Source organism: Paractinoplanes rhizophilus (assembly GCF_042664765.1).
Taxonomy (GTDB): Bacteria; Actinomycetota; Actinomycetes; order Mycobacteriales; family Micromonosporaceae; genus Actinoplanes; species Actinoplanes rhizophilus.
The window spans coordinates 109,740-165,629 of sequence record NZ_JBHTBJ010000006.1 but is presented as its reverse complement, the minus strand read 5'-3'; the positions used below and the strand labels follow the sequence as shown (position 1 = coordinate 165,629).

At 70.9% G+C, this 55,890-nt stretch carries 52 protein-coding genes and 1 pseudogene (2 of these 53 running past the window's edge); 30 read left to right on the top strand and 23 right to left on the bottom strand.

Translation table 11 applies throughout. The features are described 5' to 3' along the window. From ACFQS1_RS11470 to ACFQS1_RS11435, 8 genes are all read right to left on the bottom strand, one after another. Positions 1 to 340, bottom strand: the 5' portion of a protein-coding gene (locus ACFQS1_RS11470; protein WP_378966742.1) for a DUF4142 domain-containing protein. Its footprint begins 437 nt before the window's first position; only the first 340 of its 777 coding nucleotides appear in the window; it begins with the start codon at positions 338 to 340; its stop codon lies off the left edge, out of view. An 89-nt stretch (positions 341 to 429) separates the two neighbouring features. After that, complete coding sequence (locus ACFQS1_RS11465) at positions 430 to 1,689, bottom strand: pyridoxal phosphate-dependent aminotransferase (protein ID WP_378966740.1); 1,260 nt, start codon at positions 1,687 to 1,689, stop codon at positions 430 to 432. Between the two features lie 76 nt (positions 1,690 to 1,765). After that, on the bottom strand, positions 1,766 to 3,439 hold the full coding sequence (locus ACFQS1_RS11460; protein WP_378966738.1) for a phospholipase D-like domain-containing protein: 1,674 nt from the start codon (positions 3,437 to 3,439) through the stop codon (positions 1,766 to 1,768). A gap of 152 nt (positions 3,440 to 3,591) precedes the next feature. Continuing rightward, on the bottom strand, positions 3,592 to 4,101 hold the full coding sequence (locus tag ACFQS1_RS11455; protein ID WP_378966736.1) for a hypothetical protein: 510 nt from the start codon (positions 4,099 to 4,101) through the stop codon (positions 3,592 to 3,594). Further along, entirely contained in the window at positions 4,098 to 4,412 is a 315-nt protein-coding gene (locus tag ACFQS1_RS11450; protein WP_378966734.1) for a BrnT family toxin, read from the bottom strand. The genes ACFQS1_RS11455 and ACFQS1_RS11450 overlap by 4 nt, the downstream gene beginning before the upstream one ends. Positions 4,413 to 4,524: 112 nt before the next feature. Beyond that, positions 4,525 to 6,150 carry a hypothetical protein gene (locus ACFQS1_RS11445; protein WP_378966732.1) on the bottom strand — a complete coding sequence of 542 codons (1,626 nt, stop codon included), beginning with the start codon at positions 6,148 to 6,150 and terminating at the stop codon, positions 4,525 to 4,527. Further along, a complete protein-coding gene (locus tag ACFQS1_RS11440) occupies positions 6,143 to 6,985 on the bottom strand; it encodes a hypothetical protein (protein ID WP_378966730.1) in 843 nt (280 codons plus the stop codon). Before ACFQS1_RS11440 ends, ACFQS1_RS11445 begins: the two co-directional genes overlap by 8 nt. Positions 6,986 to 6,991: 6 nt before the next feature. Then, entirely contained in the window at positions 6,992 to 9,268 is a 2,277-nt protein-coding gene (locus ACFQS1_RS11435; protein WP_378966728.1) for a glycosyltransferase, read from the bottom strand. Positions 9,269 to 9,510: 242 nt separating this feature from the next. Here ACFQS1_RS11435 and ACFQS1_RS11430 point away from each other — a divergent pair, with 242 nt between their 5' ends. The 7 genes from ACFQS1_RS11430 to ACFQS1_RS11400 all read left to right on the top strand — a co-directional run bounded on the left by ACFQS1_RS11430 (position 9,511) and on the right by ACFQS1_RS11400 (position 15,637). Beyond that, the gene (locus ACFQS1_RS11430) at positions 9,511 to 10,845 is read left to right on the top strand and encodes a glutamate-cysteine ligase family protein (RefSeq protein ID WP_378966726.1); all 1,335 of its coding nucleotides are present in this window, start codon (positions 9,511 to 9,513) and stop codon (positions 10,843 to 10,845) included. Then, positions 10,842 to 12,149, top strand: a complete 1,308-nt coding sequence (gene egtB / locus ACFQS1_RS11425; protein WP_378966724.1) for an ergothioneine biosynthesis protein EgtB — start codon at positions 10,842 to 10,844, stop codon at positions 12,147 to 12,149. Before ACFQS1_RS11430 ends, egtB begins: the two co-directional genes overlap by 4 nt. Continuing rightward, a complete protein-coding gene (egtC, locus tag ACFQS1_RS11420) occupies positions 12,149 to 12,892 on the top strand; it encodes an ergothioneine biosynthesis protein EgtC (protein ID WP_378966722.1) in 744 nt (247 codons plus the stop codon). Before egtB ends, egtC begins: the two co-directional genes overlap by 1 nt. Next, positions 12,889 to 13,854 (top strand): L-histidine N(alpha)-methyltransferase, encoded by a 966-nt coding sequence (egtD, locus tag ACFQS1_RS11415; RefSeq protein ID WP_378966720.1) that lies wholly within the window; start codon positions 12,889 to 12,891, stop codon positions 13,852 to 13,854. The genes egtC and egtD overlap by 4 nt, the downstream gene beginning before the upstream one ends. Positions 13,855 to 13,939: 85 nt before the next feature. Further along, positions 13,940 to 14,572 carry a sigma-70 family RNA polymerase sigma factor gene (locus tag ACFQS1_RS11410; RefSeq protein ID WP_378966718.1) on the top strand — a complete coding sequence of 211 codons (633 nt, stop codon included), beginning with the start codon at positions 13,940 to 13,942 and terminating at the stop codon, positions 14,570 to 14,572. Continuing rightward, the gene (locus ACFQS1_RS11405; protein ID WP_378966716.1) at positions 14,569 to 15,297 is read left to right on the top strand and encodes an anti-sigma factor; all 729 of its coding nucleotides are present in this window, start codon (positions 14,569 to 14,571) and stop codon (positions 15,295 to 15,297) included. Before ACFQS1_RS11410 ends, ACFQS1_RS11405 begins: the two co-directional genes overlap by 4 nt. An 88-nt stretch (positions 15,298 to 15,385) precedes the next feature. After that, a complete protein-coding gene (locus tag ACFQS1_RS11400) occupies positions 15,386 to 15,637 on the top strand; it encodes a type B 50S ribosomal protein L31 (protein ID WP_378966714.1) in 252 nt (83 codons plus the stop codon). A 69-nt stretch (positions 15,638 to 15,706) separates the two neighbouring features. On the opposite strand, the gene ACFQS1_RS11395 is transcribed toward ACFQS1_RS11400, so the two are convergent. Next, positions 15,707 to 16,231: an MmpS family transport accessory protein gene (locus ACFQS1_RS11395; RefSeq protein WP_378966712.1), complete on the bottom strand. Its 525-nt coding sequence runs from the start codon at positions 16,229 to 16,231 to the stop codon at positions 15,707 to 15,709. 70 nt (positions 16,232 to 16,301) lie between these two features. On the opposite strand from ACFQS1_RS11395, the gene ACFQS1_RS11390 reads away from it, so the two are divergent. Genes ACFQS1_RS11390 through ACFQS1_RS11380 form a run of 3 tightly spaced genes read left to right on the top strand, consistent with a single transcriptional unit; the run spans position 16,302 to position 18,181 of the window. Next, entirely contained in the window at positions 16,302 to 16,880 is a 579-nt protein-coding gene (locus tag ACFQS1_RS11390) for an ArsR/SmtB family transcription factor (protein ID WP_378966710.1), read from the top strand. A 26-nt stretch (positions 16,881 to 16,906) separates the two neighbouring features. Further along, complete coding sequence (locus ACFQS1_RS11385) at positions 16,907 to 18,007, top strand: MFS transporter (RefSeq protein WP_378966708.1); 1,101 nt, start codon at positions 16,907 to 16,909, stop codon at positions 18,005 to 18,007. 6 nt (positions 18,008 to 18,013) lie between these two features. Then, positions 18,014 to 18,181: a hypothetical protein gene (locus tag ACFQS1_RS11380; protein ID WP_378966706.1), complete on the top strand. Its 168-nt coding sequence runs from the start codon at positions 18,014 to 18,016 to the stop codon at positions 18,179 to 18,181. A gap of 157 nt (positions 18,182 to 18,338) precedes the next feature. On the opposite strand, the gene ACFQS1_RS11375 is transcribed toward ACFQS1_RS11380, so the two are convergent. Next, positions 18,339 to 19,016, bottom strand: coding sequence for a pentapeptide repeat-containing protein (locus tag ACFQS1_RS11375; RefSeq protein WP_378966704.1), 678 nt, complete (start codon positions 19,014 to 19,016; stop codon positions 18,339 to 18,341). Positions 19,017 to 19,067: 51 nt separating this feature from the next. Beyond that, positions 19,068 to 19,675: pseudogene (locus tag ACFQS1_RS11370) on the bottom strand (ATP-binding cassette domain-containing protein); the annotation flags it as partial. 61 nt (positions 19,676 to 19,736) lie between these two features. On the opposite strand from ACFQS1_RS11370, the gene ACFQS1_RS11365 reads away from it, so the two are divergent. Beyond that, positions 19,737 to 20,159 (top strand): DUF6220 domain-containing protein, encoded by a 423-nt coding sequence (locus tag ACFQS1_RS11365; protein WP_378966702.1) that lies wholly within the window; start codon positions 19,737 to 19,739, stop codon positions 20,157 to 20,159. Between the two features lie 51 nt (positions 20,160 to 20,210). After that, entirely contained in the window at positions 20,211 to 22,166 is a 1,956-nt protein-coding gene (locus ACFQS1_RS11360; protein ID WP_378966700.1) for an acyl-CoA dehydrogenase family protein, read from the top strand. Here the strand turns inward: ACFQS1_RS11360 and ACFQS1_RS11355 are convergent. Together ACFQS1_RS11355 and ACFQS1_RS11350 are read right to left on the bottom strand one after the other, a co-directional pair. Then, on the bottom strand, positions 22,163 to 23,209 hold the full coding sequence (locus ACFQS1_RS11355) for a M48 family metallopeptidase (RefSeq protein WP_378966698.1): 1,047 nt from the start codon (positions 23,207 to 23,209) through the stop codon (positions 22,163 to 22,165). The two genes, ACFQS1_RS11360 and ACFQS1_RS11355, sit on opposite strands and share 4 nt — an antisense overlap. Positions 23,210 to 23,366: 157 nt before the next feature. After that, positions 23,367 to 23,882 (bottom strand): DUF4232 domain-containing protein, encoded by a 516-nt coding sequence (locus ACFQS1_RS11350; protein WP_378966696.1) that lies wholly within the window; start codon positions 23,880 to 23,882, stop codon positions 23,367 to 23,369. 103 nt (positions 23,883 to 23,985) lie between these two features. Between ACFQS1_RS11350 and ACFQS1_RS11345 the strand changes: the two genes are divergently transcribed. Continuing rightward, on the top strand, positions 23,986 to 26,514 hold the full coding sequence (locus ACFQS1_RS11345; RefSeq protein WP_378966694.1) for an HAD-IC family P-type ATPase: 2,529 nt from the start codon (positions 23,986 to 23,988) through the stop codon (positions 26,512 to 26,514). Here ACFQS1_RS11345 and ACFQS1_RS11340 read toward each other — a convergent pair. Then, complete coding sequence (locus ACFQS1_RS11340) at positions 26,486 to 27,391, bottom strand: NAD(P)/FAD-dependent oxidoreductase (RefSeq protein ID WP_378966692.1); 906 nt, start codon at positions 27,389 to 27,391, stop codon at positions 26,486 to 26,488. The genes ACFQS1_RS11345 and ACFQS1_RS11340 overlap by 29 nt on opposite strands. A gap of 145 nt (positions 27,392 to 27,536) precedes the next feature. Here ACFQS1_RS11340 and ACFQS1_RS11335 point away from each other — a divergent pair, with 145 nt between their 5' ends. After that, positions 27,537 to 28,421, top strand: coding sequence for an alpha/beta hydrolase family protein (locus ACFQS1_RS11335; protein WP_378966690.1), 885 nt, complete (start codon positions 27,537 to 27,539; stop codon positions 28,419 to 28,421). Positions 28,422 to 28,468: 47 nt separating this feature from the next. Here ACFQS1_RS11335 and ACFQS1_RS11330 read toward each other — a convergent pair whose 3' ends face one another. Next, positions 28,469 to 29,332, bottom strand: a complete 864-nt coding sequence (locus ACFQS1_RS11330) for an arylamine N-acetyltransferase family protein (protein ID WP_378966688.1) — start codon at positions 29,330 to 29,332, stop codon at positions 28,469 to 28,471. Positions 29,333 to 29,426: 94 nt separating this feature from the next. Here ACFQS1_RS11330 and ACFQS1_RS11325 point away from each other — a divergent pair, with 94 nt between their 5' ends. After that, on the top strand, positions 29,427 to 30,092 hold the full coding sequence (locus ACFQS1_RS11325; RefSeq protein WP_378966686.1) for an NADPH-dependent F420 reductase: 666 nt from the start codon (positions 29,427 to 29,429) through the stop codon (positions 30,090 to 30,092). Positions 30,093 to 30,167: 75 nt separating this feature from the next. On the opposite strand, the gene ACFQS1_RS11320 is transcribed toward ACFQS1_RS11325, so the two are convergent. Further along, positions 30,168 to 30,809: a response regulator gene (locus ACFQS1_RS11320; protein WP_378966684.1), complete on the bottom strand. Its 642-nt coding sequence runs from the start codon at positions 30,807 to 30,809 to the stop codon at positions 30,168 to 30,170. A 69-nt stretch (positions 30,810 to 30,878) separates the two neighbouring features. On the opposite strand from ACFQS1_RS11320, the gene ACFQS1_RS11315 reads away from it, so the two are divergent. Genes ACFQS1_RS11315 through ACFQS1_RS11300 form a run of 4 tightly spaced genes read left to right on the top strand, consistent with a single transcriptional unit; the run spans position 30,879 to position 35,129 of the window. Continuing rightward, positions 30,879 to 32,561, top strand: coding sequence for a GAF domain-containing sensor histidine kinase (locus ACFQS1_RS11315; RefSeq protein WP_378966682.1), 1,683 nt, complete (start codon positions 30,879 to 30,881; stop codon positions 32,559 to 32,561). A 54-nt stretch (positions 32,562 to 32,615) separates the two neighbouring features. Further along, a complete protein-coding gene (locus ACFQS1_RS11310; RefSeq protein ID WP_378966680.1) occupies positions 32,616 to 33,566 on the top strand; it encodes an Acg family FMN-binding oxidoreductase in 951 nt (316 codons plus the stop codon). 2 nt (positions 33,567 to 33,568) lie between these two features. Beyond that, a complete protein-coding gene (locus ACFQS1_RS11305; protein ID WP_378967040.1) occupies positions 33,569 to 34,546 on the top strand; it encodes an Acg family FMN-binding oxidoreductase in 978 nt (325 codons plus the stop codon). A gap of 22 nt (positions 34,547 to 34,568) precedes the next feature. After that, positions 34,569 to 35,129 (top strand): DoxX family membrane protein, encoded by a 561-nt coding sequence (locus tag ACFQS1_RS11300; RefSeq protein ID WP_378966678.1) that lies wholly within the window; start codon positions 34,569 to 34,571, stop codon positions 35,127 to 35,129. A gap of 80 nt (positions 35,130 to 35,209) precedes the next feature. Here the strand turns inward: ACFQS1_RS11300 and ACFQS1_RS11295 are convergent, their stop codons facing one another. After that, positions 35,210 to 36,031 carry an isocitrate lyase/PEP mutase family protein gene (locus ACFQS1_RS11295; RefSeq protein WP_378966676.1) on the bottom strand — a complete coding sequence of 274 codons (822 nt, stop codon included), beginning with the start codon at positions 36,029 to 36,031 and terminating at the stop codon, positions 35,210 to 35,212. A 141-nt stretch (positions 36,032 to 36,172) separates the two neighbouring features. Between ACFQS1_RS11295 and ACFQS1_RS11290 the strand changes: the two genes are divergently transcribed. The 3 genes from ACFQS1_RS11290 (at position 36,173) to ACFQS1_RS11280 (ending at position 39,406) form a co-directional block, all read left to right on the top strand. Continuing rightward, positions 36,173 to 37,861, top strand: coding sequence for an MDR family MFS transporter (locus ACFQS1_RS11290; protein ID WP_378966674.1), 1,689 nt, complete (start codon positions 36,173 to 36,175; stop codon positions 37,859 to 37,861). Then, positions 37,852 to 38,148, top strand: a complete 297-nt coding sequence (locus ACFQS1_RS11285; protein WP_378966672.1) for a hypothetical protein — start codon at positions 37,852 to 37,854, stop codon at positions 38,146 to 38,148. Before ACFQS1_RS11290 ends, ACFQS1_RS11285 begins: the two co-directional genes overlap by 10 nt. 82 nt (positions 38,149 to 38,230) lie before the next feature. Beyond that, positions 38,231 to 39,406 carry a glycoside hydrolase family 53 protein gene (locus tag ACFQS1_RS11280; protein ID WP_378966670.1) on the top strand — a complete coding sequence of 392 codons (1,176 nt, stop codon included), beginning with the start codon at positions 38,231 to 38,233 and terminating at the stop codon, positions 39,404 to 39,406. Between the two features lie 131 nt (positions 39,407 to 39,537). On the opposite strand, the gene ACFQS1_RS11275 is transcribed toward ACFQS1_RS11280, so the two are convergent. After that, entirely contained in the window at positions 39,538 to 40,083 is a 546-nt protein-coding gene (locus ACFQS1_RS11275; protein WP_378966668.1) for a GNAT family N-acetyltransferase, read from the bottom strand. Positions 40,084 to 40,178: 95 nt separating this feature from the next. On the opposite strand from ACFQS1_RS11275, the gene ACFQS1_RS11270 reads away from it, so the two are divergent. Further along, positions 40,179 to 41,186 (top strand): RNA polymerase subunit sigma-70, encoded by a 1,008-nt coding sequence (locus ACFQS1_RS11270; RefSeq protein WP_378966666.1) that lies wholly within the window; start codon positions 40,179 to 40,181, stop codon positions 41,184 to 41,186. A gap of 19 nt (positions 41,187 to 41,205) precedes the next feature. Here the strand turns inward: ACFQS1_RS11270 and ACFQS1_RS11265 are convergent, their stop codons facing one another. Next, positions 41,206 to 41,769 carry a dihydrofolate reductase family protein gene (locus ACFQS1_RS11265; RefSeq protein ID WP_378966664.1) on the bottom strand — a complete coding sequence of 188 codons (564 nt, stop codon included), beginning with the start codon at positions 41,767 to 41,769 and terminating at the stop codon, positions 41,206 to 41,208. A 668-nt stretch (positions 41,770 to 42,437) separates the two neighbouring features. Then, the gene (locus tag ACFQS1_RS11260) at positions 42,438 to 43,304 is read right to left on the bottom strand and encodes an ABC transporter permease (protein ID WP_378966662.1); all 867 of its coding nucleotides are present in this window, start codon (positions 43,302 to 43,304) and stop codon (positions 42,438 to 42,440) included. Between the two features lie 564 nt (positions 43,305 to 43,868). Here ACFQS1_RS11260 and ACFQS1_RS11255 point away from each other — a divergent pair. Next, the gene (locus ACFQS1_RS11255) at positions 43,869 to 45,962 is read left to right on the top strand and encodes a HelD family protein (RefSeq protein WP_378966660.1); all 2,094 of its coding nucleotides are present in this window, start codon (positions 43,869 to 43,871) and stop codon (positions 45,960 to 45,962) included. 843 nt (positions 45,963 to 46,805) lie between these two features. Beyond that, complete coding sequence (locus tag ACFQS1_RS11250) at positions 46,806 to 47,522, top strand: hypothetical protein (RefSeq protein ID WP_378966658.1); 717 nt, start codon at positions 46,806 to 46,808, stop codon at positions 47,520 to 47,522. Between the two features lie 98 nt (positions 47,523 to 47,620). Here the strand turns inward: ACFQS1_RS11250 and ACFQS1_RS11245 are convergent, their stop codons facing one another. Then, positions 47,621 to 48,127: a hypothetical protein gene (locus ACFQS1_RS11245; protein WP_378966656.1), complete on the bottom strand. Its 507-nt coding sequence runs from the start codon at positions 48,125 to 48,127 to the stop codon at positions 47,621 to 47,623. Positions 48,128 to 48,342: 215 nt separating this feature from the next. Here ACFQS1_RS11245 and ACFQS1_RS11240 point away from each other — a divergent pair, with 215 nt between their 5' ends. The 4 genes from ACFQS1_RS11240 (at position 48,343) to ACFQS1_RS11225 (ending at position 52,235) form a co-directional block, all read left to right on the top strand. Further along, positions 48,343 to 49,164, top strand: a complete 822-nt coding sequence (locus ACFQS1_RS11240; RefSeq protein WP_378966654.1) for an HARBI1 family protein — start codon at positions 48,343 to 48,345, stop codon at positions 49,162 to 49,164. 550 nt (positions 49,165 to 49,714) lie between these two features. After that, entirely contained in the window at positions 49,715 to 49,894 is a 180-nt protein-coding gene (locus tag ACFQS1_RS11235) for a hypothetical protein (RefSeq protein ID WP_378966652.1), read from the top strand. 164 nt (positions 49,895 to 50,058) lie between these two features. Then, the gene (locus ACFQS1_RS11230; protein WP_378966650.1) at positions 50,059 to 51,240 is read left to right on the top strand and encodes a flavohemoglobin expression-modulating QEGLA motif protein; all 1,182 of its coding nucleotides are present in this window, start codon (positions 50,059 to 50,061) and stop codon (positions 51,238 to 51,240) included. Further along, entirely contained in the window at positions 51,237 to 52,235 is a 999-nt protein-coding gene (locus ACFQS1_RS11225; RefSeq protein WP_378966647.1) for an ATP-grasp domain-containing protein, read from the top strand. The genes ACFQS1_RS11230 and ACFQS1_RS11225 overlap by 4 nt, the downstream gene beginning before the upstream one ends. Before the next feature lie 205 nt (positions 52,236 to 52,440). Here the strand turns inward: ACFQS1_RS11225 and ACFQS1_RS11220 are convergent, their stop codons facing one another. After that, a complete protein-coding gene (locus tag ACFQS1_RS11220; protein ID WP_378966645.1) occupies positions 52,441 to 53,040 on the bottom strand; it encodes a TetR/AcrR family transcriptional regulator in 600 nt (199 codons plus the stop codon). Between the two features lie 119 nt (positions 53,041 to 53,159). Between ACFQS1_RS11220 and ACFQS1_RS11215 the strand changes: the two genes are divergently transcribed. Continuing rightward, a complete protein-coding gene (locus ACFQS1_RS11215) occupies positions 53,160 to 54,311 on the top strand; it encodes an epoxide hydrolase family protein (protein WP_378966642.1) in 1,152 nt (383 codons plus the stop codon). 144 nt (positions 54,312 to 54,455) lie between these two features. Here the strand turns inward: ACFQS1_RS11215 and ACFQS1_RS11210 are convergent, their stop codons facing one another. After that, a protein-coding gene (locus tag ACFQS1_RS11210; RefSeq protein WP_378966640.1) for an EAL domain-containing protein crosses the window boundary here: on the bottom strand, positions 54,456 to 55,890 show its final stretch. Its footprint extends 1,544 nt past the window's final position; 1,435 of the gene's 2,979 nt are visible here — the last part of the coding sequence; the start codon falls outside the window, past its right edge — the gene reads right to left on this strand; it ends in the stop codon at positions 54,456 to 54,458.

Sequence of the window (55,890 nt, the reverse complement as noted above, 5' to 3'; positions counted from 1 at the left end):
GCTTGTCGGGGAGTTTGATCTTGAGTTTCCGGGCCGCCGTACGGGTCAGCTCGTCCAGGGCCACGTGCTGGGCCGAGATGCTCTTCCCGATCGACCTGATGCGCGGGCTGTCCGACTTCCGTTGCGCCATCTCGCCGGCCGGGATCTCCCACAGCCCCGCCAGGCGCACCTTGGTGACGAAGTCGCGATCGGCCGCCGAGAGCGTGCCCTCGCCCTTGTCGGTGAGCAGCCCGTTGGGCGGAACCGGCACGGCCGGCTCCGCGCGGGCCAGGTCCGGGTCGAGCAGGACCAGCGCGAACGCGGCGACGACCGGGCCCCACAGGCGTTGCCACTTCGACATACCGACCTCCGACAGCGTCCGCGCGGGCTATTGACATCAACTACGCGTCATGGAGCGGAAAGGATCAACCCGGATGGCACCCGGCGGCCCTACTGGCCGGCGGCCCGGCGCGCCGTGTACTCGGCGCGGCGCGTGGGGTACTGGATGAGGTTGTCCGGCACCTCGTCCATCTGGTTCTGCCAGCGGTCGCGACGGTTGTCCCCGAGGTCCTCGTCGTACTGCGGGCGCCGGATGAACTGGCGGCCGTAGTCCATCATGCCGTCGAGCAGCCGGTCGACGTCCCGGGGCGGCCGCACCACGAGCCGCATGAACTGGCTGGTCATGCCCAGCTTGTTGCCGCACTCGCGGGTGTAGACGCCGTGGTTGGCGACCAGGAAGTCGCGCAGCGCCACGCCCGACCATTCGGTCGGCAGCTTCACCAGGATGAAGTTGCCCTGCGACGGGAAGACCGTCAATCCGGGTACGCGCGCGAGCTCCCCCGCCATCTGGCGACGGTCCCGGCTCAGCAGGCGCAGGCTGTCCTCGTACTCCTCCTCGTGCTCTTGAATCATGAACACGACCTTCTCGGCCAGCGAATTCAGGTTCCACTTGGGCAGCGCCTTGCCGATGGCGCCGGCGATGGCCGGGTTCGCCAGCATGTACCCGAAGCGAATGCCGTGCAGGCCGAAGTTCTTCCCGAGGCTCTTGAGCACGACCGTGTTCGGCCGGATCACCGCGTCGGGCCCCACCGAGGGGTACTGCTCGGCGTCGGAGAAGTCGATGAACGACTCGTCGATCACTACGAGGTCGAGGTCGCCCAGCATGTCCATGAAGCGGATGACGTCGCGGCGCGGGATGTAGTTGCCGTCCGGGTTGTTGACGTTGCAGATCACCGCGACCCGGGAGTTGCGCTCGCGGATGAACCGCACGTAGTCGTCCAGGTTGAGCCGGAAGCCGTCGCGCTCCTGCAGCGGGAACATGTCGACCCGCTTGCCGGTCTCGAACGGCTGGTCGGTCCAGCGCCCGAAGGTCGGGATCGGGATCGCCACGCTCTCTTTGATCAGCAGGTGGTCGATCCACGTGATCAGCTCGGTCGAGCCGTTGGCCATCGCGACCGTCTGCGGGTGCAGGCCGAGCACGCTGGCCAGCTTCTTGGTGATGTCGGTCGAGCTCGACGGATAGTACTTGAGGATGTTCTTCAGGTCGCGGGACAGCTCGTCGAACATCTCCGGAGTCGGGAAGTACGGGTTGCAGGGGATGCAGAAGTCGACGATCTCGACGCCCTCGCCCGCGCTTCGAGCGAGATCGAAATAGGACGCACTGTGGGCTCCCTTGTGCAGGATCGAGGTGTCGATTCCGCTCCCGGCCATCGATGCTCCTTCTCCGGTCCTCCGGCTGCGCTGCCGAAGACCAGTACGGGCCGGGCGCGGAATTCGTTCAGATCGATCAGCCGCCGGCGCCCACCCAGAAGTCGATCTCGCGCCGCGCCGGGCCGCCCTCCTTGAGGTACCAGTTCTGCCAGCTGTCCCGGTCGACCAGGCCCTTCCATCGCTTCGCGGCCGGCTGGATCTGCCGCCGGAAGCGCCACCGGTACTGGTTGTAGACGCTCATGATGTTCGTGGCATACGCGCCGGCCACCCCGGGCGCGTCCCGGATCACCAGCAGGTTCTCGTCGTTGGTGCCACTCGCCCGGGGGCCGAGGTTGTGCGAGCCGGTGATCACCGCCGGGCGGTCGCCGAACGGGTCGACGACGATCACCTTGCTGTGCACCATGGCGAACGCCCGGTCGAGCTTCTTAAGCTCGGCCCGGAAGAACTCGGTGGCCTGGTCGATCGCCGCCGGCAGCACCACGTCGTAGTCGGCGTACTCACGGTTGCTCTGGTCGAACAGGCCGACCGGGTTGGGCTTGGTGCTCGGGTCCTGGTTGAGCACACCGCGGAAGTACAGCCGCTTCCCGGCGTGCGGCGAGCGGGCCAGGTCGAGGATCGCGTTCAGCAGCGACTCGCGCGGGCCGGGGTTGAACATGAGGAACAGCACGGCCTGCTGCGCGCCGGCCACGATCTTGCGGGCGTCGACCAGGTCGGCGTGCTCGATCGTCGGGGTGAACCACAGGCGTACGCCCGCCTTGCCCACCTGCTGATCGCGCGGCGCCGTGTTGGCCTGTCTCAGCGACGCCGGCGTCGCGGCGCCCGCCTCGCGCAGGAGATCCCACTGGGCGCGATACTCCGCGGCCAGCCGCGGGTCGTCGATCAGCACCGAGTTGTTGGCCTGCGTGCACAGCCCGGTCATGGTCCAGTTCTGGCTGCCGGTCCACACCCAGCGGGGCGTGCCGTCGTCGTCGCCGATCACCAGGAACTTGTTGTGGCCCAGGGCCCGGGGCGCGGTCATCCGGTCGTACACGTCGACCTGGCCGGCCGCCAGCGCGGCCCGGCCCTCGGCGTTCTGGTCCTGGCCCTTCTTGTCGACGCTGCCGTTCGCCAGCACCACGTGCGCGCGCGCACCGAGCCGGACCAGGGCGCCGGTCAGCTGCGGGTCGTCCAGCTCGTAGAGCGCGGCGTGCACCGTCCGGCCCGCCGTGGCCGCCTCGGCCAGCAGCCCGAAGAGCCGGTCGCCCAGCGGGCCGGCGAGGTATTCGCGCAGCTTGTCGCCGGGCGTGGCGATCATCCGGTCGAGGTATTCGTTCTGCAGGTCGTGTCCGGTGACGCCGAGCCGCCGCGAGACCCACTGCGAGGCCACGATGCCCCGGTTGAACAGCACCTCGATGCCCGGGGACACCGCGTGCGACAGCACGACCGGCTCGGTCCAGTCGCTCGCGTTGTCCGTGTCGGGGCGCAGGTTGTCCTTGTCCGGCCCGACCATCGGCAGCACGCGGTAGGCGAGCTCGTCGCCCGGGTCGGCCATGAAGTCGGTCCACTGGTACTTCTGGATCGGCCAGTTCGTCGAGGCCCGGCGCTCGCCGTCGGCGACCCGCTCGCCCTCGAAGCCGACCCAGGTGCTGACCACCTCTTCGACCCCGTTGCGGCGCCGCAGCAGGCCGAACCCGCGACAGTCGGCGATGAACCCGTCCGGCTTCCACGCGATGAAGACGTCGTCGCCGTTGTGATAGACCCTGACCTTCATGGCCGCCCCCCAGCAGACCAGGTCATCGTCGCACGCCGGCGCCCGCACCAGGCCGTCCGCATTCCGACACGAGCCGGGCTCCCGGGTTGCTACCGGCTCACGCCGGGCCACATCGGACTATGGCGCCCCGCGGGCGAACGCCCGGGCGGTCGTCAGCCGTGGCGGGCATCGCGGCTGTCGCCGGAATGCGTGGGCGCTCGCCCTGCCCGGGGATCGACCGGAACCGTCAGCGACGGCAACGGCTTGGGCCTCTTGAGAATTCTGGCTTGCCGGGAGTATCGGAGGCGGCCCGCATTCCTGGAGGCCCGGGCGCTTTCCAGAATCAGTCCCCGGAGCTCGTCGATGTCGCGCCGCACCGAGGACAATTCCTCGGCCAGATGCGCGGCGCCGGCCTCCCGCCGGGCCGCCAGCGCCTCGATCAGCAGAGTCCGCATGAACATCGAGACCGGCACATGCTCCGCCGCCGCGGCGGTGCGAATCTCGTGCAGGAGCGACCGGTGAAGCCGCAGCGACGTTCCCACGAGCGGGTCGTCGGCGGACGTCTCGTCCCAGACAGCAGCCCCCTCGGCCACGGCCGACTCGACCTCGTCGCCGACATCGTGCTCGTCGTAGTGTTCCCGGGTCTCACCGAAACGGGACTCATCGAAATCGGCCACCGTCATCGCCCCTTCCGTGCGAACAAGCGACGCTCGTTCTCCTTCATGTCTCGCGCGGTCACGATATAGATCTGATCCTCGCCGGACCGAGCGGTGACGATCAGCAGATAACGCCCCGCGGCGGTCTGCCCGAGCACGAGGTAGGTGCTTTGCCGGCCCGGAACCCGAAGACGTGGACGGCCATAAAGAACCTCCTCCACCTCGTCGGGGGTGACGTTGTGCTTGGCGATGTGATCTTCGGATGTGCCGGTCCAGAGAATGACTCCGTTGGTCCAATGTACCACGGCGTAATACATACGACCGGCAATCAAGATCAAGCAAATCCTCGTCCCGGAGCCGCATGGTGCGCGCAAACGGGCGCTTGCGTACATACGACGACGGCTCCGCGATGTCGCGGAGCCGTCGTGGTAGCCGTGTGAACCGTGGGGTTCAGCCCTTGCGGAGCCGCCTCTTCAGGGCGCGGGCGAACTGCCGCGGATGACGGACCTTCGCGACCTTCCGGGTCACCTCGTGCAGGCGCATGGCCGGCGAGTTGCGGAGCTTGCGCAGCTCGTCGCGGATCGTGCGGAGCTGCTGCTCGCGGGTGCGCAGGCTCTGGTCGCGGAAGCGCATCGTGCGCTCCAGGCCGAAGACCTTGCCGGCCAGCTCGACGGCCCGGAGCCGGTCGGCCTCGGCGTCGGCGAGGACGGTGCGCAGGTCGGGCTCGTCGGCGGGCGGCTCGGCGAGCCGGTCGGCGATCTCGCGGCCGCGCTTGAGGACGCCCGGGGTGGCCTCGATGCCGGACATGCCCAGCCAGGTGGCGACCAAGTCGTCGCTCTCGACGGTCCACGGCGGCCACGGGTGGCGGCGGTGGGCGCGGACCAGCCGGTCGCGCAGGCGATGGTAGGCGGCCGCCAGCAGCTCGGCCCGGCCGTCGTTCTCGACCGGCACCAGGCCGCGCACGCCGCGGGTGAAGCCACCGTCGTCGGGGAACAGGTCGTCGAGGAGGATCAGGCCCTCGGCCGCGCCGCCCCACTCGCCGAGCCGGGCGGCGAAGGCGCGGAAGCCGGGCACGTCCTCGGCCGCGGCCAGGCGGAACAGCAGGGTCTCCACCGACTCGGTGTCCGGCAGCCGGCTGGCGTAGACGACCGGGGCGGAACCGCTGACGCTCAGGGTCCACCCGGTCTCGTCCAGGTCGGCGAGCAGCACGCCGGGCGCGTACGCGGTGTGGGTCGCCCCGCCGTCGCCGAGCACCGCGAGCCAGCCGGGCGCGACCGCGCCCAGCAGACCGGCCCGCGCGGCGGCGGAAGCCCCGTCGCCGACCGAGGCGAGCAGCGGCGTGTGCCCCGCGGCGGCGGCCAGCCCGGTGACCGCGAGCGAGGCGCCGGGCCGGCCGGGCCGGGTCGCGGCCGCCGCCTCGACGTCGAGCAGGGTGTGGATGGTGCCGGCCTCGTCGAAGGCGGCGTAGAGCCGGGTCAGCCCATCGCCGAGCGCGGCGGTCACCTGGGCCGGGGAGGTGGGGCGCTCGGGATCGTCGTGCAGCGGCCGCCACTCGTCGTCGCCGTGCCGGGCGTCGAGCGGGCGCCGATCGTAGAGCCCGGTCAGCGCGAACTCGTTCTCGACCGCGACGACGGCCAGCGCGCCGCCGGCGCACAGGCGGCGCAGCTCGGCGAGCCGCTGCGGCCAGTTCAGCGCGGGCGAGTCGGCGCCGAGCACCCGGTCGAGGCCGTCGGCCGCGATGACCACGTCGAACGGCGCGACGCCGACCAGGCCGTCGAGCGCGCCGGTGATCACGGTGACCGCCGGCGACGGGATCGCGGCGCGCAGCTCCTGCGCGTCGCTGACCGAGCGGACGAGCACGGTGAGCGCCGCCGCGCGGGCGGCGACCAGCGAGATCAGCTCGGTGGTGTGCGGCCCGGCGATCAGGGCCCGGTCGATGGAGGCCGGCAGCAGGTCGTCGAGCAGGGCCAGCAGGGTGGGGCCGCCGGCCGGCGCGCGGTAGCCGGTGTAGTCGGTCCACGGCTGGAGCTCGCCGCGGACGATCTCGACGGCGGGGGTCGGGGCGCTGTCAGTCACGCTGGTTCCAATCGAAGAGCATGCGCATCTCGGCCGGCGGCATCATCCATGCCTTGCCGAGCTCGTCGTCGGTGATGGCCCGGGCGGTCGCCAGGTCGATGTCCTTGCCGAGCATGTCGCCCCAGAGCCGGGCGATGCGGGTCTGGCCGCCGAAGAGCGGGTTGTCGCCCTCGAGCTCCATCGCGTCGCCGTACACGGCCGGCTCGCAACCGGCCGCCACGCCGTAGAAGATGGCGGTCGCCAGCCGGTTGGACGCCACTCGCTTGTATCGGCGGAACGCCTTGAGCTGCTTGTAGAGGAACTGACGGTCGGTGCCCTCGTAGTTCCAGCCGCGCTTGCCGAAGCAGATCACGTCGAAGCCGGCGTCCTCGTAGACGCGGCGCACCTCGGGCCGCTCGTACTCGGTGTAATACAGGCTGATGGTGACCGGCTCGGTCTCGGTCTCCTTGATCTCGTCGATCAGCCGCTGGTGGTCGCCGTGGATCTTGGCGCCCATGCCGGGCGCGTCCCACCCGTGGAACAGGAACCACAGCGTGCCCTTGCGCTCGGCGTCGGGCACCCGGCCGAGATCCGGTTCCAGGTCCATCAGATACAGCATCGGCGCGCCGGTCACGGCGTAGTTGCGCCGGCCGAGAGCGTGGCCGCGCCGGCGGGGCGCGTCGCTCCAGACGAAACGCCAGGCGCCGTCGAAGAATTCGTGTACGGGGTTCCAGCCGCACCCCACGTTCCAGCCGTGCTGGAGGTACCCCGGGATCCGCGGCGGGAACTGGTCGTCCAGCCCGCAGTACCGGGCCAGGATGTGCTGCTGGCCGTAGTAGAAGTTGTGGTGATGCATGGCCGATCAGTCCGTTTCCAGGTGCAGGATGCCGGAACGCGGTCGCAGCGTGAACGGCCCCACCCGCAGCGGCAGGCGCGCCAGCAGGAAGGAGTCGGTCTGCACAGCGTACGGCGTGGCGTCGCCCGGGTCGGCGAACAGCGTCCAGTTGGGCGCGTCGCCGACGCCGGTCATCGCGCCGGCGTCGGCCTCGGCCGACCAGCGGTCGTCGCCGAGGGTGATCGCGCAGGGCGCGTCGATCCCCTCGTCCGAGTTGGGCAGGAACCGCCGCCAGGTGATCCGGTCGTACGAGACGCCGGGCCAGCGCGGGCCGGATACCGTGAGCCGCCGGGTGTCGGCCGACCGCTCGATCCGGTCGGCGGTGACCCGGGCCGGGCCCTCGATGAGGTTGAGGTACTGGCCCGGGGAGCGGGACACGGTGATCACCCGGCCGCCGCGGGCCGCCATCACGCCCGCGCGCAGGCCGGTGATCAGCAGTAGCGTCTGGTCGGCGCCGTCGTGGATGCGCGGCACCAGCACCGTGCGGTCGAGGAACGGGTCGTCCGGGTTGACCGCGTCGATCAGGTCGTCCAGCGCGACCCGGGCGGTGAAGTCGTCCATGGTGACCTCGCGCTGCCCGGGCGCCACGACGCCGCGCTCGCGGCGCAGCGGGACGACGATGTCGCCGGCCGAGCGGGTCAGCCGCAGCTCCGGCCGGCTCAGCCGGGCCGGGATGCGGCCGGTCAGCACCAGGTCGTCGCCGTCCACGCCGGCCGCGGTGAGCTCGGGCGTGCCCGAGCGCAACTGGAGGGTCAGCCGGCCGTCGGGCGTGCGCACCGGCTGGACCCACTTGCCGCCGACCCGGTCGCCGAGCGGATACCCCAGGCCGCCCGGGGTGAGCGCGTCGCGGCGCCGCACCCAGCCGGAGCGCATGTCGACCGCTATCCAGGCCGACTTGGCCCAGTCGGGCAGCCCGGCGATCACGCGCCGCGGGATGCGGGTCTCGAAGGCGAGCGGCTCCTCCGGGCCCGGCCGGTCGGTGAGGGTGACCGGCAGGCGGTGCTCGCGGCGGCCGCAGACCAGCGCCAGCCGCAGCGTGGTGTTGGTGGTGTCGACCGGCAGGTGGGCGATCTCGGCGGTGCCGTGCAGGACGAGGTCGTCGCCGGTCCAGTCGAGCGCGGTCACCGAGGTGCGCACGGCGAGCTCGGCCCGGGGCAGCCGGTAGTACGAGGACGGGAGCTGGGAGTCGCGCAGGCCCGGATACTGGCTCTCGTAGCGCCACGGCAGGGTGGGGTGGCGCACGGCCTCGACCCGGCGGTGGTTCTCGGCGCGGAACCGGGCCAGCCGGCGCAGCAGATCGGTGTCGCCCGCCTCGAGCGCTTCGTATTCCAGCCGCTGGAAGGTGGTGGCCTCGGCGAGCACCTCGGGCAGCAGCCGGGAGCTGAGCCGGCGGCCGAGCGCGACCAGCGGGCCGAGATCGTCGTCGTCGGCGGTCGCGAACGCCTGCACGATGGTGGCCAGATCCATCTCGGCGAAGTGCCGGTGCACCAGGCCGCGCAGCTCGTGCGCCCGCTTGTCGAGCAGGTCGAGCACCATCTCGGCCGACGTCACCCGGTCGGCCAGGTTGCCGTACTGGAACTTGAGCTGGGTGATCGACTCGCCGGACTCGCGCTCGCGCCAGTAGTAGACCGGCGCGGCCACGCAGTCGACCGTGATCGCCTCGAGGTGGGCGCGCAGGGTGATCGGGTAGTCCTCGTACCGGATGGCGGGGAACTCGAACTTGAACTGATCCCAGAACGTGCGCCGGTACACCTTGTTCCACACCATCCGGTCGGTGGCGAGGGACGGATGATCGAAGACGTGGGTGGCGGGCTTGTTCGCCGCGAACGGGATGCGATGCACATACGACTGGCGCACGCCGTAGGTGTTGTTGAAACGGCGGGCGTTGCCCGCGGCGAGCGACGAGGAGGTCGCGTCGAGGGAGCGGACCATTATCTCGTACGCGTGGCGCGGCACCAGATCGTCGCTGTCCACGAACGTCAGGTAGTCGCCCTGGGCGTGCTGGACGCCGGTGTTGCGGGCCGGGCCGAGGCCCTGATTTTCCTGCGTGACGATGCGGAACCGGCCGTCGCGCGCGCAGAAGTCACGGGCGGCCTCCACGCTGGCATCCTTCGACCCGTCGTCGACGAGGATGACCTCGAAGTCGCCGAGCGTCTGGCGCGCGAGGGAGTCCAGGCAGTCGGCGATGTAGCGCTCGACGTTGTAGAACGGGACGACGATGCTGAGCCTCGGGGTCACCACCACGTGCCCTGCTGGGTTCCGGTCGAGTGGGCACGGAAGACGCGACGCAGCATGACCCCAGATCCTAGCGGCACCGCCAAACCGGCCGGTCGCGTGACGCAGGTCACTATCGGGACGAATGCGCAGGAAGCGGATTGGATCAGTCCTCGCCGGACGATCCGGATTCCCGAAGTTGTCGTACCTCCGCCGTAATCTCCGTCGAAGTAAGCGCAACCCTACGGTTCGTGACGAGGGGAGCCCGTCCGATGACGACGCTCGACCACGACGCGGCCGCGGCCACCGGCCGCCGCCTGCGCACTCAGGAGGAGGTGGAGGCGCACATCCGCGCCATCTGCTTCAAGACCGGCCCACCGGCGCTGATCGGCGCCGAGCTCGAATGGACCGTGCACCACACCGCGGCGCCCCGCGCGCCACTCGACCGCGAAACCCTGCGGCAAGCCCTCGGCCGGCACGCCCCGGCCACCCTCGCACCCGGGTTCTCCGCGCCGCCCCGGGCGCCGAGCGCCGGAAAAGGCAGAGCTCCGACGGCGAACGGGTTCTCCCCGCCGCCCGCAGCATCAGGCACTCGACACGGCACAGCACCCCTGCCCGCCGGCAGCTCTCTCACCGTCGAGCCCGGCGGCCAGCTGGAGATCTCCTCCGCCCCGGCCCGCTCGGCCGCCGCCCTGCACGCGGCCGTCACCGCCGATCTCGCCCACCTCACCACCGTGCTCGACGACGCCGGCCTGCGCCTGGGCGAGCACGGCATCGACCCGCACCGCCCGCCCCGACGGATCCTGGACACGCCGCGCTACGCGGCGATGGAGCGGTTCTTCGACGCCCGCGGCCGGCACGGCCGGATCATGATGAGCAGCACCGCGGGCCTGCAAATCTGCCTCGACGCCGGCACGGCGGCCGAGCTGCCCGCCCGTTGGGGCGCGGCGCTGGCGCTGGGCCCGCCGCTGCTGGCCCTGTTCGCCAACTCGGCACGGCACGCCGGGCAGGACACCGGGCTGGCCTCGGCCCGCATGGCGGCCTGGTGGGGGATGGATCCGCGGCTCACCCATCCGCCGGTGGGCCCGCCCGGCGACCCGGCGGCCGGCTGGGTGCGGTACGCGTTGTCGGCCCCGCTGATCTGCGTGCGCCGCGACCACGGCCGCTGGGATCCGCCGCCCGGCGCGACCCTGGCCGACTGGGTGGCCGGCGCGCTGCCCGGCCCGCCGACCACCGACGACGTCGAGTACCACCTGTCCACGCTGTTCCCGCCGGTGCGTCCGCGGGGATACCTGGAGGTCCGCTACCTCGACGCCCAGCCGGGCGGCGAGTGGTTCGCGCCGGTCGCCGTGCTCACCGCGCTGCTCGCCGACCGGCCGACCACCGAGGCGGCGCTCGAGCTGGCGCTGCCGGTCGCGGGGCGCTGGCACACCGCGTACTCGATCGGCCTCGCCGACCCGGCGTTGCGCCGCGCCGCCTCGGCCCTCGCCGAGCTGGCCTGTGCCCGGCTCGGCCCCGGCCTGCCGCCGTCCGTCCGCACCCACGTCATCGAAACCGTCGACCGGCGCCTGAGCGCCGCCGCCGTCGCCGCCAAGGAGACGTCATGACTCTCGAAACCACTGAGGCCGACCGGCTGCGTGACCTGGTCGCGGCCGAGCTGGGCCGGGCCCGCGACCGGACCACCCTGCTGACCGAGGCCGTCGACGAGGGCGACCTCGTCCGGCAGCACTCGCCGCTGATGTCCCCGCTGGTGTGGGATCTGGCCCACGTCGGCAACCAGGAGGAGCTCTGGCTGGTCCGCGACGTCGGCGGGCGCGAGCCGGTGCGCCGCGACATCGACGAGCTCTACGACGCCTTCAAACACCCCCGGCGCGACCGGCCCCAGCTGCCGCTGCTCACCCCGGGCGAGGCCCGCCGGTACGTCGCGACCGTGCGCGACAAGGCTCTCGACGTGCTCACCCGCAGCCGCCTCGAGGGCACGCCCCTGGTCGACCAGGGATTCGCGTTCGGCATGATCGTGCAGCACGAGCAGCAGCACGACGAGACCATGCTCGCCACCCACCAGCTGCGCGGCGGCCCGGCCGTGCTCGACGCCCCGCCGCCGCCGCCGGCGGCCGGGCCGGTGCGCGGTGAGGTGCTGGTCCCGGGCGGGCCGTTCACGATGGGCACCAGCACCGAGGCGTGGGCCCTCGACAACGAGCGCCCGGCGCACCAGGTCTTCGTGCCGGCGTTCCACATCGACCGCGCCGCGGTCACCAACGCGGAGTACGCCGCGTTCATCGCCGACGGCGGCTACGACGACCCCCGGTGGTGGAGCACGGCCGGGTGGGATCACCGCCAGTCGGCCGGTCTGCGCGCCCCGCTGCATTGGGTGCGCGACGGCGACGGCTGGTCCGCCACCCAATTCGGCCGCATCCGGCCGGTCGTGCCGGACGAGCCGGTGGTGCACGTCTGTTTCTACGAGGCCGAGGCCTATGCGGCGTGGGCGGGCAAGCGGCTGCCGACCGAGGCCGAGTGGGAGAAGGCGGCCCGGTTCGACCCGGCGACCGGGCGGTCGCGGCGCTTCCCGTGGGGCGACGACACCCCCACGCCCGAACACGCGAACCTGGGACAACGTCATTTGCGTCCGGCCGCCGCCGGGGCGTACCCGATGGGTGTCTCGCCGTTGGGGGTCCACCAGCTCATCGGGGACGTCTGGGAGTGGGTGGCGACCGACTTCACCGGCTATCCGGGGTTCGCGGCGTTTCCCTATCGGGAGTACTCGGAGGTGTTCTTCGGCAGCGAATACAAAGTGCTGCGCGGCGGATCGTTCGGCACCGACCGGTCGGCCTGCCGGGGGACGTTCCGGAATTGGGACTATCCGATCCGGCGGCAGATCTTCAGCGGGTTCCGCTGCGCGCGGGACGCCTGATGTGCCGGCACCTGGCCTATCTCGGTCCCCCGATGCTCCTGCGCGAGCTGCTGTTCGATCCGCCGCATGCGCTGGTCCGGCAGTCCTGGGCGCCGCGCGACATGCGGGGCGGCGGGACGATCAACGCGGACGGGTTCGGCGTCGGGTGGCACACGCCGGCCGGGGTGGTGCGCTACCGGCGGCCCACCCCGATCTGGAGCGACACGGCGCTGCCGGGGCTCGCGGCCTCGGTGGCGTCGACCGGCGTGCTCGCGGCGGTGCGCAGCGCGACCGTCGGCATGCCGGTGACCGAGACCGCGGCCGCGCCGTTCGGCGACGGCCCCTGGTTGTTCAGCCACAACGGGGTCGTCGCCGGATGGCCCGCCTCGATGGAGAAACTGGCCGGAACGCTGCCGGCGGTCGACTTGTTGACGCTGGACGCGCCGACCGACGCGGCGCTGCTGTGGGTCCTGGTCCGTGATCGGCTGCGGGCCGGCGCGCCGCCCGGCGAGGCGGTGGCCGGGGTGGTGGCCGACGTGCTGCGGGCCGCTCCCGGATCCCGGCTCAACCTGCTGCTGACCGACGGCGAGTCGCTCGTGGCGACCGCCGTCGGCCATGCCCTGTCCGTTCTCGATCTGCCCGGGGCGGTGGTGGTGGCGTCGGAGCCGCTCGACGACCGTCCCGCCTGGCGCCCGGTCCCCGAGGGGACGCTGCTGCGCGCCACCGCCACCGACCTGACCAGCACTGTCCTGGGAGAGACATGAACGAGCTCGAAGTCCATCTCGACGCCGACGACCTCGCCCGCGCCCTTCGCGCCGACGTGACCGCCGGCCTCACCGACGAGCCGAAATGGCTGCCGCCCAAGTGGTTCTACGACGCCCGGGGCAGCGAGCTCTTCGAGCTGATCACCGAGCTGCCGGAGTATTACCCGACCCGCTGCGAGCGCCAGATCCTCACCGACCGGGCGCCCGAGATCGCCCGGCACACCCGGGCCACCGCGCTGCTCGAGCTGGGCTCCGGGTACTCGACCAAGACGCGGTTGCTGCTCGACGCGCTCACGGCCGAGGGAACGCTGTCGACCTTCGTGCCGATGGACGTCTCCCCCACCGCCCTGGAGGCGGCGGCCGAGCAGATCACCGCGGACTTCCCGGGCCTGCGGGTGCACAACATCGTCGGCGACCTCACCCGTCACCTCAAGCACCTGCCGGCCGAGGGCAACCGCCTGATCGCGTTCCTCGGCGGCACGATCGGCAACCTGATCCCGGCGGAGCGCCGGACGTTCTTCGAGGATGTGCGCTCGGTGCTGGAGCCGGGCGAACACCTGCTGCTCGGCACCGACCTGGTCAAGAGCCCGAGCGTGGTGGTGCCCGCTTACGACGACGCCCAGGGCGTGACCGCCGAGTTCAACCGCAACGTGCTGCGGGTGCTCAACGGCAGCCTCGGCGCCGACTTCGACCTGGACGGCTTCGCCCACGTCGCGCTGTGGGATCCCGAGCAGGAGTGGATCGAGATGCGCCTGCGCGCCCGCTGGCCGATGCGGGTCACGATCCCCGGCGTCGGCCTGGAGGTCGGCTTCGCGGCCGGCGAGGAGATCCGCACCGAGGTGTCCGCGAAGTTCCGCCGCGAGGGCGTCGAGCGGGAGCTGGCCGAGGCCGGCTTCGCGCTGGACCACTGGTGGACCGACCGGGACGGGCTCTTCGCGGTGTCGCTCGCCCGGGCGATCTGATTTCCCGGAAATCACACCCATCCGTCCGCCCTTCGCCGACGAATGCCAGGCGCAAGCTTCCGGACTCGGCGAAGGGCGGACACCCATGGCGGAGCGCGGCACCAGCCGCCGGCCCGATCATTTGTCGGCGGTGCCCGGCACGGGCCCGGAGAAGGCGCCGGAGAAGGGCTCGGAGCCGGCCGATCTGCTGCGCGCGGTGGCGCGCGGCGACGAGAAGGCGTTCGCCCGCCTCTACGATCTGGTCGCGCCGCGCGTCTACGGCCTGATCCGGCGGGTGCTGCGCGATCCGGCGCAGTCCGAGGAGGTGGCGCAGGAGGTGCTGGTCGAGGTGTGGCGCACCGCCGCCCGCTTCGACCCGGCCCGCGGCTCGGCGACGTCGTGGATCTGCACGATCGCGCACCGCCGGGCCGTCGACCGGGTGCGCGCCGAGCAGTCCGCGGCCGAGCGGCTCGCCTTCGTCGGCCGCGCCCAGGTGGACATCCCCTACGACAGCGTGGCCGACGAGGTCTCCGGCCGCCTGGAACGCCAGCAGGTCCGCCGCTGCCTCGGCGACCTCACCGAGCTGCAGCGCCAGGCGGTGACCCTCGCCTACTACCAGGGCCACACCTATCCGCAGGTGGCCGAGCTGCTGGGCGCGCCACTGCCGACGGTCAAGACCCGCATGCGCGACGGCCTCATCCGCCTCCGCGACTGCCTCGGTGCGGAGGTGCCGGCATGATCCACGGTCTGCTCGGCCCCTACGTGCTCGACGCGGTGGACGACATCGAGCGCGCCACCTTCGAGCGCCACCTGCGCGAGTGCGACGTCTGCCGCGCCGACGTCGAAGAGCTGCGCGAGGCCTCGGCCCGTCTCGCCGACGGCGCCTGGTCGGTTCCCCCGCCCGCCCTGCGCGACAACGTCCTGTCCGCGATCACCTCGGTCCGCCAGATCGCGCCGGTCTCGCCGGCCCCGGTGCGGGCCGCGCGGCCGCGCCGGCGCCTGCGGGTGGTCGCGGCCGCGGCGGCCGTCGTGGTCGCGGTCGCCGGCGCGGCGACGGTCGCGTCGGTGATCCAAAACGATCGCGTACGCCGGGCGCACGATCGCGCCGAGACGGCTCAGGCCGCGGAGGCCCGCGTGCGGGCCGTGCTCGCCGCGCCCGACCTCGTGGTCCGCGAGGAGCCGGTGACCGGCGGCGGCCGGGTGACGGTCGCCTCCTCCAGGCTGCACGACGCCGGGGTCATCATGCTGGCCGCCGGCTCCGCCCCGGCCGGGGGCAAGGTCTATCAGCTCTGGACGATCCGCTCCCAGCAGCCGGTGAACGAGGGCGCCCTCGCGCCCGGCCAGACCACCTCGGTCGAGTTCGTCGACGGCATGTCCCAGGCCTCCGACGTGGGCGTCTCGATCGAGCCGCCGGGCGGCTCGACCAGCCCGACGACTCCCCTGGCGGCCGACGTGAAGCTCTGATCCCGCTGTCTCGCAGGACACATATCCCGGCGAAATATCGGGGTGGGCGGGCCCGTTACACCGGTGCGACTCGATGGAGGGCTGAGCAATGAAGACCGGAATCCACCCCGACTACCACCCCGTCGTGTACCGCGACCGGGACGCCGGCTTCGCGTTCCTGACCCGCTCGACGGAGCGGAGCGAGAAGACCGTCGAGTGGTCGGATGGCAAGACCTACCCGGTGGTCGACGTGCAGATCTCCGCCGCCAGCCACCCGTTCTGGACCGGCCGCGGCCGGGTGCTCGACACCGCGGGCCGGATCGAGAAGTTCCGCGCCAAGTACGCGAAGTACAGCAAGTAATCGGGGTTTGTGGCGGCCGCCCTCGCGATCACGCGAGGGCGGCCGCTTCGTGTCACCGGCCGCACGGTGTTAGGCCGAGCACTGCGGAGACGCGTAGCGGCCGGTCGTCGTGACGGTGGTCAGAACCTTTCCGCCGTACGTGATGGAGCAAGTCACCTCGCCGGTGCCGCCCTTCTTGCGCTGCGCGACCAGGACCAGCGGGCGGCGGTCGCCGGTCATCGTGAACGTCGTGCGCCACGGCAACGGCACCCCGCTCCGGGTGATGATGTCGCCGTCCTCGTCGGTGAACTGAACGCTGCCGACGTCGCCGGCGCTGCCCGACACCTCGTAGACGACCGTTCTGGTCACGGGCTGCGGCGGGGCGACCTCGATCTGCTCGCGGGGAGCCGCCGGAGCGGTGGCGGGCGGCGCCGGCGACAACGACAGCCACGACGTCAGCGCGGCCCCGATCCCGGCCGCGAGCAGGAGCGAGAGGCCGGCGACGACCGCGACCACCCGCGTCCCGCCGCGCCGCGCCACCTCGGGCGCGGGCGCCGGAACGAGGTCGTCGGGCACCGGCGACGGCTCGGGCCACTCTCGATCGAAGTTCGCCACGGCTCTCAGGGTAGGAACCGGCCGCCATCGGGAGTTGAGAAGAAATCTTTGCAAAGATATCTTCTCAGACGTGCGAGTTCTCACCGACGTCGATGCGCTCAAGGCGCTCGCCCATCCGCTGCGGCAGCAGATGCTCACCCGGCTCCAACGGCAGGGTCCGGCCACCTCGGCCGACCTCGCCGGGGAGTTCGGCGCCGACCGGGGCGCGACCAGCTATCACCTCCGCCAGCTCGAGCGATTCGGCTTCATCTCGGAGGACACCGCCCGGTCCCGGGGGCGGCGGCGCTACTGGCGGGCCATCCCGCAGGACATCCGGCTGCCGCGCTCCGCCGACGACCCCGAGGTCGCGGCGGCGGCCGACGAGGTGGGCCGGCAGTGGTTCGAGCGGTCCGGGCGCGAGCTTCTCGCCTATCTCCAGGACCGTGACGCGTACGGCGAATTCACCGACGCCGCCCAGCACTCGTACGGCAGCACCACACTGACTCCCGCGGAGCTGGCCCAGTTCGGCGAGGAGTACCTCGCGCTGCTCTCGAAATGGCACCGCGAGCCCCGTCCGGCCACTTCCGGCGCCCGGCACATCGCGGTCATCTTCCACGCGTTCCCCACCGCCGACGACCACGGCGAGCCGGATCCGCCGGCCGCGCCGTGAGTGGCAGTGCCGTGGGTGCCGCGCCGGTGATTCCGCTGCGGCGGAACCGGGACTTCGCCGCGTTGTGGGGCGGGCAGGTCGTCTCGGCGCTCGGCGCCCAGATCGGCGGCACCGCCATGCCCCTGCTGGTCCTCGCGACCGGCGGCTCGCCGGCCGACGCGGGCCTGGTCGCCGCGGCCGGAACGCTGCCCTTCCTGGTCGCCAACCTGCCGGCTGGGCCGCTCGTCGACTGCGCCGACCGGCGCACCATCCTGCTGGCAAGCGAGCTCGCGGCGGCCGCCGCGGTGGCGAGCGTGCCGATCGCGCTCTGGTGGGGCACGCTCACGGTCGCGCATCTCGCCGTCGCCGCCTTCGTGCAGGGCCTCTGCTCGGTCTTCTTCGGGCTCGCCGAGCGGGCGGCCCTCCCGCTGATCGTGCCCGCCGCGCAGCTGCCCGCCGCGATGGCCCAGAACGAGGCCCGCGCCCGCGGCGCCGCCCTGATCGGGCCGCCGCTGGGCGGTCTGCTCTTCGCGGCCGGCCGGGCGGTGCCGTTCCTGGTGGACGCGATCTCCTACTTGGTCTCGGCCGTGGCCCTGCTGTTCGTCCGCAGGGACCTGCGCGCCCGCGCGACCACCGCCGCCCAGCCGCCGCCATCCGCGCCCGCCGACCACCTCCCCGCCCGCGCGACCCCCGCCACTGAGCCGCTGTGGCGGGAAGCCCTCGAAGGCCTGCGCTGGACCTGGCGGCAGCCGTTGATCCGGGCGGCGATCGGCCTGCTCGCCGTGAGCAACCTGGTCTTCCAGGCGCTCGTGCTGATCCTCATCGTGCTGGCCCACGACCGCGGCGCCACCGAGGTCGGCCTGATGCTCGGCGTCTACAGCGCCGGCGGCCTGGCCGGCGCGCTCGCCGCGACCCGGCTGCACCGCCACCTCAGCGCCCGGCAGGTCATCGTCGGCGTCAACTGGGTGTGGGCCGCGCTGCTGCCGCTCTTCGCGGTGGCCGCCAACCCGCTGCAGCTCGGCCTGATCGGCGCGGCCTGCGCGTTCGTCGGCCCACTGTGGAACGTGGTGCTGATGGCCTATGCCGCGGTCCTGGTCCCCAACCAGCTCCTCGGCCGGGTGCTGAGCGCCGCCATGACCGTCACGTGAGGCGTCATGCCGCTGGCCTCGCTGCTCGCCGGCTTCCTGCTGACCACGCTCCCCGCGAGAGGCGCCGTCGGGGTGCTGGCCGCCGTGATGCTCACGGCCGCCGTCGCCGCGACCGCCAGCCGCGCCGTGCGAACCGCGCCGCCGCTGCCCAGCGACCCCAGCCGCACACCGTGACACCACCCTGGCCCAACCAGCGATCCCGGCCGCACACCATGACACCGCCCCGGCCCAACCGGCGATCCCGGCCGCGCACCGTGGCGCCGCCCCGGCCCCAACCGGCGATCCCGGTCGCACACCGTGGCGCCGAACGCCGGCCCCGGTCCGGCCCCGGCTAACGATCCTGGTCGGACACCGTGATGCCGAGCGCCCCGGCCAGCGCGTAGGACAGCGCCAGCAGGTCGTCGGGGTGCACGATCGCCCCCGCCCAACTGGTCAGGCCGCCGATCCCCTGCAACTCGCAGCTCCGGAACCGGGCCCCGGCCATCGTCGCGTTGTGGAACTGCGCCCGCGACAGATCGCACCGGGTGAAGGCGGCGCCGCGCAGATCCGCATGGGCGAAGTCGGCGCCCGCCAGGTTGCAGTCGGTGAAGGTCACCACGTCGAACCGGGCGAACCGCCAATTCGTCAGATCCACCTTGCAGTCGGCGAACGTGACGTCGCTGACCAGCCCGTCGTTCCAGGCCAGGCCGGTCATCCGGGACCCGGTCACGCCGACCCGTTCGAGCACGCCACGCTCGCCGCGCACGTTGGACAGGTCCGAGACGTCGAACGAACAGTCGACGAATCGCGCCGAGGCCAGGTGCGAGCCGGCGAGCGAGGCCCGGACGAAGCGGCACTCGACGAACTCCACCGCCCCGGCCACCGTGCCCGAGAGGTCGGCGTCGTGGTAGGCGGCGGCCGACACGGTCTGCTCGTCCTCGAGCTCGAGCTGCACGCCCGAGGCGGGCACGAGCGAAGCGGGCGGCGAAGGCGGGCGCGGTGGCCCCTGGCGGATGCGGCGCGGCGGCACGCCGTCACCCTACGAGGGCGGGCCGCGCCGCCCCCGGCCGGTCCGCGGCTGTCACTGTGCGATCAGGCGCCCGCCGGCCAGGCGGAGGCGCCGGCCGACGCCGATCTCCGCCAGGAAGCGCCCGTCGTGCGACACCACGATGAACGCGCCGCGATACGAGTTCAGCGCGCTCTCCAGCTGCGCCACGCTGACCAGATCCAGGTTGTTCGTCGGCTCGTCGAGCAGCAGCAGGTGCGGGGCCGGCTCGGCGCACAGCACGCAGGCCAGGGTCGCCCGCAGCCGCTCGCCCCCGGAGAGCACCCGCACCGGCCTGGTCCAGCCGGGCGCGGGCGTCGGCGACCCGCGCGGCGTGCGTGTCGGCGGCCTTGCCCGCGGCCACCTCGGCGCCGCGCTCCATGGTGCCGGCGAAGATCTTCGGCAGGCCCGCGTTCTTGAGTTTGCGGCTCGCCGTCGACGCCCGCCGGGCCGCCCGCTCCCGGGCCTGCTGCAGCTCGCGCTTCTCGCGCTTGACCTCCTGCTCGGCGCTGCGGACGTTCTTCTCGGCCACCTCCTGCGCGGCCGCGGCCGCCCCCTCGTACGCGGAGAAATTGCCCCCGAAAAGCGTGAGGCGAACCGCGGTCGAGCGACGCGATGCGGTTAAGGCTGGCACTCACCGACCGCGTCACGTTTCCGGCGGCTCGATCGTCCCTCCCGGGAAACCCCGACGAGAGGACCGCACCGATGCGCCGTGCCTTCACCGCCCTGGCCGCCCTGAACCTGCTGGTGATCCTGATCCAGTTCTTCCTGGCCGCCGCCGGCGCCTTCACCACCGTCCCGAACGACGAGTCCTTCGACGCGCACCGCGCGCTCGGCTACGTCACGTTCCTGCTGCCGGTGCTGATGATCGTCTTCGCCCCGCTCGCGGGCCTCCCCCGGCGGGTGACCGGCATGTCGGCGCTGGTCGCGGGCCTGGTCACGATTCAGGTGGTGATCGCGAAGGTGGCCGAGGGCCTGGGCGACGACGGCGGGACCACCACGGCCGGCCCGCTGCTGTTCGGCCTGCACGGGGTCAACGGCCTGATCATCTTGGCCGTCTCCGGCACGATCCTGCGCCGGACGGCCCGGCGGTCGGCGCCGGCCGCGGAGGCGAGCCGGCCGGCGTGACCGGCACCGCCCGGCATGCACTCGATGCCCCGGCGACGTACAGTGTTACTCATGAGTAACTTTGCCTTGAGAGACGCGCTCGACGGGCGATGGGCGCATGTCCGGCAGGCGGCCCGGGAGCAGCTCGCCGGGTCGCATTTCGTGGCGGTTCCCGGCGAGACGCTCGAGCAGAGCCGGGAGCGGATCTCCCGGCTGATCCGGGAGCTTCCGACCGACCCGGGCATCGCGGCGGGCTTTCCGATCGCGTACGGCGGAAAGGCCGACCCCGGCGGATCGGTCGTCGCCGCCGAGATGCTCGCCCAGCTCGACCTCTCGTTGATGGTGAAGGCCGGCGTGCAGTGGGGCCTGTTCGGCGGCGCCGTCGTGGCGCTGGGCACCGCGAAGCATCACGACGCGTACCTGCGCGACATCATCTCGGCCGACCTCATGGGCTGTTTCGCGATGACCGAGACCGGCCACGGCTCGGACGTGCAGAATTTGCGCACGACCTGCGCGTACGATCCGCGGACGCAGACCTTCGACCTGCACACGCCGTACGAGGCCGCCCGCAAGGACTACATCGGCAACGCGGCCCGCGACGGCCGGATGGCGGTCGTGTTCGCCCAGCTCATCACCGGCGGGCGCCGGTACGGCGTGCACGCCTGGCTGGTCCCGATCCGCGACGAGGACGGCAACCCGATGCCCGGCGTGACGATCGGCGACGACGGGCCCAAGGCGGGGTTGCTCGGGGTCGACAACGGCCGGCTGAGCTTCGACCACGTCCGTGTGCCGCGCGAGATGCTGCTCGACCGGTACGGTCAGGTGGCGCCGGACGGCACCTACTCGAGCCCGATCGAGAACGACACCCGGCGCTTCTTCACGATGCTCGGCACCCTGGTGCGCGGGCGCGTCGTGGTCGGCGGGTCGGCGTCGGCGGCGACCAAGAGCGCGCTGACCATCGCGATCCGGTACGGCGAGGTTCGGCGGCAGTTCGGTGCGCCCGGCGAGGAGCGGGAGATCGCCCTCAACGACTACCTGGCCCACCAGCGAAAGTTGCTGACCGCGCTGGCGAAGACGTACGCGCTGACTTTCGCCCAGGACGAGCTGGTCGGCGCGTTGCACGAGGTGCAGACCGCGGAGGGCCCGGCCGACGAGCACCGGCAGCGCGAGCTCGAGTCGCGCGCGGCCGGCCTCAAGGCCGCGCAGACATGGCACGCCACCCGCACCATCCAGACCTGCCGCGAGGCGCTGGGCGGGGCCGGCTACCTCGCCGAGAACCGGCTGCCGGGCCTCAAGGCCGACACCGACGTCTTCACCACGTTCGAGGGCGACAACACGGTGTTGCTGCAGCTGGTCGCGAAAGGTTTGCTCACCGGCTACCGGGACGCCTTCGGCTCGCTCGACGGGTGGGGACGGGCAACTTTCGTGGCCGAGCAGGTGCGCGAGATGGTGCTGGAGCGGACGGCGGCGCGGTCGCTGATCCAGCGGCTGGTCGACGCGGTGCCCGGGCGCGACGAGGAGGTGGCGCTCACCGATCGCGGCTGGCACCTGCGGATGTTCGAGGACCGCGAGAAGCACCTGCTCGACGGCGCGATCCGCCGGCTGCGCCGGGGCGCGTCGCGGAAGCCGGAGCGGCAGTTCGACATCTTCAACGACGTGCAGGACCACGTGCTCGAGGTGGCCTCGGCCCATGTCGACCGGGTCGTGCTCGAGGCGTTCGTCGCCGCCGTCGATCGCTTTCCCGAGGAACCACTTCTGGCCAAGATGTGCGACCTGTACGCGCTGAGCGAGATCGAGGCGCACAAGGGCTGGTACCTCGAGCACCAGCGGCTCACCCCGGCCCGCTCGAAGGCCGTCACCGCGCAGGTCAACGCGCTGCTGGCCCAGCTACGCCCGCACCTGCCCGAGCTGGTCGGCGCGTTCGCCGTCCCGGACGAGTGGCTGGCGTGCGCGGCGCTGCGCGAGGAGCCCGGCCGCCAGGAGGTCATGGCGGCCCACGACGACCAGGCCCTCGCGCCGGCGAGCTAGTTCTGGCTGTTGCCGCGCCCGTTGACCCGGTCTCGGGCGCCGCGGGCCGCCGAGCCCGCCAGGTCCGCCGCGCCCCCGCCGGCGCGGCGGAGCAACGACACCAGCGGGTCGGGCGACGTGCGGAAAGTTTCGCCGTAGCTGGCCGCGGCCGCCTTCACGTCGGCGGTGACCGACGCGTCCCGGTCGTCGTCGCGGCGCGGGTAGTCGCCGCCGACGATCCGCGCGTAGTCGCCCGAGTCCACCCAGCGGCGCAGCTCGGCCGCCCGGGCCACCGGGAACGGCTCGCTGTTGAACGCGGTCATGCCCAGCTTGTGCAGGCTGTCGCGCAGGTCGCCGCCGCCCTCGTACTCGGCGGCCTGCTCCAGGAAAGCGGCGGTGTCGATCTGCGAAAGGTCGCCGCCGCCGGCCATTTTCATGAACAGCCGGATCGAGGCGCCCTGGTCCTGCGCCGCCAGCAGCCCCGCGCGGTCGGCGGACAGCTCGGCCTTGCGCCACCACTCGTACATCGCCACGATCACCGCCCGCAGCGCGATCGCGCCGACCGGGATCCAGCTGACGTTCGTCACCCAGCGGGTCAGCAGCGTCAGGATGGTCTGGTAGACGGCGTGGCCGCTGCGCACGTGCCCGATCTCGCGGCCCAGCAGGGTGCGCAGCTCGTCGTCGTCGAGCTTCTCCACCGCCGCCGTGCTGATCGAGATGAACGGCCGGTCCATGCCGATCGCCTGGCCCTGGATGATCGGCGACTGGTGCACGTACAGCTCCGGCGGCTCCGGCACGTCGAGCGTCCGCGCGGCCTCGGTGAACCGCTGATACACCCGGGGGTACTGCCGGTGGTCCACGCGGATCGCGCCGGCCAGGTACGACAGGCGGAACCCCCGCTCGTTCCACATGCCGAAGATCGCCCGCACCACGTCGTCGAAGCCGCGCAGCTCGCGCAGGGCGGTCAGCGCGCCGCGATCGGCCGGGTGCTCCCAGGCCCGCGAACTGATCCCGGTCAGCGTGACCCGCTGCCGCTCCGGCCGGTTGTCGTCGTCCGTCGTCATCGTTTCCCTCCGTGTCGTCGGGTTACGAGCGTCCCCGCCCCCGGCCCGCAAGGGCATCCGCCTCCGGCGGGGATTAACCCCCATCCGGTACGACTTTCGGCCGATGCCCCGAACAGCAGCGGGAGCCTATCGGTACGGCGCAAACGCGCTCGCCCGCTCACAGCCAGGCGCTGGTGTCGAGCTTTCCGGTGGTGCCGAGGTCCATCGGCTCCGGCAGCTTCACCAGCTGCGCGGGCGCGCCCTTGACCGGCGCGACCTCGAGCTCGGCGCCGGTCTGCACGGTGCCCGACGTGACGATGTGGTGCCAGGAGAGCACCGCGCTGGTCCCCTGCCCCGGCTTGAGCGTCATGCGCCGCGGCTCGGCCGGGTAGTGGATGCTCTTTCCCACGGTCACCTTCAGCGGCTGCTGCTTGTCGTCGAGCACGGTGATCTCGGGCCGGCCCCGCAGGGCGTATTCGGTGCTCCCGCAGTTGGTCAGATGCAGGCTGATCTCCCGGTAGCCGGCGGCCGCGTCACCCCGGTCGGCGGTGATGCGCACGCCCGGCGGCGGACACTCCGGCGCGACGACGGCGGAGGGGCTGGCGGTCGGGTCCGGCTCGGGGACGGGCGGGAGAGAACCGCAGGCCGCCGTCGCGAATACGGCGGCCAACGGCAGAAGTCGGATGTTTCGCACGCTCATGGATCTTGCCCCACCCGCGCCAACGCCGGCCCGGGCACCCGCCGCCGGGCCGAAACGTCCGATATCCGGCCCAACCGGACGGTAGCGTCGAGAGCCGATGGCCGCATCGACCGGGGAGGGGCTGACCAGCGCCGAGGCCGCCGCGCGCCGCCGCCGGGGCGAGACGAACGCGCCGGTCAAGGGCGGCTCGCGCAGCTACGCCGACATCTTTCGCACCAACGTGTTCTCGTTCTTCAACGTGATCCTGTTCGGCATCGGCGCCGCGCTGCTGGCCATGGGCCGGTTCAGCGACGCGCTGATCAGCGTCGGGCTGGGCCTGATCAACGCGGTGATCAGCGCGGCCCAGGAGATCCGGGCCAAGCGCAAGCTCGACCGCCTCCAGGTGCTCGAACGCGTCCCGGTGACCGCGCTGCGCGACGGACGGGAGACCGAGATCCCGCCCGACCGGGTGGTGCGCGGCGACGTGCTGCGGGTGCGGGCCGGCGACCAGATCGTGGTGGACGGTCCGCTGCTCGACGGCGGCCGGGTCGAGGCCGACGAGTCGCTGCTGACCGGCGAGTCCGACCCGGTGCCCAAGGCGCCCGGCGACGACCTGCGGTCGGGCAGCCTGTGCGTGGCCGGCGACGGGCTGATGGTCGCGCGGGACGTGGGCGCGGCCAGCTACGCCGGCCGGCTGACGGCCGAGGCCCGGCGGGTGACGACCGACAAGACGCCGTTGCAGCGGCGGGTGGAGTTTCTGGTACGGCTGGTGATGGCGCTGACCGTGCTGATGAGCGGCGCGATCCTCGGGCAGGCCGCGATCGAGGGCTTCTCGCTGCTGCGCGTGGTGCAGATGACGGCCGTGCTGTCCGGCCTGGTGCCCTACGGGCTGTTCTTTCTCATCGCGCTCGCGTACACGGCGGGCGCGGCCGCGATCGCCCGCTCGGGAGCGCTGGTGCAGCAGGTCAACGCGGTCGAGTCGGTCAGCAACGTCGACGTGGTCTGCACCGACAAGACCGGCACCCTTACGACCGGCCGCCTCACGGTCGAGGAGATACACCCTTTCGGCGAACACAGCCGGGCCGAGGTGGAAAGTTTTCTCGGTTCTTTCGCGCGTAGCGCGGCCAACGCGAACCTGACGACGCGGGCGTTGGCGCTTGCGCTCGGCGGGCGAAATTTTCGGGTACGCGACGAAATCGCGTTCGCCTCGTCGCTGCGCTGGTCGGGGCTCGTCGCCGCGGAGGGCACCTGGGTGCTCGGGGCGCCGGACGCGCTCGCCGGGCACCTGACCCCGCCGGTGGCGGCGGACGACGTGGCGAAACACGCCGAGCGCGGTCTCCGCGTACTCGTGCTGGCCAGAGCTCGGGAAAACGGCGCGAAACTGCGCGACGGCGCCGGACGCCCCACCCTGCCGGCGCTGGAGCCGGTGGGCCTGGTCGCCCTCGCCGACGAACTGCGGCCGGAGGTGGGGGAAACCGTCCGGCGGCTGCGGGCGGACGGGGTCGCGCTGAAGGTGCTGTCGGGCGACGATCCGCGCACCGTGGCGTCGATCGCGGTCCGCGCCGGACTCGACGCCGGCGAGCCGGTCGCCGGGGCGGCGCTCGATGCCTGCGACGACCCGGCGCTCGACCGGGTGGTCGCGCGCACGACAGTTTTCGGGCGGGTCGCACCCGAGCACAAGGAAAGAATCGTCCGGTCGCTGCGCCGGCAGCACCACTATGTCGCGATGGTCGGCGACGGGGTGAACGACGCCCGTGCGCTCAAGGGCGCCCAGGTCGGGGTGGCCATGCGCAGCGGCAGCGCGGTCACCCGGGACGTCGCCGACATCGTGCTGGTCGAGGACTCGTTTGCCGCGTTGCCGCCGGCCCAGCGGGAGGGCCGGCGGATCGTCAACGGGATCGGCGTGTCGCTCTACATCTTCCTGGCCCGGGTCGCCACGCAGGGCCTGGTGATCCTCGCGGTCACCATGCTCGGGATCGGCTTTCCCTACTCCCCCACGCAGGTCGGGCTGACCCTGCTCACCGTCGGCGTGCCCACGTTCTTCCTCACCATGTGGGCCGAGCCGTTGCCGCCGGAGCCGAATTTGCTACGCGGGATCGCAAGTTTCGTGGTGCCGGCGGCGGTCATCACGTCGGGATTCGGCACCGCGATCTACGCCGGCCTCTACGAGGCCGTCACCGTGGGGTTCAGCTCCGGCCGGACGCCCACCGAGGTGATCAACGAGTTCGAGAGATACACCGGCCTCACGTACGGGTCGGACACCGACTTCACCGCGGCGGCCGCGACCATCGCCGCGCAGACCGGGCTCTCCACGTTCTTCTGCCTGGCCTCGTTCCTGCTGATCCTCTTGCTCGCCCCGCCGAACCGCGTGTTCGCGGCGTGGACCGCGCCGATCGCGGACCGGCGGCCGGCCTACCTGGTCTGCGGGCTGAGCGTGACGTTCGGGGCGGTGCTGTTCTCGCCGGCGCTGTACACCTATTTCGGCCTGGCCGGCCCGTCGCGGCCGATGTTCGTCATCGTCTTCGCGACGCTGGCGATGTGGTTCGCGGCGCTGAGCCTGGCCTACCGGCTGCGGCTGCTCGACCGGGTGCTGGGGCTCGACCAGTTGCCGAGGGGGTCTACGGGTTCATCACCAGGTCCGCGTTGATGTGCGCGCCCGCCAGCGCGCCGGCCGCCGCCGCCGAGCCGACCTGGGCGGAGATGTCGGTGACGTTGCCGGCCGCCCAGACGCCGGCCACCTCGGTGCGGCCGGTCGGGTCGGCCGGGATGTGCTCGCCCATGCCGCTGGGGTGCTCGACGGTCTTGAGGCCCAGCCCGGCCAGGAACCCGGCGCGGGCGACCGCGCGGGCGGCGACGGCGACCGCGTCCCTCGGCACCGTGCGGCCGGCCAGCCGCACGCCGGTGATGCGGTCCTCGGCGATCTCCAGGCTCTCGACCTCCCCGGTCACGATCCCGATACCCCGGGAGGTCAGCTGCTCGCGCTGCTCGGCGGTGAGCTCCTGGTGGTGGGCGAAGAGGATCACATCGTCGCTGAGCTGGCCGAACAGCAGCGCCTGGTGCACCGACAGCGGCCCGGTGGCCAGCACGCCGATCGCCTGGTCGCGGATCTCCCAGCCGTGGCAGTAGGGGCAGTGCACGACGTCGCGGCCCCAGCGCTCGCGCAGGCCGGGGATGCCGGGCAGCTCGTCGACGAGGCCCGCGGTGACGAGCAGCCGCTTGGCCCGTACGCCGCGCCCGTCGGCCAGGCGCACGTCGAAGCCGTCGCCGTCCCGGGCCACGCCGGCGACCTCCCCGTCCTCGACCTCGCCGCCGTAACCGCGGACCTCCGCACGGCCGCGAGCCAGCAGTTCCAGCGGGTTCATGCCCTCCCGGCCGAGCAGGCCGTGGACGCCCTCGGCCGGGGCGTTGCGCGGCTGCCCCGCGTCGATCACCACCACCGAGCGGCGGGAGCGGGCGAGCATGAGAGCTCCGCTCAGCCCGGCCGCCCCGCCACCGATGACAACCACTTCGTATGCGTCGTTCATGAGTCGACCATGCGCCGCCCTTGTGCCAGACGCAAGCCACCTTGCAGAAACGGCAAGGACGCTCCTGAGACCACTGTCACTTGCTAAGCGGAACGCAGTTCCATATCGTCGAAGCGGAACCAGGATCCACTTATCAGGAGACACCATGACCATCCCCGTCATCTCATTCCGCCCGGTGCTGCTGCCCGCCCCCGGCCGCGGCGACGACCTGCGGCTCCGCGTGTCCGCCCCGGCGACCGGAACCGGCCTGCCCGTCCTCCTCTTCTCGCACGGCTTCGGCGAGTCGATGGACGGTTACGCCCCGCTGGCCGACCATTGGGCCGCCCACGGTTTCGTCGTCGTGCAGCCCACCCACCTGGATTCCCGCACCCTCGGCATCACGCCCGCCGACCCGCGATATCCGGAGATCTGGCGCTTGCGCATCGAGGATCTGACCCGGACCCTCGATCACCTCGACGCTATCGCGGCCGCCGTGCCCGGCCTGGAAGGCCGGATCGACCCCGGCCGCGTCGCGGTAGCCGGCCACTCGTGGGGCGCGCAGTCGGCCGGCATGCTGCTCGGAGCCGGCGTCCTCGGCGACGCCGCCGCGGGTGCCGTCGCCACCCCCGACCCGCGGGTCAAGGCGGGCGTTCTGCTGGCCGCGGCCGGCACCGGCGGCGCCGACCTGACGCCGTTCGCCGGCGAGCATTTCCCGTTCATGAACCCCGACTTCGCGACCCTCACCACGCCCACCCTGGTGGTGGCCGGCGACAAGGACCAGTCGGCGCTGTCCGTGCGCGGCCCGGACTGGTTCACCGACGCCTACCACCTGAGCCCCGGCGCGACGAGCCTGCTCACCCTGTCCGGCGCGGAGCACTCGCTGGGCGGCATCACCGGCTACCACTCCGCCGAGACCACCGACGAGAGCCCCGAGCGCGTCGCGGTCGTACAGCGGCTGACCACGGCCTTCCTGCGGAACGCGCTCGGCCTGCCCGACTCCGGCTGGGCCTCGGCAGAGGCCGGCGACCAGGGCACCCTCGCATCCAAGTAGTGGCGCGGCCGTGCCCGGCACCCAGGCCGGCATCGCCGGCTCGCCGATCAGGCCGAGGCGAGCCACTTCTCGTGCGCCGCGGTCAGCCGGCGCCAGAGAGCGGCTCGCTCGGCCCGCGTCACGTCGTCGAGGCGGATATCGAAAATTTCCGCCAACGCCGCGAAGTAGTCGGCCGCGCTTTCGAGGACGGTCCGCGAATCGCGGTCGCCGACCCGGGTCAGGACCAACCCGCGCAGGCAGTCGCAGCCGGCGGCGTCGCGGCGCAGAACGGCCAGCGCCCGCACGAAGCCCGACTCCGGCGACGTGGACAGGAAACGGTGCATGTCGTGGAAGGCGGACATCGCCGTCTCGGTTGACCGGAAATCCATCCCCAGGAACGATCCGCTCGGGTCGTGGTCGAACCGCCAGCCGCCGGGCTCGGCGTCGGACGGGCGCAACGCGTACGTGAAAGGACCCTGCCGGAACGCACCCACCGTCAGCGGCACGGGCTCGTGCAGCCCGTCGCCCATGCCGAGATCGGCCAGCCACCGACCGTCCGGCGCGGCCTCGGACGGCAGATCGGAAACGGTCAGCACCAGATGGCTGCCGGTGGCGCCGGCCGTCCCCGACGCGTTGCTCTGCACGCCGCCGAAGTGCCGCGTCACCCGATATCCGAGCGCCAGCAATAGCGCCGAGAACGCCCCGTTGAGATGGAAACAGTAGCCACCGCGCCCGCGCAAGATGCGCGTCACCGACTCCGCCGGGTCCACGGTCGTCGGCCGGCCGAGCCAGATCTCGAGATTCTCGTACGGGATCAGCTCGGCGTGCGCCCGATGCAGCAGATGCAGCCCTTCCACGCTGGGCGGCTGCCCCTCGAGGTGGCCGAGGCGCAGCCGCCGCAGATAGCCGGTGATGTCGATCGAGGCGCTCATCGCGCCATCATCCACGAGAGTCCCGAGACGCAGGTCTCCCCTCCGCTGTGCGGAGGCTCGCAATAGTTGCCGGGGCCCGGGTGTTGTCGCGGTCATGACGACTGTGGGATTCATCGGAAGCGGACTCATCGGGGGCACCGTCGCGCGGCTGGCCGTGACCGCCGGGTACGACGTGGTGCTGAGCAACTCGCGTGGCCCGGAGACGCTGGCCGGTCTCGTACAAGATCTTGGTGACAAGGCGCGGGCGGCGACGCCGGCCGACGCCGCCGGGGCGGATCTGGTGGTGGTGAGCGTGCCGTTCCACGCGCACTCGGCGCTGCCGGTCGAGCAACTTGCCGGAAAGGTGGTGCTCGACACCAACAACTACTACCCGGCGCGCGACGGAAACTTCGCCGAGCTGGACGAGGGCCGGCTCACCAGCGCCGAGTTGGAGCAGCGGCATCTCGCCGGCGCCAAGCTGGTGAAGGTCTTCAACAACATCTTCCATCTGCACCTGGCCTCGCTGGCCCGGCCGCACGGCGCCGCCGACCGCAGCGCGCTGACGATCGCCGGCGACGATGCCGCGGCCAAGCAGGCGGTCACCGAGTTCCTGGACGCGATCGGGTACGACACGGTCGACGTCGGCCCGCTCGCCGAGAGCTGGCGCGTGGAGCCCGGGCAGCCCGTCTACGGCACGCCCTTCGGCTCCTTCGAGGACCCGGCCGGCACGCCGGCGAGCGTGGCCAAGGTCGGCGCCGCGGTGGCCGAGGCCAAGCGCTGACTCGCGCCGGGTGACTCCCCCTACCGGTGCGGAGTCACCCGGGACAGGCCCGGCGGCGGCGCGCGGAAAGTTTCGTCAGCCCTTGTGCTCCCCGAGAAGCCGGGTGGCGAGCACCGCCGCCTGGGTGCGCCGCTCCAGCCCCAGCTTGGCGAGCAGGCTGGACACGTAGTTCTTCACGGTCTTTTCCGCCAGGAACATGCGGTTGGCGATCTCGCGGTTGGTCAGCCCCTCGGCGATGAACTCGAGGATCCGGCGCTCCTGATCGGTCAGCCCGGCCAGCTCGCGCGGCTGCTCCACCCCGTTGCGGATGCGCTCGAGCACCCGCTGGGTGACCGCCGGATCGAGCAGCGACTGCCCCTCGGCGACCCGGCGCACCGCGTCGACCAGGTCGGTGCCGCGGATCTGCTTGAGCACGTACCCGGAGGCCCCGGCCATGATCGCGGCGAACAGCGCCTCGTCGTCCTCGTACGAGGTGAGGATCAGCCCCTTGATCGTCGAGTCGATCGCGCGGACGTCCCGGCACACGTCGATGCCGTTGCCGTCGGGCAGCCGGGCATCGAGCACCGCCACGTCGGGGCGCAGCGCCGGGATGCGCCGGGCGGCCTCCTGCGCCGAGCCGGACTCCCCCACGACCTCGATGTCGCCGTCGGCCTGCAGCAGGTCGACCAGGCCGCGGCGGACCACCTCGTGGTCGTCGAGCAGAAATACGCGGATCATCTGTCATTTCTATCGCGTCGTGGCGCGCGACACCTAGGGACAAAGGTCCCTGGCCGTTAGCCTGGCGCTATGTCGGAGCGTGCGGAACCGCCGTCGCTGGGGCTCGGACCGCTGTCGCGGGTGCGGCTCGACGAGCTGCTGCAGGAGATGCTCGACCGGGTCGGCGAGGTGATGGCCAGCCGGGAACGGCTGCGCGCGCTGCTCGACGCGGTCGTCGGCATCGGCGCCGACCTCGACCTGCGCAGCACCCTGCAGCGCATCGTGGAGTCGGCGTGTGCGCTGGCCGACGCGAAATACGGCGCGCTCGGCGTGATCGGCGCCGACCGCACCGAGCTGGCCGACTTCATCACCCACGGCATCGACCCCGCGACCCACGCCAAGATCGGTGACCTGCCGCACGGCCGCGGCGTGCTCGGGCTCCTGATCACCGATCCGCGCCCGGTGCGGCTGCCGGACATTCGAAAACATCCGCAATCGTACGGGTTTCCCCCGCACCATCCGCCGATGCACAGCTTCCTGGGCGTCCCGGTGCGCATCCGCGACCAGATCTTCGGCAACCTCTACCTGGCCGAGAAGCAGGGGGCTCCCGAGTTCAGCGAGGACGACGAGGAGATCGTGGTGGCCCTGGCCGGCGCGGCCGGCGTCGCCATCGACAACGCCCGGCTCTACGCCCTCGCCCGGCGCCGGGAACGCTGGCTGGCCGCCACCGCCGAGATCACCGCGGTGCTGGTGAGCACGGCGCACCGCAACGAGGCGCTGCGGCTGATCGCCCGACGGGCCCGCGAGGTGTCCGGCGCCGAGCTGGTCATGGTGCTGCTGCACGACGAGGAGCACGGCTGCTACACGATCGAGGTGGCCGACGGCGCCGAGACGATGGCCGGGCGGCGGGTGCCCGCCGACGTCGAGCTCGGCCAGGAGAAGTACAAGGTCGTGGAGAGCCTGTCCGCGGTGACCGAGTGGCCCGCCCCGGTGCCGGACGGGCCGGCCCTGGCCGCGCCGCTGACCGCCGCCGAGGCCCTGCGCGGCATGCTGATCGTCAGCCAGCCCGCCGACCGGGTGCCCGACGACGAGGAGGCGGTGCTGCTCTCCACGTTCGCGGGTCAGGCGGCGCTCGCCCTCGAGCGGGCGCAGGCGCAGGAGCAGCGGGAGCAGTTCGCGGTGCTGGAGGACCGCGAGCGGATCGCCCGCGACCTGCACGACGTGGTCATCCAGCGGCTGTTCGCGACCGGCATGCAGCTGCAGGGCGCGGTGCCGCACGCGGCGCGATCCGAGGCGGTCAAGCGGATCAACGCGGCGGTCGACGACCTCGACGCGACGATCCGCGACATCCGGCGGTCGATCTTCGAGCTGCGGACGCCGGTGGGCCCGTCGCTGCGCTCGGAGCTGCACGAGACCGTCGAGGCCGCCACAACCACGCTCGGCTTCCGGCCGGTCCTCGACACGATCGGGCCGGTGGACAGCGCGATCCCCGACGACGTCGTGCCCGAGCTGATGGCCGTGCTGCGGGAGGCATTGTCGAACGTGGCCCGGCACGCGCAAGCCAGCCGGGTGCGGGTGTCGGTGCGGGCGAGCGGGCAGGAGGTCGTGCTGCGGGTCGAGGACGACGGGGTCGGCTCGGACGCCTCGGGGGCACGCGGCGGCATCGCCAACATGAGCGAGCGCGCCCACGACCTCGGCGGCGCCTTCGAGATCGCGCCCGGCCCGGCCGGCCGGGGCACGGTGGTGACCTGGCGGGCCCCGATAACCGTCTGATTCGGGACCTTCGGCCCTGAACGCCCGCCACCCGCGTACGTCATGGTTTGCCTTATGACAGCGCTCGAAGAAGCCGCCCGGGCGGCCCAGCACGCGCCCTCGGTCTTCAACACCCAGCCGTGGTCGTGGCGGATCACCGGGGACACCATGGAGCTCTTCGCCGACTCGGCGCGACACCTCGAGGTCGTCGACAAGTCGGGCAAGCTCCTGTTGCTCAGCTGCGGCGCGGCGTTGCACCACGCGCGCGTCGCCCTCGCGGCGGCCGGCTACGCGGTGTCGGTCACGCGCCACTTCGACCCGTTGACCGGGTCGCTCGCGACCGTCCGGATCGAGGGCACCGCGGCGCCCGCCGCGACCGACCTGGCCGAGGCGATCCCCCGCCGGCACAGCGACCGGCGCTCGTTCGGCAAGCGGCCCGTCGCCGACGAGGAGCTGACCCGGCTGCGCCGGCTCGTCGAGGCCGAGGGCGCCTACCTGCACCTGGTACGCGCCGACCAGGTGACCGAGCTGGCCATCAGCACCGAGTCCGCGGGCCTGGCGGAGCGCGACGACGCGGCCTACCAGGCCGAGCTGGCCCGCTGGACCAGCCGGCCCTCGTTCACCGGCGACGGCGTGCCGCCCGCGACCGGCGTCCAGCAGGACCTGCGCCGGGTCCCGCTGCGCGACTTCGACCCCTCCGGCACGGCCGCCCAGCCCTCCGGCGAAGCGCACGACGAGGGCACCGCATACCTCGTGCTGTTCGGCCAGACCGACGAGCCCGAGGCCGTGTTGCGCGGCGGCGAGGCGCTCTCCGCGCTGCTGCTGCGCGCCACCGCCGACGGGCTGGCCACCTCGGTGATCAGCGACGCCATCGAGGTCGAGTGGCCCCGGCACCTGGTCCGCGACCTGATCGCCGGCCTCGGCGAGCCCTACCTGGTGGTCCGCCTCGGCTACCTGCCCGACGCGCCGCCCCCGCCGCCGACCCCGCGCCGCGACCCACGCGACGTGATCACCATCATCGAGTGACCATGCCCGGGTACGAGGCAGCGGACCTGCACCGGGCGGCCTCGGCGGGCGTGCGGGCGCCGTCGCTGCACAACAGCCAGCCGTGGCTGTTCCGGCTGCGCGACGGCGGCATCGAGATCCTCGCGGACCCGGCACGCAGCCTGCCCGCGGCCGACCACGGCGGCTGGGCCACCCGGATCGCGTGCGGCGCGGCCACCTACAACGCCCGGCTGGCCCTCGCCGCCGCCGGGCGTCCGGCGTCGGTGCGGCTGCATCCCGCGCCCGGCGTGATCGCGCGCCTGGAGATGGCGGGCGAGCGGCCACCGACCTACGCCGAGCAGGAGCTTTTCGAGGCTGTCCCGCGGCGGTACAGCAACCGCGGTCCGTTCTGGCCCGATCCGGTGCCGGCGGACGTACGCGTACGGCTCATCGCCGCCGCCCGGGACGAGGGCGGCTGGCTCGATCTGCTGGTAGGCACGACCGCGCTGAGCGGCTTCGCCGAGATCGCGCAGAGCGCCGACCGGGTGCTGCGCCGGGACGCCGAGTACCAGCAGGCCCTGGCCGCCTGGCGGGACGCCGTCCCGGTCAGCGCGGGCGCGCCCCTGGCCGAACCGCAGGATCTGCTGCCGCAGCGCCTCTTCAACGACCGCCGCCGGGCTCCCGGCCGGGACTACGAGCCGGAGCCGCTGGTCGGCATCCTCGGCTCCGCCGGCGACCTGCCGATCGACCAGACCGTCGCCGGCCAGGCGCTGCAGAAGGTGCTGCTCACCGCGACCGCGTCCGGCCTGGACACTTCCATGATCAGCCAGCCGATCGAGGTGCCGGCCGCCCGCGACCAGCTGCGCCGGGCCCTCGGCCGCAACGGATTCCCGCAGATCGTGGTGCGCTTCGGCTTCGGCACCCCGGGCCACCCCACCCCACGCCGGGACTTAGGTCCCGTGATGATCGGGAGCAACGGCCCGGTTGCCGAGCCGCCGGACGGAGGAGAGTCAGAGATGTAAGAAATGGACCAAGGAGGAAGCCATGACGATCACCGGCCGGAGCACCGCGGCCCACCTCGAGCAGGTCGAGGCCCCCGGCGCCATGCTGACCACCCGCGCGGCCAAGGCCCTCGCCGTGCTGCGCATCTCGACCGGCCTGGTTTTCCTGTGGGCCTTCCTCGACAAGACCTTCGGCTTCGGCTACGCCACCCCGGCCGCCAAGGCCTGGATCAACGGCGGCTCGCCCACCAAGGGCTTCCTCGCCAGCGTCGACGTCGGCCCGCTGCAGGGCTTCTTCCACGACATCGCCGGCACCCCGCTGGCCAACTGGGGCTTCATGCTCGGCCTGCTCGGCATCGGCCTCGCCCTGATCCTCGGCATCGGCCTGCGGGTCGCCGCCGTCGCCGCCACCGCGATGATGGCCCTGATGTGGCTGGCCGAGTGGCCGCTCGCCCAGGGCTCGTCCAACCCGCTGATCGACTACCACGTCATCTACGCGATCGGCGCGATCACCCTCGCGCTCACCTACGCCGGGCACACCTGGGGCCTCGGCCGCCTCTGGGCCAGGATCCCGCTGGTGCAGAAGAACCGCTGGCTGATCTGACCGCCCCGCCCCGCACATGCCCTGCCGGCCCTGGCCCGGCAGGGCATTCGTGGTTCCGGCGTGCGGTCCGCACCAGCCGGTCAGGGGCCGAAGCGCCGCTGCATGTCGGCGTACCCGATCGCGCCGTCGAGGAAGCTGAGAGTGCCGGGACCGAGCAGCTCCCGGCCGGCGCGTTCCAGCGTGCTCAGCACGGCCCGGGCGAGACTGCCGCCCAGGCTGACGCGCTTGACACCCAGCCCGAAGAGCGTGCGAGCGTCGATCATGTTCGTCAGCCCGGCGACCATGTTGAGCGGCGCCGGGATGGCCGCGGCCAGCCGCCCGATCGTGTCCGCGCCGACGACGCCGGGCACGAACACGCAGTCCGCCCCGGCTTCGATGTACCGGGCCGCCCGCGCCACGGTCTCGGCGAACGGGTCATCGCTCGCGCCGGCCAAGTAGGTGTCGGTGCGGGCGTTCAGCACGAAGGCGCCCCGGGGCGCCACGGCCCGGACGGCCGCCAGGCGGTCGACGGCCTCCTCGACGCCGAACAGCCCGTCGCGGCCGGCGTCCTCGATATTGCCGCCGACGACGCCGAGCTCCATCGCCCGGGTCACGGTGCGGGCGACGTCCGCCGGGGTGTCGCCGTATCCCGATTCGAGGTCCGCGGTCACCGGCACGCCCACCGCGGCCACGATGCGACCGATGTGGCCGAGCATCGTCTCGCGGTCCAGCGCTCCCCCGTCCGGGACTCCGCAGGACCACGCGATGCCGGCGCTGGTCGTGGCGATGGCCGGGAAGCCGGCCTGCTCGAGGATCCGCGCCGACCCGGCGTCCCAGGCGTTCGGGATGACGAAGCCGGGACCCGCGTGCAGGGCGAGGAGGGCGGCCGCCCGGTCGTCGCCTGAATTCCCGCTGAAGCTCATCGCCCCATCATCGGCGCTTCCGGGCCGTCCGCACCGGCGGTCGTGACCGACGTCGCAGGTTAGCTGCGCCATGGAACCCACTGCGCGCGGGTTGCCCTGGGTAGAGGCCCCGGCAAGGAGCCCACCCAGGGAGCGAATCGTATGAGCGCCATCACCGAAGCCGCCGCCCCGGCCACGCCGCCGGGCAGCCCACTCACCCACCGCCAGGTCTTACAGGTCCTCGGTGGCCTGCTGCTCGGCCTCTTCCTCGCCGCGCTCGATCAGACGATCGTGGCGTCGGCCATCCGCACGATCGGCGACGACCTGCACGGGCTCAGCGCGCAGGCCTGGGTCACCACGGCGTACCTGATCACCGCGACCATCTCGACGCCGCTGTACGGGAAACTTTCCGACATCTACGGGCGCAAGAAGTTCTTCCTGCTCGCGATCGCGCTCTTCGTGATCGGCTCGGCGGCCAGCTCGTTCGCGATGTCGATGTACCAGCTGGCCGCGTTCCGCGCGTTCCAGGGGCTGGGCGCGGGCGGCCTCTTCTCGCTGGCGCTGGCGATCATCGGGGACATCGTGCCGCCCCGGGAGCGGGCCCGTTACCAGGGATACTTTCTCGCGGTCTTCGGCACGTCCAGTGTGCTCGGGCCGGTGATCGGCGGCTTCTTCGCCGGGGCGGGCAGCATCCTCGGCATCACCGGCTGGCGCTGGGTGTTCCTGGTGAACGTGCCGATCGGCATCGTGGCGCTGATCGTGGTGGCGAAAGTGCTGCACGTCGACCAGGAACGGCGCGCGCACCGGATCGACTGGTGGGGCGCGCTGTTCCTCTGCGTCGCCCTGGTGCCGCTGCTGACCGTGGCGGAACAGGGCCGGATCTGGGGCTGGGGCTCGGGCCGGGCGATCGGGTGCTACGCGGTGGGCGTACTCGGCCTGGTGCTCTTCGTCGCCGCGGAGCGCGCGATGAAGGAGGACGCGCTGATCCCGCTGCGATTCTTCCGCAACCGCACGTTCGGCCTCACCGCCGTCGGCGGCTTCCTGGTGGGCATCGGCATGTTCGGCGGGCTCGCGGTCCTGCCGCTCTACCTGCAGATCGTACGGGGAGCCACGCCCACCGAATCGGGCCTGCAACTGCTGCCGCTGACCGCCGGGCTGATGATCGGCTCGGTCATCTCCGGCCAGTTGATCAGCAAGACCGGGCGTTACAAAGTTTTCCCGATCCTGGGCAGCATCTTCGCGGCCGTGGGTTTCGCGCTGCTGCACACCGTCGGGGCCGCGACACCCTTCTGGCGCACGGGCGCTTTCATGGCCGTACTCGGTCTGGGTCTGGGTTTGATCCTGCAACCGATCACGCTCGCCGTGCAGAACGCGATGTCCCCCCGGGAGATCGGGGTGGCCACATCGTCGGCAACTTTCTTCCGTCAGATGGGCGCGACGGCCGGCACAGCGGTGTTCCTTTCCGTTCTGTTTTCCACGGTCGGGACGAACATCGCGTCGGCCCTGCGGGCTGCGGGGCCCAGCCTGCAGCAGGCGCTGGCGAACCCGGCGGTCGCGAGCGACCCGGCCAACAGAGGCATCATCGCGGTGCTGCGCGGCGGGCTGAGCTCGTCGGCGCTCAACGACACGTCGTTCCTGAGCCACGTGGACGCGGTGCTGGCGTACCCGTTCAAGGTGGGCTTCTCGAACTCGATGGACATGATCTTCCTGATCGCGGCCGGGGTGCTGGTGCTGGGCCTGGTGATCTTCCTGTTCCTGCCGGAGCTGCCGCTGCGCACCCAGTCCGGGCTGTCGGCGCGGGCGGCGGAGCAGCAGTCCGCAGTGGAGGCTAGCGTGTGCCCGTGCGAGTGATACGGGGGATGGCCGCCGGCTTGGCGCTCGGCGCCGGCGCGGGATTCGCCAACAGCGTGCCGCTGCTCGGCGCGGTGCGCACGCTGGCCCGGCGGACCGTGCCGGCCTGGCTGATCGTCCCGCTCGGGGCGGTGGCCAACCTGGAGTTGCTCCCGCTGCCCGAGGAGAGCCGGATGGCCGGGCCGGTCTATGTCACCGTGTGGGCGGGCGCGCTGGCCGGCACGGCGCTCGTCGTGGGACGCGCCGTCGGCGGACGCCCGAACCCCCGTCCGATCTCCCGGGGGTGAGACCGGCCGGCCGGGGCCACCTTGACATCCGGCCGGGGCGCGGCGCACCGTGAGCGCGCAGCGTACCCATGGGAGGTCATCGATGTCGTCCGCGCTCAGCCGCCGCGGTTTCCTCGCCGGAGCCGGCGGCATGGCCCTGGCCACCCTGGTCCCCTCCCCGGCCAACGCGACGCCGAAGACGGCTTCCCCGGCCCCCGCGGCGCCGCGATCGAAGACCGCCCTCAGCATCCGGGGCGCCGATCTGTCCTTCCTCCCGCAGCTGGAGGAGGCCGGCGTCCGCTACCGTGACCTGGCCGGACGCGTGCGCCCCGCCGAGCAGATCCTCGCCCACGAGGGCGCCAACTACATGCGTTTGCGCGTCTGGATCGATCCGCCGCCCGGCTACAGCGACAAGGCCCGCGCGCTCGCCCTGGCCCGGCGGGCCCGCAAGGCGGGCATGAAGATTCTGCTCGATCCGCACTACTGCGATTTCTGGGCCGATCCCAGCAAGCAGCCCATCCCGGCGAGCTGGCCCGCCGATCTGGCCGGTCTCACCACCAAGATCAAAAGCTACACCCGTTCTCTGGTACGGGCTTTCGCCGCCCAAGGCACGCCGGTCGACCTCATCCAGATCGGCAACGAGGTGACCAACGGGATCCTGTGGCCGGTCGGGCAGCTCTACCTGCCGGACGGCAGCCAGCAGTGGGCGGCCTTCACCGGCCTGCTCAAGGCCGGCACCGAGGGCGCGCTCGAGGGCTGCGGCGGCCACCGCCTCCGGACGATGCTGCACATCGACAAGGGCGGCCGGATGGGCGACACCCGGTGGTTCTTCGACAAGATGGTCGAGTGGGGCGTCCCGTTCGACGTCATCGGCCAGTCGTATTACCCGATGTGGCACGGCTCGATGGCCGAGCTGCGGGCCAACCTGAACGACTCGGTCACCCGCTACGGCAAGCCCGTGCTGCTGGCCGAGGTGTCGTACCCGTGGACCTTCGAGGACGGCGACGGGCGCGGCAACATCGTCGGGCCCGACGCGTACCTGCCCGATGTGGACCGCTTCCCGGTCACGCCGGCCGGCCAGGCCGCGTTCTACGAGGCCGTGCGCGACGTGCTGGCGCAGGTGCCGGACGGCAACGGCCTGGGCTTCATGGCCTGGGAGCCCGAGTGGGTCCCGGGCGTCGGCTGGCAGCCCGGCGCCGAGGCCTCCAACGACAACCTGACCCAGTTCGACTTCACCGGCCGGGCGCTGCCGTCGATCCGGTCCTATCGTCGCCCCTGACCGGCGCGGTGACCTCAACGCCGGCGGAAACTTTCGCCGGCGTCCGGAGCAGGCGGCCCGTCAACGCCAGCGGAAACTTTCGCCGGCCCCCCGGTACCACGAGCCGGCCCGGCCGCGCGCGGTCAGCACCCTCACAGGTCCATCGCGTACACCCGGACCTGGCGGCCGGTGTCCGGCTGCACCGTCTCCCGCTCCAGCGACATGCCCAGCTTGACCATCACCCGCGCCGACGCGTCGTTGCCGACGACATGGACGCTGACCAGCCGCCGCAAGCCGAGCCCGGCGCGAGTGTGGGCGATCACCGCGCGGGCCGCCTCGGTGGCCAGGCCCCGCCCCCAGTGCCCGCGGCCGAGCCGCCAGCCGATCTCCACCGCCGGCATGATCTCGGGCAGGAAGGCCGGCACCGCCAGCCCGGTGAACCCGGCCAGCCCGCCGGTCTCCTTGACCTCCACCGCGTACAGGCCGAAGCCGTGCTCGTCCCAGTGCCGCCGATAGGCGGCCAGCCGCTCCGCGGTCGCGTCCCGGTCCAGCGGGCGGCCGTCATGGATGTAGCGCATCACCTCGGGCTGCGCGTTGACCGCGGCCAGCCCGTCCAGGTCCGCGTCTTGCCAACGGCGCAACAGCAGCCGCGGAGTCTCGAGAAAACCGGCGGCACCAGAATCTGTCGGGTCGGGCACGTCTTCTTCGTAGCATCACAGCGCACCCGATCAGAAATTTGCCGCCACGTCGTCAGTTCCGGTGGCCCTCTCGTACCGGTGGAAGGATTGACGACATGACCGACGCCCGACCGCTCGGCGCCGACCAGGCCGCGTTCATCGCGGCGGTCCGCGCGGACGATGCCGCGCGGTTCGCGCTGCTGACCGAGCGCCACCGGCGTGAGCTGCAGGTGCACTGCTACCGGATGCTCGCGAACTACGAGGACGCCCAGGACATGACGCAGGAAACTTTCCTGCGAGCGTGGAACAAACGGGAGTCGTTCCGGGGCCACGCGGCCCTGCGGACGTGGCTGTACCGGATCGCGACGAACGCCTGCCTCGACTTGCTGAGGAAGCGCAACGACCGCACACCCGTACCGTCCGAGCTGCCGGACCCCGACTCCGAGGTTCCGTACCTGCAGCCGTACCCCGACCGGATGCTCCCCGCGGACCCGCAGGAATCGGTGGTGGCGCGGGAGACGATCGAGCTGGCGTTCATCGTCGCCGTCCAGCACCTGCCGCCGCGGCAGCGGGCGGTGCTCATCCTGCGCGACATCCTCGGCTGGCCGGCGTCGGAGGCCGCCGACGCCCTCGGGCTGACCGTCGCGTCGGTGACCAGCGCGCTGCAGCGGGCCCGCGTGACCATGCGCGAGCAGCTGCCCGGCCGTCGCCTCGACTGGCGAAGCCCCGCCACCCACGAGTTGTCGGAGGACGAGCGCGGCGCGGTGCGGTCCTACATCGAGACCCACGAGCGCAACGACCTCGACGCGCTGGCGTCCCTGCTGCGCGACGACCTGCGCTTCGCGATGCTGCCCGATCCGGGCACCGTCACCACGACGGCCAAGGACGCGGTGGACGGCTGGCTCTCCGGCGGGCTCTTCCAGCCCGGTCACGACGACTGGCGCGGCATCGCCACCACGGTCAACCGCATGCCTGCCGCCGTGCTGTACGTCCGCACCCCCGGCGACCCCGAGTACCGGCTGTTCGCCGTCGCGGCCCTGCACATCGTCGACGGGAAGATCGCCGAGCTGACCGGTTTCGACGCCGCCGACAAACCATGGCTGGACCTGCCACCGACGCTGTGATGTCGTCCCGGCCGCGGGCTCATCGCCTCGTCTCGTACCGGGTCAGCACTATGCCGCCGGAAAACGTCCGCGTCTCCACCAGGTTCAGGTTCACCCAGCTGTCCAGGGCCGTGAAGAACGGCTTGCCGCCGCCCAGCAAGACCGGCGCGGTGGCCAGCACGTACTCGTCGATCAGGCCGGCCCGCATGGCCGCTGCCGCAAGTGTGGCGCCGACGATGTCCATCGGCTCGCCGTCCTGGGCCCTGAGCCGGGCGATCTCGGCGACCGCGTCGCCGGTGACCAGGCGGGCGTTCCATTCGACCGTGCTGATCGTCGAGGAGAACACCACCTTCGGCATGTCGCGCCAGCGGCGGGCGAACTCGATCTGGGCCGGTGTGGCGCCGGGCCGCCGGTCGGCGGTCGGCCAGTGGGAGCTCATCGTCTCCCACAGCCTGCGCCCGTACAGCGAAAGGCTGGTCGTCCCCACCCGGTCGGACCACCATTGGAACAGCTCGTCGCTCGGCACGCTCCAGCCGAGGTCGTCGCCGGGCGCGGCGACGTAGCCGTCCAGGCTCAGGTTCATCGCGAAGATCAGTTTCCGCATCGTGCCAGCCTCCCGTAGGTCGATCTCACCCCTACAGACGTGTACAACGCGGAAACCTCATCGGTGCGCGATTTGCGTTCGCAGGTAGGCGTCGCTCTGATGGCGACGCGTCCGATGAGCTGTTCGCCTCCCACCCACCGGGCGGCGCGCCGAGATGCTCGAGCGCCGCCCAGCCCAGACACCCGCGGTGACCCTCGACGAGGCAACCCCGGCCCGCATCGACGCCGAACTGGGCAGCTACCCCGAACAAGTACGGCGGACGCTGGCCCAGGACGGTCTCGAGAGATTCCGCCGCCGGCCGCGCAATCTGAGCGTCGCCCTCACGGTGCTCGTCCTCGGATTCGCCGCCTACCAGGCGTTCTGGCCGCACGAGCGGCCGGTGTCGATCGTAGTGGCGATCGACGAGACCGCGGACGGGGCCGACTATCAAACACTGGAGGCGCGCCTGCGAGCCGAACCAGGCGTGGCGGCGGCCGAATACCACACCGGCAGCGAGCTGGACCTGCGCCTCCGATTCGAGCTCACAGACATGGTCGGCGCGCGAGTGACCGCCTCCTACGAGATCACGACCCGCGACCAGACTGCCCAGGACGCGATCGAGTCCGGCACCTTGGCCGACGACCTGCGCCGGCTCCCGGGCGTGTCCGCGCGCGCGAGAGTCTGGGTGGTCACAGCGAGGCCACCTTCCGGTAACGGGCGAGCAGGAGCAGGAAGCTCGCGGCGACCAGGCACGCCGCCTCGATGCCGTAGATCTGGCCGAACTTGCCCACGCCTACGTCGAGCTGGCTCTCCCTGCCGATCAGCCACTCGCCGACGCCTGCGATCAGAAAGGTCGGGCTGGCCAGCCCGGACAGGCTGTTGGCGGTGGTGCTCGGCAGCGAGGCGAGCACGCCGACGACCGGGACCGTCATCATGAAGACCGCCACGATGCCACCGGCGGCGAACGCCTGCTTTCCGGTGAGCGACGCGATCAGCAGGCTGATACCGGCGAACATCACCGCCCACAGCAAGCTGTAGGCCCAACCGGGCAACAAATCCCCGAGCTCGTCGAACACCCCGCTGACGCCGGTCTTGGTGGTGAACGCGGCGCCGAGGAACATGATGAACTGCGGCACGCCGAGCAGCAGCCAGATCGCGGCCATCATGGCGGCGAACTTGGCGATCACGTAGTCGGCCGCCCGCAACGGACGGCTGAAGTAGAGCGGCAGCACCCCGGCCCGCAAGTCCCGGGAGACAAGCTGCGGCGCGACGATCGCCGCGAAGAAGACGATCAGCAAGCTCATCTGGTCGGCGTACTGGAAGTAGGTGAAGAACACCTCGCCGGTGATCGAGCGGGAAGCCGCCACGATGACGGCGACCAGCAGCATGATGCCGGCCACGAGCCAGGGGAAGGTCTTCGCCTTGGCGGAGCGGCCGATCCCGAAGGCGGCGCGCAACCCGTGCACGAAGAGGGCCTGCTGCATCGCGACGCGGCCCAGCCGGGGACCGGAGTACCGCTGGTACCCGATGTCATGGATGACGCCGGTCTCAGACAAGGGGGTCTCCTTCGTGGTGAACAGGGTAGCCGTCGTTCGTATAGGCGTCACCGTGATGGAAGCACGAACGCACAGGACCCTGGCCCGCCGGCCGCTGCACACGCTACCCCGCCCGACCCCGGCGCGATCGAGGTCTCGGCCCAGACGCGCGAGGTCTGGGTCGAGATCGAGGTCGCCGATCTGCCATCCACAACGGACTAGCGGCTGGCGCGGGTGCCACCGCCAGTCGACGGTGAAGCCGCTGCGGACGAAGCCCGCCCTCGGAAAGGCAGCGAAACACCGCCGCTCACGAGAATTTCCTTTGATGTTGGGTCGCCGTAAATAGCGATTAAATGCATAGTTCTCGACCCGCTACAACGGCCGCTCGATTGGAGAGTTGCCGCTCAGTAAACCCACCGTCCAGCAGGCAGTTGAGCGCCATTGGGCGAGGCCACAAGGGGGCCCGGACGGCAAGCCAATGAGACCCTTGTCTCCGCCGACAGCGCTACGGGGGCGACAAACAAAAAACGTCCCTATGCTGGCCACCGGACTACCTATGATCCGATCCCGATACGAGGATTCTCAATGCGTTGGAATTCTGCTCTGGACATCGGCACTGCCGCGGTTGCCGAGGAACAGGAGTTTCTCGACCAGGCCGCGGCCCGGCGCGACAAGCTTGCCGACCACCTACGGGCCGAGCTCTCGGTGGAAGCTCTGGACGCGTTGGAGCGGGCGCGGCTGCGCGTGCTGCGCCAGCACTACGAGGAGCTACGCCGGGCAACCGAGGGCCTGGTCTTCGGCCGCCTCGACGGCCTCGACGGCACCGTGCGGCGCGTTGGCCGGGTCGGCCTCCGCGACGACGACGAGAGTGGCGAGCCGCTACTGGTGGACTGGCGCGCTCCCGCGGCCCGGCCGTTCTACACCGCCACGGCCGTCGACCCTCAAGGTCTGGCCCGGCGCCGGCACATCCGCACGACAGGTTCAGTCGTCGTCGGGGTGGACGACGAGCCGCTCGACGGGACCGTCACGACGGATCTCGTCGGCGAGGGTGCCCTCCTGTTCGCGCTGGACCAGCGGCGCACCGGCCGCATGTCCACGGCGATCTCCACGCTGCAACGCGAACAGGACGACATCATCCGGGCCGAGGCGAGCGGCCCGCTGATCGTTCAGGGCGGTCCCGGCACCGGCAAGACCGTGGTGGCCCTGCACCGCGTCGCCTACCTGCTGTTCGCCCACCCGACGATCGCCGAGCAGGCGGTCCTGGTCCTCGGCCCCTCCCCGCGGTTCCTCGACTACATCGGCCAGGTGCTGCCCGCGCTCGGCGAGACAGCTGTCGTCGCGGCGACCTGCGACACCCTGCTGCCCGGCATCAGCGTAGGCCGCGACGAGAGCCGGACCCTCGCCGAGATCAAGGGCCGCGCCCTCTGGCAACCCGCACTCGAGCATTACGTCGCGTCGCTGCTCCCCCGAGCCCGCGACCTCAAACTGCGCTGGGAGGACGAGCTGCACGTCATCCCCGCCGCGACGGTGGCACAGGTGCTCGCCGCGGTGCACGGACGGCCGTACCACCAGGCCCGCAAGGCGTTCGCCGAGCAGCTGCACCACATCCTGGCCGAAGCCGTCGTCGATCAGCGCGAGGCGCTGATGAACGAGATGGAGGAGGGCTTCGAAGACATCCTGGCCCGCATCGACCGGAGCATGCACTACGACCCCGGTGCCGCCGCCGGCAGCGACGTCGACGGGCTGTTCTCCGACGAGGAGGTGGATAACCTTCGCCAGCGCATCGCGGAGAACGCGGCCATCGCCCGGTTCGTCGAGACCTGGTGGCCGACCCTCGACGCGGAGGCCCTGCTGAGCGACTTCCTGACCGACGGTGACCGGCTGACCCGGTTCGCCCCGCAGCTGTCCCTGGAGGAGATCGCCGCCGTCGTGGCCGAGCCGGCACCGTGGGCATCGAGCGACATCCCCCTGCTCGACGCCGTCGCCGACCTGCTCGGCGACAGCGACGCCCCGCAACAACAGGGCGAGTTCGCCGCCGACCACGCCCGCCGGCGGCGCGGCTGGGTGTACGGCCACGTCGCCGTCGACGAGGCGCAAGAGCTTTCCGAGATGCAGTGGCACATGGTCGTACGGCGTTGCCCCAGCCGCTCCATCACCGCGGTCGGCGACATCGACCAAGCGGAGGCGGCGCACCGGCACACCAGCTGGGCCCAAGCCGTGCAGGCCGTTCTCGGCGACCGCTGGACCCCTGCCGAACTGACCATCTGCTACCGGACGCCGCGTGAAGTCATGGAGCTCACCGAACCAGTCCTGCGGCAAGCCGGCAGCCACAACGCGCCGCCACGGGCCGTACGCGCCTCCGGGATCTCCCCCTGGACGTGCACCGTTACGCCTGCCGAGCTCGGCAACGCAGCCGCCGACGCCGTACGCCAGCTGCGCGAACGGTGGCATGGCGGCACGGTCGGCGTGATCGCCCCGGCCGACCGTATCGCCGAACTGCAGGCCGCGCTGAATGACGACGTACCGGTGCTGTCCGCGGCCCAGTCCAAGGGCCTGGAATGGGACGCGACACTCCTCGTCGACCCCGAGGGCATCACCGCCGAACCACGCGGCTTAAACGGCCTCTACGTCGCGCTCACCCGCTGCACCCAAGAACTAGGACAGCTGGTGCTCGCATAGTTCGTTCGACGGCCAGCTCGGTGAAGCGGAGCCGTTGGATATACGCCGGCGGTTCCGTTTCGTTCTCTGTCCCGACCGCCCCGTCACTCGCGCCGGACGTCGAAGTCGCGGCGACGCCGTACCGGGCCGGCAAAACCGCCGTTTCGAGCCGCACGCCGGGTCGATCACCGAACTCGTCGACGGGCTCGTCAAGCAGATGGAGCCGGATCTCGACCGGCCGTTCTCCATCCTCGGAGAAAGCATGAGTGCGGCGGCCAGCCGCCTTGAACGAGAATACGATCACTCTCCGGCAATATGTTCGTTTCGGGACGTCGAGCCCCGCCCTGTCTTCGGCCATGAGAGTGCATTGGATCTCGGCGGCAACCGATGCGTCACCTTCACCGGACGCCAGCGCAACGGACGATCTAGCTACTGGCACCAGCCGCCCGTGCACCATCCATCCCTAGACGACCCGAAACACCTAAATCGGCAGGTCAACAACTATCGCCAGACGACCGCGCGGGGAGCAGGTTTGGGATGTGTCCGGCATCGTGAAGGACCTGCACCTCGCTCATGTTTGCGCAGCTCAGCGGCGGGCTCTAGCCACCCTCAGAGCCGCGATTCGGGCCCTCCACGTTTAGCACACGACCTGCTCCCTTACCGCACCCCCAGGCGAAGGTGCTGACCACGGTGCAGAACGCAGGAAGGGCGGGCCGCGGCCGGCTACGCGGACGACGGCGGCCGGCCGATCTGAACCTAGCCGCGTGCCCGCAACAGGTCACAGGCTCCGCGCACTTATCGCGGCAGATCCGGTTGCGGATGCGAGTTAAGAACTGTGGGACGCCCCGGCTACGGTGTGTGGTTGTGGATACCCAGTTCGATCTCCACGCGGAGCTTGCCCCGGGTTTGCCTGACGCCGCCGGTGCGTGGCGCTTCATCCGCCTGTTCGCTGCCAACTACGCGAGGCCCATCGTCGGCAGCGACGGCTACGACGATGCGCAGTTGCGGGAGGCCGAGCAACGGCTTGGCTTCCCGTTGCCGGCGTCCATGCGCGCGGCATACGGGCTGATGGGCAAACGTTCTGACCTGACCAGAGGCCAGGATGACCTGCTGACTCCGCACCAGCTCAAGATCGACGACACCGGCCGGATGCTCGTCTTTCGGGTGGAAGCCCAAGGCTGCACGAAGTGGGGCGTCCCGCTATCGGCGGTGGACGAACCCGACCCGCCCGTCTCGTACAGCGGCGCGTCGGACTGGCATCCCTTCCTCGAACGATTCTCCCTCGCCTGCGTGGAGATGGTGCTGTCCGAGTGGATTGCCGGTGGCGCACCGTACGGGATCAACTGTCAGCTGGAGGATGACACCATCGCAATGATGGAGCAGCGGCTCCGGCGACTCCCGCTGCCGGATTATCCGGCCTGGTGGTGGCCGAGCGGCGGGCCGGTGAGGTGGTTCGAGAAGGCCGGAGCAATCCTGCTCGAGCACCCTGGGACCTGGTTGTGGGCAGGAGCAGCATCGCCGGACGGGCTCGCCACGGTCCGGCAGACGTTGCCGGGCGACTGGTCGGACAGCTATGAATAGCGTCGACTGCTCGGCGCTGACCAGCGCCCACGATCAGGGGCAAAGAGTTAACGGTTTCACCGCTTGGGCGCGACGCCATTTCGTTGCCGTCAAGTGCGCTAACGGGGCACGTGATGAAGTACGGCGAGGTACTCGTGGCGCTCGCGCAACAGCTGGCTCCACCCCGGCTGTCGGGTCAGTGGGACAGTCCGATCCCCGACCGTGATGGCGGTGAGTTGCAACCCGGTACCGGCGATCAGGAGCTCAAGGTCCGCGGGTGTGTAGCACCGCAGAATTTGGCTGATCTTGTCGTCCGGGTTGCCAGCCTCCCACCATGTGTCGATGGCCGTGCATGTCAGGGGGTCGAAGACCGTATGCTCGAACAATTCGTGTTCATATCCATGCTCGGGGTCCGCCAGTTTGTGTTCCGCGTCGCCGTCCCACCGAGCCCAGACGAAGGGATTGAAGACATCGATCAAGGCGACACCGCCAGGTCGTAGCCAGTGCGTGGCGAGCTTGTCGAGCAGCCTGCGCTGGTCCGCGTCAGAGCCGACTCCGAAACCGTTCCAGTAGCAAACAGCATCGAACTGCCCCTCCAGACGCACCGCATAGAAGTCGTCCTTCAAGACGGTCAAGGCTCCTGGGCCGACGTCCTTGGCGAAATCGGCGGCAAAGTTGACACGATCACTGAGCCATTCCGGGTAAGGCTCCGTGTGCCGTCGGTGACTGTCCAGAACGTGTAGGAAACGCCCGTACCTGCCCGGAGGAGGCATAAGGGCGCGGAACTCCGATATGAAGCGGACTTCTCACAGAACACGTCAGCCGGAGTCCCGCGCCAGCTATGAGTATCACCTATGCCGCTGCCCTGCCTGTACGCGACGAGACCGTGCTGCGCGTCGCAGCACTGCTGTACGCCGAGCGGCTACGCCGCAACACCCGGTCCGGGCGGCGGGCACTGACCTGCCAGCAGCAGGCCGTCTTCTTCCTGCGCTGGCTGCTGGACGGCACTCGGATCCGGCAACTGGTCGCCGACAACAACATCAGCATGTCCACCGGCTACGACCGGCTGCACGAGACCACCGCGGTCCTGGCCGCCCAGGCCCCGGGCCTGCACGGCGCGCTACTGGCCGCGAAAGCCGCCGGCTACGACTACGTCCTGCTGGATGGCACCCTGATCGAGACCGACCGGGTCTCGACCCCCGGCCCGACCCCCGGAGTGGACCTGTGGTGGTCGGCCAAGCACAAAAACCACGGCGGGAACATCCAGGTCGTGTGCGCCCCGGACGGCTGGCCATTGTGGACCTCACCGGTACGGCCGGGCCGGGAACACGACACCACCTGCCTGCGCGCACATCCCGGCATGCTCGATACCCTCGCCGCCACCCGCGGTGAGCTACGCACCCTGACCGATCTGGGCTACGAAGGCGAAGCCGACACCGTGGTCGTCGCCTTCAAGAAACCGAAGAACAGCGACCTCACCGACCGGCAGCAAACCTTCAACCGCGCCCACAACCGGCTACGCGCCGTCGGCGAACGCGGCAACAGCCTGCTCAAGACCACCTACAAAGCCCTGCGCAACATCAGCCTGGACCCCTGGCGCATCGGCGACATCGTCGCCGCAGCCCTGGTCGTCCTGCACCTCGACCACGCCCGGACCACCTAAAGACCGCTACAAACAGTCAAACGACCGTTACTCGGAATGGCTCACTGATCTCGATCGCGGTCACCGAATGACCGGCCTGCGCCATTACCACGGCCGTGGTTCCGTAGCCGGATCCCAGTTCGAGCACCCGCTTGGGGTGGGCGCCAGCATGCTCATGGAGGAGGGCCACCCGCCGATGATCCCGTTCGCTGATCCGCGCCTCGGCCCCACCCCACCAAGTGCCGGTCCGTGAGTAAAAGCCTTCAACCCAATCCACCCAGAGAATCCAACACGGGTAGCTGCCAGCTGACAACCGAATAACGGAATATCCCCAGAAGCAATCGCTGCCGTTCCGATGAGCTAATGCGGCGCCGTTTGATGCCGCCAGCTGGTTGTTGTTGCTGGGTCGGGCTGAGCCGCCACGATTGCGTGGAGGACGTTGGCCGGTTCTGAGGTGCTGGCGAACGGCTCATCCGCGGCAGGAGGGACGCCGTGCGGCTGACCGGGGTGACCGACGACCCCGGAGCCCCTGCCGGGCGATTGCCATCTCGACCCATGGAGCCATCGCCCCATGACCACCAGGCGCCGCGGGATCACGTTCTCATCGGTAGCCCGCCGGCTGGTCCACGGCCGCCGGCCCTGCACCGGCGAGCCGCCGCGCATCCTGCGGCGCGAGCACCGGACGCAACATCGCCTGCTCGGCACGCACGCCCACTGCGAGCCGAGCATGTCGATGTCGGGTATGCGGTAGTTGGTGAGTTCTTGAGTGTTTGTCTCATCCCAACTGGGTATTGGTCCTCACAACTTTTGACGCTGCCGAACTCAGCGGGCATCCCGCCGTCGCTGCGGCCATCTCGGCGTTACAAGCCGGCGTACGCGGTTGGCCGGGGGCGCTAATGGGCATGTGCTCCCACTGTGAACTCCACGACGCAGCTGCTCCAGCCTGCCTTGGACATCGACGTCCGCCTCGCCGAGATTGAACGCCGCGTGGACCTGCTCCTCAACCTCACGCCGGTCAACGCGGCGAGCGCCTGGGCCGACTTCGAGCGAAGCGACTTCAGCGCCGTGCCCACGCTGCGCCTGCGGCCGCTGGAATTCGAGCCCGACCTGGTGCGCCGGGACCTGTACAACCTCGAGATCGAGAAGGTCGAGGACCCTGCACTGCATACGCTTCTGCGTACCAAGCGGGACGAGATAGCACGACAGATCACGGCCTTGGAGGACCGCGACACGTCCCGGTTCGTGCAGGGGTCGCTGCAGCTCTACGGCGGGGTCAGCCCGGCGCTTGTGTCCGCCGCGGAGGAACTGCTCGCGATCATCCCCGCTCAGTCGCCCACCGCACCCAGCGTCACCGCGGGGGCCTTCGCCGAAGCGGCGCGCGCGGAGATGCTCCGCTACCGCGCCGTGTATCCGGAATTCCCCGTGCACATCGACATCCGCGACGACGTCTCCGAACTGATGGTGTCGTTCGGCCACCTGCTGATCCCCGAGGCCGCGACATTCCGGGCCGATCGCGTCGCGCCCCTGCTGCAGCACGAAGTCGGCACCCATGTCGTCACCTACCAGAACGGCGCCCGGCAACCCTTGAAGCTGCTGACGATCGGTTTGCCCGGCTACGACGAAACCCAAGAAGGCCTCGCGGTCCTCGCTGAATACCTCACCGGAGGCTTGGACCCGCGACGGCTCCGCGTGCTCGCAGCCAGGGTGGTAGCCGTCGGCAGGATGCTTGACGGCGCCGGCTTCCTGGACATCTTCGAGGCGTTGCAGGCGCAGTATCGGATACCTCGGAAGACCGCGTGGATCATCGCCATCCGGGTCGTCGTCGCCGGCGGTTCGGTCAAGGACGCGATCTACCTGCGTGGCGTCAGCCGCCTGCTCGAGGCTTTCGCGGAAGGCATCAGCCTCGACGCGCTCCTGGTGGGCAAGCTCGCGCTCGACCATGTTCCGCTGATCCAGGACCTACTCGATCGCGGGGTACTCCGGGCACCTTGGGTGCGGCCACGCTGGCTGGACGCACCCGGCGCCCGCGAGCGCTTCGACAGACTGCGTGCGGGCACGTCGGTCATGGACCTCTACGAAGGAGAAACGGCACGATGAGGCTCGCATTTTTCGTCCGCGACGTAGCCACCGAAATCGATGAGTACGCCACCACGCGGCTGGCGCGGGCAGCGAGCCGCAGCGGCCACGAGGTCTGGTACGTCGGGGTCGGCGACGTCGAACTCGGCGAGAGCGACGGACAGCTCGTCGCCCGCGCCCACGCCGCGGTGTTCGAAGAAGGCGACACCCTCGAGAGTTTTCTGAAAGCCACCAAGGAACGCGACGCCGAACGCCTCATCATGGACCACCTCGACGCGCTGTTCCTGCGCAACGAATCAATCGACGATCTTCAGCAGCGGCCGTGGGCGAGCCCGCTGGGCGCAGTCTTCGGCCAGATGCTCAAGGCCCGCGGCGTGACCGTGGTCAACGACCCGATGTCCCTCATCCGCGCCACGAGCAAGCTCTATCTCGAAGAGTTTCCCGAGCAAATCCGGCCGCGATCGCTCGTGACCCGCGACCCCGCGGCGATCGAGCGATTCGTCGCGGCGGCCGGCCGCTGCGTGGTCAAGCCGCTGTACGGGGCCAAGGGCCGGAACGTGTTCATGGTCGCAGACGAGACCGAACAGAACCTCACGCAGATCATCGAGGCCGTGCTGCAGGACGGCTACGCCCTCGCTCAGGAGTTCGTGCCCGGCGGCGAGGACGGCGACGCCCGAATCTTCCTGCTCGAGGGCAAGCTCCTCGAACAGGACGGTAAGGCCGCCGCCTTCCGGCGGGTGCCCACGGGCAACGACCTGCGGGCCAACATCAGCAAGGGCGGCCACTCGGTTCCGCTGGAGATCGGGGACGTGGAACGCGGCGTCATCGCCGCGATGAGCGAGAAGCTCGTGGCCGACGGCATGTTCTTCGTCGGCATCGACGTAATCGGCGGGAAAGTGGTCGAGATCAACGCGGAGAGTCCCGGCGGATTGCAGAGCGTCGAACGGCTGTACGAGATGGACATCTGTGACACTGTCATCAAAGCCCTGGAGCGCCGCGTCGGCTCGAAGCCCTAAATCCAGGCGGGGATATCCCTCTCCAGCGGGCTGGAGGCGGTCATGGTGAGGACCTGAGCACATTCAACAGTGCCGACGAGACGTCGTCGGCGTGTGGGACGTCCCGCAGCAATTCCGCCGACGCTCGCTCGGCCACCTCGCTCAGCTCACTGGCCGCGCTGGTGGGCCGGGCCTCATCGGACCCGCGGGTCTCGAGTGGCGCTGGTCAGGGCAGGCTGTCCGCAAGGACGACGGCGTGTGTCTCGGGAACTCCCAGCATCAGCAGGCTCGTGATCGTCGCTGCTCGGGGGCCGAGGGTTCCGGTCGGCAGGTTGTTGTCCGCGATGGCGAACACGGCGCCGTAGGCGAGCTGGCTGAGGAGCCTGGCCGGAAGGTGCCGCGCGAATACGCCGCTGGCCTGGCCCCGGTTCACGAGGTCGGCGAGGAGCTCATCGACCGGCCCGAGCAGCCCGTGGATCGTGTCGCTGTACTCTCCACGACGCAGCGCCAGCAGCGCTCGGTACCGGTGCGTCACCGGCCAGACGCGGGCAACGAATTTCGCCCACATCGCGTCCGCTGCTCCGGCCGAGGCATTGACCTCGGCCAGCAAAGCTGTCATCTCGCCGACCGCCCGTTCCGTAAGCGTTCGAAGCAGGTCGAGCCGCGTGGGGAAGTGGCCATAGACCGTACGGCGGACGACGCCCGCAGCGGCGGCGACGTCACCCATTCCAGCGTCGGGGTCCTCGCCGAGCACATCAAGGGCAACGTCGAGGATGCGCTCGCGTGTCTCGTTCATCGAGCGTTTACGGGAGGACTCGGCGGCCACGACACCATCGTTGCACACACATGTGCAACCAATCACACTGCACATCCGTGTGCAAATCACTAGGCTGCACACAGGTGTGCAAGGAGCGTTCGCCATACCTCCAGCCTCAGGAGACGGTCATGACCCCATCACCATCGCCGACCTCGGCCCCCGTGCGCCCGTTCACCGTCTCAGTCGACGATTCGGAGATCGAAGACCTGAAGCAGCGACTGGCCCGAACTCGCTGGCCGGATCCGGAAACGGTGGGCGACTGGTCCCAAGGGGTCCGTGCGGCGAACGCCCGATCTCTGGTCGACTACTGGCAGCACCGCTACGACTGGCGACGCTTCGAGTCCGAACTCAATCGCTTCCCCCAGTACCTGACCGAGATCGACGGCTTGGACATCCACTTCATCCACGTCAAATCCAGGAATCCCGGCGCTATGCCCCTGATACTCACGCACGGGTGGCCGGGTTCGATCGTCGAGTTCCTGAAGCTGATCGGCCCGCTGACCGATCCGGTCGCGTTCGGCGGCGACGCCGCGGATTCCTTCGACGTGGTCATTCCGTCGCTGCCCGGCTTCGGGTTCTCCCAGAAGCCCACCGAGACCGGGTGGACCGTATCGCGCATTGCCGGCGCGTGGGTGGAGCTGATGAAGCGGCTCGGCTACCGGAGATGGGCCGCGCAAGGCGGCGACTGGGGTGCCGTTGTCACCACCGAGCTCGGGTCCATCCAGCCTGAGGGGCTCCTCGGCATTCATCTGAACACCCAGTACGCCTTTCCCGCCCAGATACCCAATACCTTGACGCCCGAGCAGCGCCACGCCGTGGAGACCCTCGCCCTCTACACCGGCGAGCTCGGCGGGTCGAACCACCTTCAAGGCACGAAGCCGCAGACTGTCGCGGACTCTCCCGCCGGACAGGCGGCCTGGATCTACGACAAGTTCCAGTCCAAGACCGACAACCGCGGGCGCGCCGAGGACGCCCTGAGCATCGACGACATGCTCGACGCGATCTCGCTCTACTGGTTCACCAACAGCGCAGCGTCGTCCGCCCGCATCTACTGGGAAAACAGGTCGCGTACCTTCGCCGGCCCGAAGCTGACACTTCCGGTCGCCGTGACCATCTTCCCCAAGGACATCCCACGCCTGCCCCGAAGCTGGATCGAAGACACCTACCGCAATCTGATCCACTACGGCGAGGCCGAAAAGGGCGGCCACTTCGCCGCTTTGGAACAACCCGACATCTTGGTCAGCGAAATCCGCACCGGCCTGCGCACTCTGCGTTCCTGAGGAAGAAGGACTTCTGAACTATTCGAAGCACCCTGTCATCAGCAGATCCGCGCACCTGATCATGGCTCGCGGAACGTTGTGGGCTGGCCGCGCGACCACGCGCACCAGGCCGTCCGGCCGGAGGGCGGACGGCCCGGGCGCGGCTCAGGCAGCGCTCACCGCCGCCCTCTCAGCCGGCACCGGACGTCCCAGGAAGAAGCCCTGTCCCAACGGCACCCCGCACCCAGCGAGAGCATCGCGCTGCCGGGCGGTCTCGATGCCCTCGGCGATCACCGTGCAGGCGTTCTCCTCGGCGAAGGCGACCAGCGACCTGATCGCCGCCTGCCGGGCACCCTCGTCCTCGACGCCGGTCAGCTGTGAGCGCCCGAGCTTGAGGAACGCCGGCTTCAGCGCCTCCATCCGGGCCAGGCTGTCGTAGCCCGCGCCGGCGTCGTCGACCGCGAGGCGGACGCCCTGCGGCATTTCCGGGATGTCGGCTATGGAAGCGTCGCTAATTTCCAGCACCAACGGGCGGTCGCTTTCCGCCAAGAGCGGGGCGAGCTCCTTCGGCCGCCGCAGCAGGTCGCCGGAAACGTTGACCGACAACCAGGTGCCGTTGGGCAGCGCGTGTGCCGAGGCCAGCGCGGCCCGGATCAGCGCCACGTCCAGGTCGATCTGGACGCCCTGGGCCTGAGCGGCCCGCAACCCCTCCTGCGGGCTGCTGCCGTCGGCAAAACGGGTCAGCGCCTCGTAGCCGACAACTTCACCGGTGGCCAGTTCGAAGATCGGCTGGAACACGGTGAAGAAGGTGAACTCCTCGAACGACGAGGACAGCGGGGACGGGCGGCCGGCGCGGGCCTCGGCGTGGGTGGAGCGGACCGCGACCAGCCCGGACGAGGCGCCGGTGTCCGACCGGTAGTGCAGCACCGACGCCCAGTCGCCGATCGCCCCGGTGGGCGCGGCGGCGGCCGGCGCCGGAGCGGGAGCCGAGGCGCGCTTCTTGACCGGCCGATACAGCCAGTTTCGCAGGTGCGTGAAAAGGTCCACGATGGTGTTGCCGACCCCGACAAAAGCCACCATGGCGTACGTCGAAAGCACCAGGTTGAGCCCCGCGAAGACGAGGTTCGCCCACCGGTGTTCCTGGACATCCCGCACGACGGTCCAGGCGCAGAGCGCGATCAGCAGCATCGGCAACACCAGGTAAGTGGTCGCGGCCGTCGTCCGGTTGCGCACTTTCGGCGTACGTTTGAAGGCGCTCTTTTCGCCGGTGAGCAGCTGCAGGATCGACGCGAAACTTCCGGAAAGGTTCACCGGGAGCAGGATCAGGTTGAAGCCGTAGATCCGCAGCACGTCGACCCGCTTGTAGCCGAGGTATTTCAGGTCGGCGCTCATCATCAGGAAGTACGGCACCGAGACCAGCAGCAGGATCGGGTTCAGCAGATCCGCGTTGAACGGGTACGCGAGCATCACGACCAGGCACACGGAGCTCCAGAAGATGGAGGCCATGTAGTTCACCCGCAGGAAGAGCTCGCCGAAGCGGTTCTTCCGCCCGCGGGCGCGGCGCGCGCGGAACTGGTCCTTGAGCCGGCTGAGGATGAGC

Coding starts and splice junctions, on each gene's coding strand:
- ACFQS1_RS11465 (WP_378966740.1), bottom strand. CDS start 1,689: ATGGCCGGGAGCGGAATCGACACCTCGATCCTGCACAAGGGAGCCCAC.
- ACFQS1_RS11460 (WP_378966738.1), bottom strand. CDS start 3,439: ATGAAGGTCAGGGTCTATCACAACGGCGACGACGTCTTCATCGCGTGG.
- ACFQS1_RS11455 (WP_378966736.1), bottom strand. CDS start 4,101: ATGACGGTGGCCGATTTCGATGAGTCCCGTTTCGGTGAGACCCGGGAA.
- ACFQS1_RS11440 (WP_378966730.1), bottom strand. CDS start 6,985: ATGCATCACCACAACTTCTACTACGGCCAGCAGCACATCCTGGCCCGG.
- ACFQS1_RS11430 (WP_378966726.1), top strand. CDS start 9,511: ATGACGACGCTCGACCACGACGCGGCCGCGGCCACCGGCCGCCGCCTG.
- egtB (WP_378966724.1), top strand. CDS start 10,842: ATGACTCTCGAAACCACTGAGGCCGACCGGCTGCGTGACCTGGTCGCG.
- egtC (WP_378966722.1), top strand. CDS start 12,149: ATGTGCCGGCACCTGGCCTATCTCGGTCCCCCGATGCTCCTGCGCGAG.
- egtD (WP_378966720.1), top strand. CDS start 12,889: ATGAACGAGCTCGAAGTCCATCTCGACGCCGACGACCTCGCCCGCGCC.
- ACFQS1_RS11410 (WP_378966718.1), top strand. CDS start 13,940: ATGGCGGAGCGCGGCACCAGCCGCCGGCCCGATCATTTGTCGGCGGTG.
- ACFQS1_RS11405 (WP_378966716.1), top strand. CDS start 14,569: ATGATCCACGGTCTGCTCGGCCCCTACGTGCTCGACGCGGTGGACGAC.
- ACFQS1_RS11400 (WP_378966714.1), top strand. CDS start 15,386: ATGAAGACCGGAATCCACCCCGACTACCACCCCGTCGTGTACCGCGAC.
- ACFQS1_RS11380 (WP_378966706.1), top strand. CDS start 18,014: ATGCCGCTGGCCTCGCTGCTCGCCGGCTTCCTGCTGACCACGCTCCCC.
- ACFQS1_RS11365 (WP_378966702.1), top strand. CDS start 19,737: ATGCGCCGTGCCTTCACCGCCCTGGCCGCCCTGAACCTGCTGGTGATC.
- ACFQS1_RS11360 (WP_378966700.1), top strand. CDS start 20,211: ATGAGTAACTTTGCCTTGAGAGACGCGCTCGACGGGCGATGGGCGCAT.
- ACFQS1_RS11355 (WP_378966698.1), bottom strand. CDS start 23,209: ATGACGACGGACGACGACAACCGGCCGGAGCGGCAGCGGGTCACGCTG.
- ACFQS1_RS11345 (WP_378966694.1), top strand. CDS start 23,986: ATGGCCGCATCGACCGGGGAGGGGCTGACCAGCGCCGAGGCCGCCGCG.
- ACFQS1_RS11340 (WP_378966692.1), bottom strand. CDS start 27,391: ATGAACGACGCATACGAAGTGGTTGTCATCGGTGGCGGGGCGGCCGGG.
- ACFQS1_RS11335 (WP_378966690.1), top strand. CDS start 27,537: ATGACCATCCCCGTCATCTCATTCCGCCCGGTGCTGCTGCCCGCCCCC.
- ACFQS1_RS11330 (WP_378966688.1), bottom strand. CDS start 29,332: ATGAGCGCCTCGATCGACATCACCGGCTATCTGCGGCGGCTGCGCCTC.
- ACFQS1_RS11325 (WP_378966686.1), top strand. CDS start 29,427: ATGACGACTGTGGGATTCATCGGAAGCGGACTCATCGGGGGCACCGTC.
- ACFQS1_RS11320 (WP_378966684.1), bottom strand. CDS start 30,809: ATGATCCGCGTATTTCTGCTCGACGACCACGAGGTGGTCCGCCGCGGC.
- ACFQS1_RS11315 (WP_378966682.1), top strand. CDS start 30,879: ATGTCGGAGCGTGCGGAACCGCCGTCGCTGGGGCTCGGACCGCTGTCG.
- ACFQS1_RS11310 (WP_378966680.1), top strand. CDS start 32,616: ATGACAGCGCTCGAAGAAGCCGCCCGGGCGGCCCAGCACGCGCCCTCG.
- ACFQS1_RS11305 (WP_378967040.1), top strand. CDS start 33,569: ATGCCCGGGTACGAGGCAGCGGACCTGCACCGGGCGGCCTCGGCGGGC.
- ACFQS1_RS11300 (WP_378966678.1), top strand. CDS start 34,569: ATGACGATCACCGGCCGGAGCACCGCGGCCCACCTCGAGCAGGTCGAG.
- ACFQS1_RS11295 (WP_378966676.1), bottom strand. CDS start 36,031: ATGAGCTTCAGCGGGAATTCAGGCGACGACCGGGCGGCCGCCCTCCTC.
- ACFQS1_RS11290 (WP_378966674.1), top strand. CDS start 36,173: ATGAGCGCCATCACCGAAGCCGCCGCCCCGGCCACGCCGCCGGGCAGC.
- ACFQS1_RS11280 (WP_378966670.1), top strand. CDS start 38,231: ATGTCGTCCGCGCTCAGCCGCCGCGGTTTCCTCGCCGGAGCCGGCGGC.
- ACFQS1_RS11270 (WP_378966666.1), top strand. CDS start 40,179: ATGACCGACGCCCGACCGCTCGGCGCCGACCAGGCCGCGTTCATCGCG.
- ACFQS1_RS11265 (WP_378966664.1), bottom strand. CDS start 41,769: ATGCGGAAACTGATCTTCGCGATGAACCTGAGCCTGGACGGCTACGTC.
- ACFQS1_RS11255 (WP_378966660.1), top strand. CDS start 43,869: ATGCGTTGGAATTCTGCTCTGGACATCGGCACTGCCGCGGTTGCCGAG.
- ACFQS1_RS11240 (WP_378966654.1), top strand. CDS start 48,343: ATGAGTATCACCTATGCCGCTGCCCTGCCTGTACGCGACGAGACCGTG.
- ACFQS1_RS11235 (WP_378966652.1), top strand. CDS start 49,715: ATGACCACCAGGCGCCGCGGGATCACGTTCTCATCGGTAGCCCGCCGG.
- ACFQS1_RS11225 (WP_378966647.1), top strand. CDS start 51,237: ATGAGGCTCGCATTTTTCGTCCGCGACGTAGCCACCGAAATCGATGAG.
- ACFQS1_RS11215 (WP_378966642.1), top strand. CDS start 53,160: ATGACCCCATCACCATCGCCGACCTCGGCCCCCGTGCGCCCGTTCACC.